Origin of the sequence: Pedobacter sp. MR2016-24, assembly GCF_026239655.1 — a bacterium.
In the GTDB taxonomy this organism is placed as follows: domain Bacteria; phylum Bacteroidota; class Bacteroidia; order Sphingobacteriales; family Sphingobacteriaceae; genus Pedobacter.
This window is the reverse complement of record NZ_JAPIVO010000006.1, coordinates 461,371-514,703: the sequence shown is the minus strand read 5'-3', so window position 1 is coordinate 514,703 and position 53,333 is coordinate 461,371. Positions and strand designations below refer to the sequence as shown.

General features: G+C 40.0%; 40 protein-coding genes (1 of these 40 running past the window's edge). 32 read left to right on the top strand and 8 right to left on the bottom strand.

Features of this window, described 5'->3' with window-relative positions; translation table 11 throughout:
- Positions 1-975: 975 nt before the first annotated feature.
- Positions 976-1,248, bottom strand: a complete 273-nt coding sequence (locus OQX62_RS18475; protein WP_265833094.1) for a hypothetical protein — start codon at positions 1,246-1,248, stop codon at positions 976-978.
- A gap of 273 nt (positions 1,249-1,521) precedes the next feature.
- Here OQX62_RS18475 and queD point away from each other — a divergent pair, with 273 nt between their 5' ends.
- The 16 genes from queD (at position 1,522) to OQX62_RS18395 (ending at position 29,762) form a co-directional block, all read left to right on the top strand.
- On the top strand, positions 1,522-1,875 hold the full coding sequence (queD, locus tag OQX62_RS18470; protein WP_265833093.1) for a 6-carboxytetrahydropterin synthase QueD: 354 nt from the start codon (positions 1,522-1,524) through the stop codon (positions 1,873-1,875).
- The gene (locus tag OQX62_RS18465) at positions 1,865-2,884 is read left to right on the top strand and encodes a COX15/CtaA family protein (RefSeq protein ID WP_265833092.1); all 1,020 of its coding nucleotides are present in this window, start codon (positions 1,865-1,867) and stop codon (positions 2,882-2,884) included. Before queD ends, OQX62_RS18465 begins: the two co-directional genes overlap by 11 nt.
- Before the next feature lie 69 nt (positions 2,885-2,953).
- A complete protein-coding gene (locus OQX62_RS18460; RefSeq protein ID WP_265833091.1) occupies positions 2,954-3,889 on the top strand; it encodes a rhodanese-related sulfurtransferase in 936 nt (311 codons plus the stop codon).
- A gap of 100 nt (positions 3,890-3,989) precedes the next feature.
- Positions 3,990-4,592 (top strand): RNA polymerase sigma factor, encoded by a 603-nt coding sequence (locus OQX62_RS18455; protein ID WP_265833090.1) that lies wholly within the window; start codon positions 3,990-3,992, stop codon positions 4,590-4,592.
- A 92-nt stretch (positions 4,593-4,684) separates the two neighbouring features.
- Positions 4,685-5,689 carry a FecR family protein gene (locus OQX62_RS18450; RefSeq protein ID WP_265833089.1) on the top strand — a complete coding sequence of 335 codons (1,005 nt, stop codon included), beginning with the start codon at positions 4,685-4,687 and terminating at the stop codon, positions 5,687-5,689.
- Between the two features lie 207 nt (positions 5,690-5,896).
- Positions 5,897-9,295 (top strand): SusC/RagA family TonB-linked outer membrane protein, encoded by a 3,399-nt coding sequence (locus tag OQX62_RS18445; RefSeq protein WP_265833088.1) that lies wholly within the window; start codon positions 5,897-5,899, stop codon positions 9,293-9,295.
- 14 nt (positions 9,296-9,309) lie between these two features.
- A complete protein-coding gene (locus OQX62_RS18440; protein ID WP_265833087.1) occupies positions 9,310-10,821 on the top strand; it encodes a SusD/RagB family nutrient-binding outer membrane lipoprotein in 1,512 nt (503 codons plus the stop codon).
- 89 nt (positions 10,822-10,910) lie between these two features.
- Positions 10,911-11,822, top strand: coding sequence for a DUF1735 domain-containing protein (locus tag OQX62_RS18435; RefSeq protein WP_265833086.1), 912 nt, complete (start codon positions 10,911-10,913; stop codon positions 11,820-11,822).
- A 125-nt stretch (positions 11,823-11,947) separates the two neighbouring features.
- The gene (locus OQX62_RS18430; RefSeq protein ID WP_265833085.1) at positions 11,948-14,851 is read left to right on the top strand and encodes a triple tyrosine motif-containing protein; all 2,904 of its coding nucleotides are present in this window, start codon (positions 11,948-11,950) and stop codon (positions 14,849-14,851) included.
- Positions 14,852-15,094: 243 nt separating this feature from the next.
- Entirely contained in the window at positions 15,095-18,121 is a 3,027-nt protein-coding gene (locus OQX62_RS18425) for a SusC/RagA family TonB-linked outer membrane protein (protein WP_265833084.1), read from the top strand.
- 11 nt (positions 18,122-18,132) lie between these two features.
- Positions 18,133-19,623, top strand: coding sequence for a RagB/SusD family nutrient uptake outer membrane protein (locus tag OQX62_RS18420; RefSeq protein WP_265833083.1), 1,491 nt, complete (start codon positions 18,133-18,135; stop codon positions 19,621-19,623).
- Between the two features lie 85 nt (positions 19,624-19,708).
- Positions 19,709-21,067: a glucoamylase family protein gene (locus OQX62_RS18415; protein ID WP_265833082.1), complete on the top strand. Its 1,359-nt coding sequence runs from the start codon at positions 19,709-19,711 to the stop codon at positions 21,065-21,067.
- Between the two features lie 21 nt (positions 21,068-21,088).
- Complete coding sequence (gene bglX, locus OQX62_RS18410) at positions 21,089-23,386, top strand: beta-glucosidase BglX (protein ID WP_265833081.1); 2,298 nt, start codon at positions 21,089-21,091, stop codon at positions 23,384-23,386.
- Positions 23,387-23,814: 428 nt separating this feature from the next.
- Complete coding sequence (locus OQX62_RS18405) at positions 23,815-27,072, top strand: SusC/RagA family TonB-linked outer membrane protein (RefSeq protein WP_265833080.1); 3,258 nt, start codon at positions 23,815-23,817, stop codon at positions 27,070-27,072.
- 103 nt (positions 27,073-27,175) lie between these two features.
- Positions 27,176-28,882: a RagB/SusD family nutrient uptake outer membrane protein gene (locus OQX62_RS18400; protein WP_265833079.1), complete on the top strand. Its 1,707-nt coding sequence runs from the start codon at positions 27,176-27,178 to the stop codon at positions 28,880-28,882.
- Positions 28,883-28,973: 91 nt separating this feature from the next.
- The gene (locus tag OQX62_RS18395; protein ID WP_265833078.1) at positions 28,974-29,762 is read left to right on the top strand and encodes a dienelactone hydrolase family protein; all 789 of its coding nucleotides are present in this window, start codon (positions 28,974-28,976) and stop codon (positions 29,760-29,762) included.
- Positions 29,763-29,819: 57 nt separating this feature from the next.
- Here the strand turns inward: OQX62_RS18395 and OQX62_RS18390 are convergent, their stop codons facing one another.
- Together OQX62_RS18390 and OQX62_RS18385 are read right to left on the bottom strand one after the other, a co-directional pair.
- Complete coding sequence (locus tag OQX62_RS18390) at positions 29,820-30,545, bottom strand: YebC/PmpR family DNA-binding transcriptional regulator (RefSeq protein WP_265833077.1); 726 nt, start codon at positions 30,543-30,545, stop codon at positions 29,820-29,822.
- A gap of 22 nt (positions 30,546-30,567) precedes the next feature.
- The gene (locus OQX62_RS18385; RefSeq protein WP_265833076.1) at positions 30,568-31,518 is read right to left on the bottom strand and encodes an NAD-dependent epimerase/dehydratase family protein; all 951 of its coding nucleotides are present in this window, start codon (positions 31,516-31,518) and stop codon (positions 30,568-30,570) included.
- Positions 31,519-31,685: 167 nt separating this feature from the next.
- Between OQX62_RS18385 and OQX62_RS18380 the strand changes: the two genes are divergently transcribed.
- The 11 genes from OQX62_RS18380 (at position 31,686) to OQX62_RS18330 (ending at position 43,194) form a co-directional block, all read left to right on the top strand.
- A complete protein-coding gene (locus OQX62_RS18380) occupies positions 31,686-32,606 on the top strand; it encodes a sugar phosphate isomerase/epimerase family protein (protein ID WP_265833075.1) in 921 nt (306 codons plus the stop codon).
- A gap of 224 nt (positions 32,607-32,830) precedes the next feature.
- A complete protein-coding gene (locus tag OQX62_RS18375; protein WP_265833074.1) occupies positions 32,831-33,472 on the top strand; it encodes a gluconate 2-dehydrogenase subunit 3 family protein in 642 nt (213 codons plus the stop codon).
- Between the two features lie 13 nt (positions 33,473-33,485).
- Positions 33,486-35,189, top strand: a complete 1,704-nt coding sequence (locus tag OQX62_RS18370) for a GMC oxidoreductase (RefSeq protein WP_265833073.1) — start codon at positions 33,486-33,488, stop codon at positions 35,187-35,189.
- The gene (locus OQX62_RS18365; protein WP_265833072.1) at positions 35,189-36,349 is read left to right on the top strand and encodes a Gfo/Idh/MocA family protein; all 1,161 of its coding nucleotides are present in this window, start codon (positions 35,189-35,191) and stop codon (positions 36,347-36,349) included. Before OQX62_RS18370 ends, OQX62_RS18365 begins: the two co-directional genes overlap by 1 nt.
- Before the next feature lie 5 nt (positions 36,350-36,354).
- The gene (locus OQX62_RS18360) at positions 36,355-37,410 is read left to right on the top strand and encodes a sugar phosphate isomerase/epimerase family protein (protein WP_265833071.1); all 1,056 of its coding nucleotides are present in this window, start codon (positions 36,355-36,357) and stop codon (positions 37,408-37,410) included.
- Positions 37,411-37,524: 114 nt separating this feature from the next.
- Positions 37,525-37,935, top strand: coding sequence for a c-type cytochrome (locus tag OQX62_RS18355; RefSeq protein ID WP_265833070.1), 411 nt, complete (start codon positions 37,525-37,527; stop codon positions 37,933-37,935).
- 42 nt (positions 37,936-37,977) lie between these two features.
- Positions 37,978-39,441, top strand: a complete 1,464-nt coding sequence (locus OQX62_RS18350; RefSeq protein WP_265833069.1) for a Gfo/Idh/MocA family protein — start codon at positions 37,978-37,980, stop codon at positions 39,439-39,441.
- An 18-nt stretch (positions 39,442-39,459) separates the two neighbouring features.
- Positions 39,460-40,158, top strand: coding sequence for a 3-keto-disaccharide hydrolase (locus OQX62_RS18345; RefSeq protein ID WP_265833068.1), 699 nt, complete (start codon positions 39,460-39,462; stop codon positions 40,156-40,158).
- A gap of 23 nt (positions 40,159-40,181) precedes the next feature.
- Positions 40,182-41,429, top strand: a complete 1,248-nt coding sequence (locus OQX62_RS18340) for a nucleoside permease (RefSeq protein WP_265833102.1) — start codon at positions 40,182-40,184, stop codon at positions 41,427-41,429.
- 2 nt (positions 41,430-41,431) lie between these two features.
- Positions 41,432-42,316, top strand: coding sequence for a hydroxypyruvate isomerase family protein (locus OQX62_RS18335; protein ID WP_265833067.1), 885 nt, complete (start codon positions 41,432-41,434; stop codon positions 42,314-42,316).
- An 8-nt stretch (positions 42,317-42,324) separates the two neighbouring features.
- A complete protein-coding gene (locus tag OQX62_RS18330; RefSeq protein WP_265833066.1) occupies positions 42,325-43,194 on the top strand; it encodes a sugar phosphate isomerase/epimerase family protein in 870 nt (289 codons plus the stop codon).
- A 36-nt stretch (positions 43,195-43,230) separates the two neighbouring features.
- Here OQX62_RS18330 and OQX62_RS18325 read toward each other — a convergent pair whose 3' ends face one another.
- Positions 43,231-44,118 (bottom strand): lamin tail domain-containing protein, encoded by an 888-nt coding sequence (locus tag OQX62_RS18325; protein ID WP_265833065.1) that lies wholly within the window; start codon positions 44,116-44,118, stop codon positions 43,231-43,233.
- A gap of 124 nt (positions 44,119-44,242) precedes the next feature.
- Here OQX62_RS18325 and OQX62_RS18320 point away from each other — a divergent pair, with 124 nt between their 5' ends.
- The 4 genes from OQX62_RS18320 (at position 44,243) to truA (ending at position 49,595) form a co-directional block, all read left to right on the top strand.
- Complete coding sequence (locus OQX62_RS18320) at positions 44,243-45,235, top strand: aspartate-semialdehyde dehydrogenase (protein WP_265833064.1); 993 nt, start codon at positions 44,243-44,245, stop codon at positions 45,233-45,235.
- Positions 45,236-45,322: 87 nt separating this feature from the next.
- A complete protein-coding gene (gene dacB, locus OQX62_RS18315) occupies positions 45,323-46,720 on the top strand; it encodes a D-alanyl-D-alanine carboxypeptidase/D-alanyl-D-alanine-endopeptidase (protein ID WP_265833063.1) in 1,398 nt (465 codons plus the stop codon).
- 153 nt (positions 46,721-46,873) lie between these two features.
- On the top strand, positions 46,874-48,784 hold the full coding sequence (locus OQX62_RS18310) for a beta-N-acetylhexosaminidase (RefSeq protein ID WP_265833062.1): 1,911 nt from the start codon (positions 46,874-46,876) through the stop codon (positions 48,782-48,784).
- On the top strand, positions 48,768-49,595 hold the full coding sequence (truA, locus tag OQX62_RS18305) for a tRNA pseudouridine(38-40) synthase TruA (RefSeq protein WP_265833061.1): 828 nt from the start codon (positions 48,768-48,770) through the stop codon (positions 49,593-49,595). Before OQX62_RS18310 ends, truA begins: the two co-directional genes overlap by 17 nt.
- Here truA and OQX62_RS18300 read toward each other — a convergent pair.
- Genes OQX62_RS18300 through OQX62_RS18285 form a run of 4 tightly spaced genes read right to left on the bottom strand, consistent with a single transcriptional unit; the run spans position 49,592 to position 52,899 of the window.
- Positions 49,592-50,107, bottom strand: coding sequence for a shikimate kinase (locus OQX62_RS18300; protein WP_265833060.1), 516 nt, complete (start codon positions 50,105-50,107; stop codon positions 49,592-49,594). The genes truA and OQX62_RS18300 overlap by 4 nt on opposite strands.
- 2 nt (positions 50,108-50,109) lie before the next feature.
- Positions 50,110-51,165 (bottom strand): ABC transporter permease, encoded by a 1,056-nt coding sequence (locus OQX62_RS18295; protein WP_265833059.1) that lies wholly within the window; start codon positions 51,163-51,165, stop codon positions 50,110-50,112.
- Positions 51,166-51,170: 5 nt separating this feature from the next.
- A complete protein-coding gene (locus OQX62_RS18290) occupies positions 51,171-52,322 on the bottom strand; it encodes a BT_3928 family protein (RefSeq protein ID WP_265833058.1) in 1,152 nt (383 codons plus the stop codon).
- Positions 52,323-52,362: 40 nt separating this feature from the next.
- Positions 52,363-52,899 (bottom strand): DUF1599 domain-containing protein, encoded by a 537-nt coding sequence (locus tag OQX62_RS18285; RefSeq protein ID WP_416276586.1) that lies wholly within the window; start codon positions 52,897-52,899, stop codon positions 52,363-52,365.
- Positions 52,900-52,963: 64 nt separating this feature from the next.
- On the opposite strand from OQX62_RS18285, the gene folP reads away from it, so the two are divergent.
- Positions 52,964-53,333 carry the 5' portion of a dihydropteroate synthase gene (gene folP, locus OQX62_RS18280; RefSeq protein ID WP_265833101.1) on the top strand. 488 nt of this gene lie beyond the right edge of the window, so the window shows 370 of its 858 coding nt (coding positions 1-370); its start codon is at positions 52,964-52,966; the stop codon falls past the right edge of the window.

The following is a 53,333-nucleotide window of genomic DNA, read 5'->3' as shown; positions in this document are numbered from 1 at the left end:
GGGCCTTAAAACCCTTTTTAAATTTAAACAAACCCTGACAGGCTCCTTCTCTTTACACGTCTTTCAAAATCTTCTTCACTTATCCTTTTCACTGTTTCCCTTCCTCCGAAGCGGGATGCAAAAGTAGGGAAAATTTTTACTCCCGCAAACAATTCCGGACAAATAGTTGTTTGCACACGCTAAGTCGCTATTTTTCAGGCAGAAAAACATTAAGGCATTTTTCCACCCAGCACAATCTGGCTGAAAAACCTGTGATCCAGTACAAAAAACGGCACCACCTTTAAACCGAACGGCCCTCAGGTTAGCTGTTCAACGGAAGTTGACCGCTGAAATTTGTGATGTTATATATATACATGGGCGTATAATGGGCATCCCTCAGGTTAGTGCGGCCTCCCTAAGGTCTGGCTACGCTGATACTCCGCTCAATTCAACTAGTTGGGATGTACCGCAGTAGCACCGCACTATCTTCGAACCGACTACCTCTTAATTTTTTACCGGGGGACAACGACAACAATCTACAATAAATAAGATAGACACAGAAAGGGAGGAGCAAGTGAGTAAGAACTGAATAATACCGCATATATACCACGTATACTGGGCATCTACTCCGCCTTTTTTAACTAGCTGAAAAAGGCGGAGTAGATGCGCAGTTTATGCGCTGTATACGCGCAGTCATGTAGGTCAGTCTCCCTTGTTGCCCCCTACTTGTCTTATCCTTATTTAGGCCATAAGATTATTTCATTGGTAAATGATTTATTTTTATCTGTACAAAGCATTTTAAATGTTTGTGTTGTTTGTGACCCACTTGAGCGTAACAGCAGGATTTGAAACAGGATAGGACAAAGTTAGCAAGGAAAGGATATCAAAATTAGCAAGGAATAGGTTTGAAAGGCCGTTTGCTAAGTGTTTGGTAAATGTTCTGTAAGTGTTTGATAACTTGTTCAACCATATCCTACCCCCTGGGTGATCGCCAACTTAGTTTCGATTAGCGATTTGGTCATAACGCTTTTGGCAGAAAGATCTAAATACTGCAATCCTTTCTTCCTGACTGGCAATATGGTGACAACGAGCCCTGAGCTCGTCCATTTCAATCAGGAAGATCATATCTTCCTCATTAAAATCCGGGATTTCATCATTCGCTAATCCAAAACCCAATGCAATTTTCATAAAGAAGGCCATCGTGAAATTATCATTCAGTACTTCAAGTCCTATTTTTGCCTCCATCTCTGCTACAGAGATTTGATCCATAAAATATTCCAGATATTCTGCCGGATAACAATTGTGCGGCTCACACAGTACAATGAAATTTTTGCTGAACTTCAGCATAATGTGTTCATCTACGCAAAAGGTATCTGAAAAAGTGTGAGCATACGAACAACTATATACAAAAAGCACCAGTCATTGCCTGAATATGCGTAATTAATAACACAATTATTATAGCATCACATTATTCCAATAACATGATTTTGGTCATTTATTCAGCCTGTTTAGAATCACACCTTTGCATATATTATTTATACAATGATTATTTACAAAACTTTTCAGTTCGACTCTGCCCATTATCTGCCTAACGTACCAGCAGGACATAAATGCGGAGGAATGCATGGGCATACTTATACACTAAAAATTTATATAACAGGCGAACCGGGGACAGATACCGGCTGGATAATAGATTATACAGCAATAAAAAATCTGACTAAACCACATATAGACCTGCTCGATCATCAGGTATTGAACTCCGTTGAAGGGCTGGAAAATCCTACAGCGGAGAATCTAAGCATATGGTTCTGGGAAAGATTAAAGAAAGACATTCCCAATCTTTGCAGGATAGAATTGAATGAAACGCCTACATCGGGAGTGATCTATGAAGGATAATACCAATAAACCGATCGCCATATGGCTTTATTGTGGTGCTCTCGCGGTAATTATTCAGATCATTTTGGGTGGGATTACCCGCCTAACTGGATCTGGCCTGTCAATAACAGAGTGGCAACCGCTATTGGGAAGTCTTCCGCCTATGAATAACACAGCCTGGCAAACGAGTTTCGATAAGTATAAAGAAATTGCACAGTTCAAAGTAGTCAATGCTCATTTTACATTAGATAACTATAAAGCTATCTTTTTCTGGGAATGGTTCCACAGAAACTGGGCAAGGTTTATAGGCTTGATTTTTATCATCCCCTTCCTCATTTTTTCCATCCAGCGAAAAATAAATGGGAAATTACTCCTACAGTTAACTATACTCTTTCTATTAGGATTATTACAGGCTGTTATAGGATGGATTATGGTAAAAAGCGGTTTGAATAATACCATGACAGCCGTTAACGAGGTGAAACTGGCCATTCATTTTATTACCGCAATTATACTGCTGTGTTATATGCTTTGGATAGCATTTCAATTGAGTATCCGTACAGCAACACATCACTTTTCAGGAAAACTGAAAACCAGTTGTCTCATCAGCCTGGGCCTGATTTTACTACAACTGGTTTTCGGAGCTTTAATGGCAGGATCAAAAGCAGCGCTTGCTGCACCAACATGGCCGGACATGAACGGCTTTATTATTCCTTCACCACTTAGCTACCTGCTTTGGATACAATTAATACACCGGACACTTGCCTATCTCATCATTATTGCCGTTTTTATAACATATAAAAGAACAACGGTCTGGAAAAAAGATCACAGACTGGTTCGTATCCGGATCCTTCCACTTATACTGGTTCTATTTCAGGTTATTTTGGGCATAATGACTCTCCTGAACATACTCAACACAAATTACCGTTACTATGCTTTATTCCATCAGGGTATGGGAATAGCGCTCCTGATCGTCATCTTATTATTTACTTATAGCAGCGGAAAGCGAGATGACCGCCTAATAATTACCTGATCATTTATATTATAAATATTAATTGTTAAATTTGCAGTGTTAAACGCCGTTTGCAGCGGTATTAATTTTATGAAAAAATTCCAGACCTTACTTTACTATTGCTATAGTCCTATAGCTGATGCAGAACAATTTGCTGCAGATCACCTTAAATTTTGTAAATCACTAAATCTTGTAGGCCGTATTATTGTGGCTGATGAAGGTTTGAATGGAACAGTGTCCGGTTCGGTAGAATCGTGCCAGACCTATATGGAAGCTGTTCATGCTGATGCACGTTTCGCAAAAACTGAATTTAAAATTGATGATGTAGAAGAACCTTCTTTCATCAAGATGCATTGCCGCTATAAATCAGAGATTGTACATTCAGGACTGAAAGATACAAGTATAATCAACCCGAATGAGCGCACGGGTAAACACCTCGAGCCGGTAGAATTTCAAAAAATGATTGATCAGGAAGATGTAATTATTCTTGATGTACGCTCAAATTATGAGCATAACCTGGGCAAATTCAAAAATGCAATTACGCTTGACATTGAGAACTTCAGGGATTTCCCGGAGAAAATCAATGAACTTGCACAGTATAAAGATAAAAAAGTACTTACTTACTGTACAGGTGGTATAAAATGTGAAAAGGCTTCTGCCCTGTTGCTTCATCATGGCTTTAATGACGTTTACCAGTTACATGGAGGTATTATCAAATATGGTAAAGAAGCAGGCGGAGAAGATTTTGAAGGTAAATGTTATGTATTTGATAACCGTATAGCGGTTGATGTGAATAGCATAAATCCAAGTGTGGTTTCCAAATGTTATAATTGCGGTACGGTTACAGCCAAAATGATCAATTGCGCAAATCCGGAATGTAATGAGCACATTACTCAGTGTGATGAATGTGGCACAAAATTACAGGGATGCTGCTCTGATGCATGTATCACAAACCCTCGCCGCCGACCGTATGACGGAACCGGCTATTATGTTAAAGTTCCGCAGCCAGTAGGCATTTCAGCATAATTAATCCTATCATGGTATTCAGGACTGTGATGAATAGATTTTAACCTTGCTTAATTTTTCCTTAGTTTTGATTACCTGAATCATCTAATCCTAAGAACCATTGCCAACCAGACCAGAAAATACTGAAAATGATCTCCTGCAACGAATGATTGAAGGAGATCAGGTTGCTTTTACTGGTTTATATGAGATTTATAATCGTCGTATTTTTACTTTTATAATTAAATATGTGAGTTCAGTACCACTGGCTGAGGATCTGACCCAGGAAGTATTCATCAAAATATGGGAAAACAGGCAGAACTTAATGGGAGTAAAGTCTTTTGACGCTTATTTGTTTATCACCGCACGTAATCACACCTTAAATAATCTTAAAATCGTTTTCAGATCTGATGAAGCGATAGCTGAGATTATAGCAGGTTTTATAGCTACACGTAACCATACTGAAGAAGAACTTCTGCATAAAGAATATGTGCTGTTCCTCCGAAAAATATTAAGTAAACTTCCTGAACGCACGCGTGAAATTTTTAAACTTTGCCGTGAGCAGGAGAAATCTTATGAAGAGGTAGCAAAATCACTTAATATCTCCAGAAATGCAGTCAAAAATCACATGGTACATTCAATGAAAGTATTGAGTTCTTCCATAAAAAAAGAATTTGGTATTTCTCTTACCCTCTTTATGGTAATTATAGGCGGGTATTTAAGATAAATCCATTTAGCTAAAGTAGCAAATTACTTTTTCTTTCTTTTCCACTACCCTTCCCACCATTTTTGTTGTCTTGTAAGTATAAGCCGCAGCATATGGAAGAGGATTACCTCAAAAAACTGGTTAACCGCTATCTTGATAAAAAATCTACAGATGAAGAACTGGAGGTTTTTACATATTTAATGAAACAGGGTAAGCTGGATAAATATTTTGAAGAGGCTATGGGCAACGATATTTCCGGTTACCTTCAGACTGGCATTCCCCATAATGGAAATGAGCTTAACAAAAAGCGTAATACGCACTGGATAACACGCTGGTCTATTGCTGCTTTGATTACCTTCGGGTTGTCACTATTTGCTTATAACGCTTTACATAAGCAAACTGTAAATACAATAGCAAAATCGCCTCTGATAAAAGTTCATAATATGACTCACTCTATTACCAGGCAATTATTACCAGATGGCAGTATTGTTTGGCTTAGTCCTGAAGCACGTCTAACTTTTCCATCCAGATTCGGGAAACTCCGGCAAGTTACAATGGAGGGAGAAGCATTTTTTGAGGTAACTAAAGATGCTGAACATCCATTTATCGTGACCAGTGGGAAAGTAAAAACGAAAGTTTGGGGCACCAGTTTTCGTATCCGCTCAATTCCAGGAGAAGATTATACGAAAGTATCGGTACTAACAGGTAAGGTATCAGTAAGTATACCTTTAAAACCAAATATACATGCAACAAAGCGAGTGGACGAAACAGAAGTGATATTACATCCGGAAGAAGAAGCTAATTATCAACATACAAATCACCAGCTACTAAAAGCTGTGGTACCGCCAGCATCAGACCTGAGGATTTGGCACAAAGCAAGTCTGACTTTTGAGAATACCAAAGTGGAAGATATAGTTGCAGAGCTAAGCAAATATTACCATTTAGACGTCCAGGCGGAAGGCATCGCATTGCGTCAATATCAGCTGACAGCTGATTTCACGAACAAAAACCTTGCAGATATCCTTGTGCTGATTTGCAAATCAGTTCATGCAGAATATAGTAAAGAAAACAATAAAATCATTTTAAGAACCCTCAATCAACAACCTAAAACCAACTAACCTAAAATATCATGGAAAAATAGACACACACAAATTTAAGAAAAAGGAACAGAAGTGTTCGAACCACTCCTGTTCTTGAAGAATTATCCCCTTTTGAATAGAGCGATTGCGCCGCTCTAAAGGGAATTTATTTGTCTCATTAATCAATAAGAAACAATCTAATTTATGAATTTATTTTTACAAGACCGTATTGGCTTATTTAAAATTATGAAAGTCACATTGAGTCAATTAGCCATTGCATTAGCAATTTGCGGCGTTTCCTATGCAGGAAACAGCAAAGCTCAGGATGCGGTATTAGACCAATCCATCAATCTTTCAGTTAAAAACCGAAGTTTATCATCTGTATTGAAAAAAGTATCAGTGATTACGTCATTGAAATTTGTCTATAGTAAAGACTTTATTGATGCAGATCAACTGGTATCAATCGATGCTAAAAATCAGTCTTTAGGAAGTTTGCTTAACGTCCTGCTGACAAAGCATAATATCAATTATGAGATTATAAATGGTGATGTAGTCCTGGCAGTGAAAGCTGCAGCGCACCCTGATGCAGTAGCACAACAGATGGTTGTAAGCGGAACTGTTACCAGTAATAATGGTGAGTCGCTGCCGGGTGTGAGTATTTTTATTAAAGGCAGTACCCAAGGTACAAATACAGATGCTTCAGGAAAATTCTCCATCAGAGTTCCTGATGCTAACAGCATTCTGGTATTTGCTTATATTGGCTTTACCCGAAAAGAAGTAGCTGTAGCAGGTAAACCTGTGGTTAACGTAATTATGACAGAAGATGCTCAGCAATTGGGAGAAGTTGTAGTGACGGCACTGGGGATCAAGCGCGCAGCAAAAGAACTTGGATATTCTACACAACAGGTAAATGCAAAAGATCTTACCCAGAGCAAACCAACGAACCTGGCTGCAGGCTTGTCGGGAAAAGTGTCAGGATTACAAATTGTACAAGCTAATAATCAGATTGATGCGGGCGACCAAATTAGGATTGTGTTAAGAGGAAACAGGTCTTTTCAGGGAAATAACCAGGCATTACTTGTTCTTGATGGTGTAGTTGTACCACTTAGTTATATGAACTCTATCAATCCCAATGATGTAGAGAATGTAAACGTGCTGAAAGGTGCGAATGCCGCAGCATTGTATGGATCAGAAGCAGCAAATGGTGTTTTAATCGTAACTACAAAACGCGGTGCAAAAGACAATACCCAGATAACGTATACCAACACGACTCAGCTGAATCAACTATCTTATTTTCCAAAAATGCAGACTCAGTTTGGCGGTGGATCAGGTCAGGATGAATATGGAAATCCACTATATACGCCCTTCGAAAACCAGAATTTCGGGGATCGTTTTGATGGTACTATACGTCCACTAGGCAGAACACTTCCTGATGGCACCATACAGATGTCACCCTACTCCAATCTTGCAGATGAGAAGAAAAAATTCTTCGACACCGGACTTGACGAGCAAAATGACCTGAGTTTTAGTACAGGAAATGACAAGGGTTCTACTTATATCAATATTCAGCGTGTAAATAGCAAAGGCTATGTACCGGGTGATAAATCCAACCGCACTGCGGCAAGAATCAATGGCTCGCGTATTTTTAATAAACTGAAAGTTGATTATACATTTAATTATACACAAAAGAATGTAGATAAATCAAACTCACAGATTTATGATAATATTATAAATACACCAGCTAATATTCCTCTTACGTCATACGAGGACATCAACTCCATCTACGGAGACCTTAACAATTATTATAATGATTACGGATTAAATCCATATTTTAATTTACAGCGAACACGCAACAATGAGCGCCGGGATGACTTGCTAGGTAATCTGGCAATATCTTATGATGCTACACCCTGGTTAAATCTAACTGCGAGAGGTGGTATCACTACTTTCACAAAAAACGGCAAGAATATTACGAAAGCGATAAGCTATTCTGATTTTGCAAAGGCAAGTGGTAAAGCTATAGCCAATCCGCAAACTTCACCAGGCAGATCATCGGATTATTCAGAGTTTAACAGCCGTATGGAAGGAAACTTCCTGGCTACTTTTAAAAAGAAACTGAATGAGGATTTCAGTGCGACATTTATTGCGGGCACACAAGTAATACAAAGGTCATTACGGAAGTTATCGGCAGGAACAGATTTTCTTGTTATACCAGATTTCTACAATGTAGGTAGTCGTTCTGGTGATGCTATCGTTAATGAAGAATCTACTAAAGACAGGCAATTTGGTATTTACGGAGACCTGACAGTTGGATATAAGGATTATCTATTTCTTCATGCTTCAGGTCGTAATGACTGGGATTCGAGATTATCGCAGGAAAACCGATCATTCTTTTATCCTTCGGCAGATCTCTCTTTTATTTTTACAGATGCTTTTAAATCGCTTAAAGGTAATATACTCTCTTTTGGAAAGATCAGAGGAGGTGTAGCCAAAGTTTACGCTGTTCAGTTTAGTCCATATTCCCTTGAATCTACTTTTGATGTTGGTGCCGGTTTCCCTTATGGAAGTACCGCAGGTTACAGTGTAGGTAAGACCGTATATGATCCGAATCTAAAACCAGAGCAGACACTATCTACCGAGATTGGTATTGAGCTGGGATTTCTGAATAACAGGATTATGCTGGAATCTTCTGCCTATTGGGAAACAACAAAAGATCAGGAAATTATTAAAGGAATTAATATTTCGAGTGCAACTGGTTTTACCAATGCAATTATCAATACAGGATCAGGTAAAAACCGGGGCGTAGAGCTTTCCTTAAAAGGGTCCCCTATCATTAGCGAGAACGGTCGCGGCATTACATGGAATTTGGGTGTTAATTATTCCTACAACCAGAATAAAGCAGTTGAACTTTACCAGGGATTACCAAATCTCAGTATTGGAAACAACAATTATATCGTGAAAGACCAGCCATACCCCGTGCTGATGGGTAATGGTTATGCCCTGGATCCGGAAGGAAGAACAATTGTTGACGCGGGTACAGGGTTCCCTAAGTTAAGTCAGGTAAATATTCTTTTTGGTCAGACTACACCTAAAAACATTCTGGGTGTAAGTACAAGCGTAAATTTCCGCAACTTCACATTATCTGGTACAGGAGAATACCGCAGCGGAAGCGTAGTTTACAGTGGGGCAGGCAGTACAATGGATTTCTCCGGTATCAGCTATGGTTCGGCTACTAACGGGCGTGAAAGATTTGTGTATCCTAACTCTGTTATTGAAACTTCACCAGGCGTATATACTCCAAATACCAACATCACTACAAGAACAGGCGGAATAGACTTCTGGGCTGGTTCAACTACTCGTTTTGGGGTAATGCAGAATTATGTGACCAGTGCTGCTTTCTGGAAAGTGCGTGAACTTTCATTAGGGTATGAAGTGCCAGCTAAATTCCTTGAAGCAAATGCTAAATTCATTAAACGCGCAAATTTTGCATTAGTAGGCAGAAACCTCTTCATGTTCAGACCTAAGACAAATGTTTATACCGATCCGGAATTTAATGCAACTACGGACAACGCTCAGGGCTCTAGTGATCTTAACCAGACACCGCCAACACGTATTTATGGTTTCACAGCAACTATTACTTTATAATTATGCAGTCAAAGATGAATAACAAGATAAAATTACTTTGTATAGCAGCCTTTTTCCTTTTAGGAGCCTGCACCAAAGATTACCTGGATATTAATGAAAACCCTAATAAGCCAACAGATGTAACCCCGGGATTAGTGCTGACAAATGCACTGAATTCTACCGGCAGGTTTACAACAGGCTCAACTGATTTTTACAGATTTGCCTCCGCATGGATAGGTTATTGGAACTATAGTGGTGCGGTATCAGCCTTTGCAGAAGAACGCAGCTATCAATTCACTACCAATTATGGTCCTACAGTTACGATCTGGGATAATCTTTACCATAACCTGGAAGATTATGAATATGTACAGACCAAATCGGCCGCCACTGGCAATCAGTTCTATGTAGCTATTGCCAAAACAATGAAAGCTTATGATTACCAAAATCTGGTAGATATTTATGGGAACATCCCTTATACACAAGCATTAAAATCTACATCAGCAATCAGGCCAGCCTACGATAAAGGTCAGGATATCTATGAAGATTTAGCTAGACAGCTGGATACAGCGGCCATGCTATTTAAGGAAAGTATAGGTAAGGTTCCTTCAGCAGATGCCGCTTTTGATATCATGTATAAAGGAAATGCAGAAAAATGGGGTAAACTGGCAAATACACTGAAGTTACGCATTTTGCTGCGTCAAACACAGATGCCAGGTAGAGATGCATATATTATTGCTGAAATAGCAAAGATCACTGCAAATGGTTTAGGCTTTACAGGCATAGGTGAGGGCAGCAGTGTTAACCCTGGTTACAGCAATTCTGCTGGTAAACAAAATCCTTTCTGGGCGAGCTTTGGTTATTCTCCGGTAGGAAAGTCTGCTCCGACTGATAACCATCGTTATTATATAGCTAGTGAATACGCAATTAATTTCTATCAAAATAATAATGATCCGAGATTAGGTAAATTATACACTACAATTGATGACGGCAACGGTACTACTTATTCTGGAAGCAGGTTTGGTCCTACAGCTTCATCAGCCGACAATCCAAATGTAAAATCCGCAATTGGCTCCGGACTATTAAAAAGTGCAGAGATGGCCCAGCCATTACTGACAGATTTCGAATCATTATTTCTCCAGGCTGAAGCAGCACAGCGTGGCTTGATTGCTGGCACACCCCGTGCACTGTATGAATCAGCGGTGACACAATCATTTGTTTATCTGGGTGCCGAAGATGTTGCAAAATATCTTCAGAATGATGTGAGTAACTGGGATGCAGCTTCAAATAAAATCATATTGATTATGACACAGAAATGGGCAGCAATGAATGGCGTGAATGATATGGAATCATGGGCAGATTTTCGCAGGTTGAATATACCGTCCGACATTCCTGTTTCAGACAATCCGGCCGCTACAACACGCATTATACCTGTACGCTTACTTTATCCGCAAAGCGAATACAATTACAATCCGGATAATGTGCTGGGCCAGGGAACAATCAGTCAGTTCACTTCAAAAATATTCTGGGATACAGATAATACGAATTAGACAGATAAATTAATTGAGTTCAGTCAAAACATAATTTAAAAAAAATGAAACGAAGATCAATATATTCAATAATCATAGCAACAGTATTTATGAGCAGTCTAAATTCTTGTCTGAAAGATACCAGTCAGCCAGATTTCACTCAGAATAAACCTATAATAGAATTACCCATAGGGTCTTCCGCTGGTAATGGGGGTGGAAATTCTATTGCAGCAGCATTCACTATTGATGAAGTACCTTCAGAATACTTTATTTATGTGAATTACGCAGCGCCAGAAGCTAACGACAGAGACGTAGTAGTGACATTAGCGGTTGATGGGGCTGCTTTAGATAAGTTTAATCAGGTTAATGAAAAATCATATACTTTAATACCGGAAAGTTCTTATACGTTCAGTTCAAATAAAGTGATTATTCCGGCAGGCCAGCGTAAGGTGAAGTTTCCGGTTAAGATCAATACGATCAGTTTGGATCCGACTAAAACTTATGCGCTTCCAATTTCAATTACTGACGGCGGTGGCTTCACTGTAAGCGGGAATTTTGGAACACTTGTGTCTGTGATTTCTTTGAAGAACAAATGGGATGGGGTGTATACAGTATCTGGAACTATGCTGGATCAGGTGAATCCTTTATTGACAGGAGATTACCCAAGAACATTCCATCTGGTAACCCAGGGACCTAATACAGTAGCCATTTACGATGCCGACAATAAATCTTTTGCGCATGGTATTTTAAACGACGGTGGTAAAACGGTGTACGGATCCTTCAGTCCTGTCTTTACAATAGATAACGAAACTAATAGTGTTACTAGTGCTGTTAATTATTACGGGCAGCCAGCTGAGAATACAAGAGCTGCAAGAATTGATGTTACAGGTGAAAACAAATTCACTATGTCCGCAGACGGAAAAGTGCCGGTAACATTTAAGGTGAAATACATTATGATCCAGAATGGCACCGACAGAACATTTTTCAATGAAACCTGGACTTATAAAGAAGCCAGAAAATAATTTGATTGAGAAAAATTTGTGCTGAATAATTCAATTTCAACACAAAAAAGCAACAGGTATTCGAATGTTATAATTATTGGCTAATTTGCGCCTTAATTATAACATTCGAGTACCTGTTGTTTTAAATGAGAACCTGTCACACTATTTTTTCTTTCCTTTTTATAAGCTTTATTTTCATCAGTACAGCGCTCAGGGCGGATGATATAAAAAGCATCGGCACCCCTTATATTCAGAATTACCCTAAATCAGTTTACCTCTCAGGAAACCAGAACTGGGCAATTACGAGAGATAATAAGGGCATCATGTATTTTGGAAACGCGCAGGGATTATTAACCTTTGACGGAAAATACTGGCAACAATACAGTATGCCAGACAGACAAATTGTCCGCGCTGTAGCTGCTGGCAATAATGGAAAAATTTATACAGGTGGTTTTGGTGAATTCGGTTACTGGTCTACCCGCAATAAACACCTTTCTTATACATCACTGATTAGTTTGATCCCTAAAGGACAACGGATGACAGATGAGATCTGGAAAATACATGTTGATGGTAAAAGAGTAATTTTTCAATCTTTCACTACCATCTATATTTTTCAGGATAGCAAAATTACAGTAGTAAAACCACAGGGTTCATTGCTCTTTCTGAATCATGCCGGCAATCGTTTTTTAGTAGAAGTACTAGGGAAAGGACTTTACGAATTGAAAGGCAGTCAGCTGGTCGCATTACTACACACAACCCCCTTAAATCCGGCAAACATTTTAACGGTTTTGCCTTATAAAAATGGCAGTCTGCTTATCGGAACAAGTAAAGACGGTTTATTTATTTATGATGGCCAGAATTACAAACCTTTTAATACCGCGGCCAATGCTTTTTTAAAGACCTTCCAGCTGAACAATGGAAGCCGGATTAGTGAAAAATACTATGCCTTTGGTACAATTCTGAATGGTGTAATTATTATTGATCAGAACGGAAACATCGTTCAGCAGATTAATAAATCCAGCGGAATGCAGAATAACACTGTATTGAGCTTATTTACGGATCAAGACCAAAATTTATGGGCAGGGCTGGATAATGGAATTGACAGGATAGAACTGAATTCTCCTTTATACTTCTACCTGGATAAAGAAGGTCAGTTTGGGACAGTATACTCAAGTAGAATTTATAAAAACACGATTTATCTGGGGACGAATCAGGGCTTGTTTTACAGTCCCTGGAATCAGGGAAACGGCAGTCACTTCAATACTTTTAATTTCAAACTGATTCCGGGTTCTCAGGGCCAGGTATGGGACTTAAATTTGATTGACGACCAGCTGCTTTGTGGCCATAATGAGGGTACGTTCAGGGTTACAGGCAATCAGATAGAAAAAGTATCTGATATTAGTGGGGGCTGGACGATCAAAAAGCTGAACAGCAATCCGGATTACCTGATCCAGGGAACGTATAATGGCCTGGTCCTGTATAAAAAAGATAAGTCTGGATACTGGAGATATTATAGTAAGATAGCTAATTTTAACCAGCCTGCGCGTTATGTAGAACAGGATGCAAAGGGAGATATCTGGGTAAGTCACCCCTATAAAGGTTTATACAGACTAACACTAAGTGCTGATTTCACCAAAGTAATTAAAACCAGTTATTTTGACGACAAGAATGGCCTTAAGGATAATTACAATATCAATATCTTTATGCTGGAGAATAAGCTGTTATTCTCTTCTAAAGCGGGATTTCAGATCTATGATGAGATCAGTAATCGTTTCACCTTATATAATGAGCTGAATAAAGGTCTTGGATACTATGCTGCTTCCAATAAAATTATCAATGCAGGAATAAAAAAATACTGGTTCATTAACCACGGTAAGATGGGATTGGTTAGCCTCCTGGAACCGGGAAAAATCAGCATAGACTCCAACCGCTTCAGTGTTTTAGATGGACGGATGGTACAGTACTATGAAAATATCAGTAAAATCAGTGACCAGATGTACCTCATTAGCGTAGATGACGGATTTGTAATCTACAATGGATCAAATACTGATGAGATTAAACAAAAGATAAAATTACCACAAGTCCTGATCCGCAAGATAGAGGATGTGACAGATACCTACCGGATCATTACAGAAAACGGTAACAGTGATACTGAAATTGAGATCCCTTTCAGCAGAAACAATATCAGGATATCTTTTGCCCTTCCCTATTACAGACAATCTAAAGTTAAATTTCAGTATTACCTGGAAGGATACTCTAAACAATGGTCTGACTGGAGCACTGCAACGCAAAAAGACTTCACCAACCTTTCCAGCGGAAATTATCGCTTCTTAGTCAGGGCTAAAATTGATGAGGAATCAGTTACACCATCCGCCGTATTTGAATTTACGGTTCTTCCTCCCTTCTATGCAAGTAAATGGGCTATTGCAATCTACCTGATCTTGTTTGTTTATGTTGCACTACAAGGCAAAAAAATATATGAGCGTAAATTGCAGAAAGACCAGCAAAAGATAAAATCAAAACTGGAAATTGAGCAGGAGGCCTATCTCAAAAAAGAAGCAGAAGCCAATGAAAAACAGATCATCAAATTGCAAACGGAGAAACTGCAGGCGGAATTGAAAAGCAAAAATCGTGAACTTGCCAGTTCGGCAATGAGTTTAGTTTATAAAAATGAATTGCTGCAGAAACTAAGTGAGGAGATGACAAAACTAAAAGATGGCACCGGTAAGAAACTGGAAGATGTTCAGCTCAGGAAAATACAAAAGGTAATTGACGAAGGGATGAATGATGAGCGCGACTGGAGTTTATTTGAGACCAGTTTCAACGAAGCGCATGGTAGTTTCTTCAAAAAACTAAAGACAAACCATCCGGATCTGGTTCCAAATGACCTTAAATTATGTGCCTATCTGCATATGAATATGAGCAGTAAAGAGATGGCCTCCCTGCTTAATATCTCCTTAAGAGGGGTTGAAATCAGGCGTTACAGATTGCGTAAAAAGCTGAACATACCACACGACAAGAACCTTGCAGAGTTCTTTATGGAGCTTTAGGACTACATCATTACTACACAAGCCTCTAAATACACCACACAATTACCAAAATATATTAATTCCTTAAGCCCCCTAATTTTATCACTCTAATTAGTCAGCAAGGCCGATTTTACATTTATAAAAACTTATTGTATTTAATACACAAAGCTCCAATGATGTATTAATGTTGAGGCGATTTCTTTGTTTATCCTCAAAAACTGCCGGAGCTTTAACCCACAATTAATACCAAAACTATAAATTAGTATGAGACGAATCTTTACAAAGTTTTCTGTTCTAACTTTTCTTTGTTTATTATTTATTAACGCAGTATCTGCTCAGGACATCACAGTTCGGGGTACGGTATCAGATGGTACGGATAAGAGCACCATTCCAGCTGTAAGCGTGGTAGTAAAAGGAACAACAAAAGCAACACAGACAGATGTTAATGGAAAGTATACCATTAGCGTACCGGCAAACGGAACATTAGTATTTACCTATATAGGTTATACTACACAGGAAGTACCTGTGAATAATCAAACCACTGTAAATGCAGTAATGGCTTCTTCTTCCCAACAGTTGGAACAAGTTGTAGTTGTAGGTTATGGTACTCAGCGCAAGATTGATGTTACTGGAGCAGTAGCTTCTGTAAAGGGTGAGGATATATCTAAGCAAGCTTCGCAAAATCCTGTAAGTGCCTTACAAGGTAAAGTGGCCGGAGTTTCAATCACCAATAATGGGGCTCCTGGAAAATCACCTCAAATTACAATCAGGGGAACAGGTACTATTTACGGAAAAACAAGTTTACTGTATGTAGTAGATGGTGTTTGGTATGATGACATTAATTTTTTAAATCCTGCGGATATCGCAAACATCAGTATTTTAAAGGATGCATCTAGTCAATCAATATACGGTATTCGTGCTGCGAATGGGGTAGTTTTAGTGACGACTGTTCATGGAAAATTGGGAGATCCTACTGTCAACTACAATGGATCAGTTGGTATTCAGCGCATAACTAATGCAGTTAAAATGACTGATGCAAGTGAGTATGCTACTGCCGTAAATGAGCTTTACAATATCAGTGGGCTCGCTCCTTTATTTGTCAATACTAATCTAGGTAAGGGCACAGATTGGTACGATCAGGTGTTAAGATCTGCAATGGTTACTAACCACCAGGTTTCAGTAAATGGTGCTTCAGAAAAATCGAGTTACAACTTCTCGCTTGGCTATTTGAATCAGGATGGTATTGTAGAAAACAATAACTATAAAAGATATACTGCGAGATTATCAAATGATTTTCAAATTTTCAAATCGTTAAAAATTGGTTATAATGTTACAGGTGTATCAAGCGTTTCACGTGATGCTCCTTCTAACATATTTAGAGCATTATATGCAGCTTCTCCGGTAGTACCTGTATTTAATGCAGATGGAAGTTATGGAGATCCTGCAATATATCAATTGGGTAATGGAAGTAATGTTAATCCACAGGCTACACTGGATTTTTATAATCAAACTAACAAACAATACAAAATAACAGGTAATGTATTTGCGGAATTAAAATTTGCAAATCACTTTACTTTCAAGACCAGTGCTGGTGGCGACTTTAGTCAGGAAGAGGTGAGATCTTATACACCAGTATATAAAGCAACAACTTCTCAATTAGCAACTAACAGTACATTAGGTGTAGACAGAATAGAAAACAGAAACTGGATAATTGAAAATACGCTTACCTATGATAATAAATGGGGTGCTCATAGCCTGACTGTTTTAGCTGGACAAACTGCACAAAGGTTTAAATCTTATACTATCAATGCAACAGCACAAGATGTACCTTACTCAAGTGAAGGAGATTTATACTTAAGCCTTGGAACAGCGGCGACACGATCAATAACAGATAAAGGAAGCTTAAATACTGTAGCATCCTATTTCAGTCGTGTGAATTATGGTTTTGATAACCGTTACTTATTGAATGCATCATTGAGAGCGGATGGAGCATCACAATTTTTTGGTAATAATCTTTGGGGATATTTTCCTTCAGTTGGTGCAGGATGGGTAATTTCTAACGAAGATTTCATGAAAGACCAAAAGGTTTTCAGCAATTTAAAACTTCGTGGTAGCTGGGGTGTAGTGGGCAATGCAGGTGTACCTATTAATCCTAGTACACAAACTGTAGATCAAAGTGCGGCTTTAATTGCTTACTTCAATGGACAGCCTTTCACTGGCGCTGGTATCAGAACAATTGTTCCGCCCTCAATTTTTTGGGAAAGAAGTGTAGGAACTGATATCGGTCTGGAAATGGGTTTCTTTTCTAATAAATTGAGTGTTGAAGCAGACTATTATAGTAAAACAACTCAGAAGGCTATTTTTGACATTCCTGTATTAGGTTCTATTGGGACAATTAACAGCTCAATAATCAGTAATCAGGCCGACTTCAGAAATAGAGGGCTTGAATTAATGGCGACCTGGTCAGATAAAACCTCCGGTGGCTTAACTTATAGTATTAGTGGAAACATTGGTATTAATAATAATAAAGTATTAAATGTATCCTCAGGTTCAAACCCGATTGACAAGGGAGGAGAAGGATTAACCAGTGGAGTATTATCGACAAGAACTGTTGTTGATCAACCTATCGGAATGTTTTATGGATATCAGGTAACCGGTATTTTCCAGACACCAGCCGAAGTTCTTGCTTCTGCACAAACAGACGCGAAGCCAGGTGATTTTATTTATGCCGATAACAATAGTGACGGCAGGATAGACGGTAAAGACAGAATCTTTTTAGGAAACCCTAATCCTAAATATTCATACGGCTTAAATACCAACTTTGCTTACAAGAATTTCGATTTAACTATCGATGTACAAGGAGTAGCAGGTGTAGATGTCTACAATGGAAATCTGTCGGCAAGATTCGGTAATGAGAACTTTACGAAGGAATTTTTTGATAGCCGTTGGACAGGACCAGGTTCAACGAATACCAACCCATCAGCAAATTTAGGTTCCGGTAGAAATTACCTTGCAAACTCTTATTGGGTGGAAAGCGGTGCTTACGTTAGATTAAGAAACATACAGGTGGGTTATACCTTGCCGGAAGAAATCGTTTCAAAATGGAAGATCAAAAAATTAAGAGTGTTCGCTAACGCCCAAAATGCAGTCAACTTATTTGGTTATAAAGGATTTACCCCAGAAGTTGGTTACAATACAGCAGCTGGTGCAACTCCTACTAGCAGAGGTGTTGACATCAATGTTTACCCTTTATTCGCAACATACAACGTAGGTGTTAATCTAACGTTTTAATTGAACAGGAAATGAAAACTTATAAAAATTTTAATATTCAAAGGTGTAGTACAGTATTCTTATTATCTATTGTACTGATTTCATCTTCATGCAAAAAAAGTTTCCTTGATGTAGATCCTCAAGGTCAGCAGCCGGCACAACAGTTCTGGCAAACTCCAGAGGATGCTGCAAAAGCTGTTAATGGTATTTACGCGAATCTACGCACCTGGGAAAATGTGGCTTTTCCTGCCCTGGCTATTGAAAGTATTCCCTCCGATGAAGCGGACAAAGGGAGTACGCCGACAGATGCAACATTTTTTAATCTCTATGATACTTTTACGGTAACAGCTACTGAGAATACTTTTTTAAGCTTCTGGACCGGCCAATATCAAAATATCAATTTATGTAACCAGTTATTGGATAATATTTCAAAGGTTTCCATGGATGAAGCTTTGAGAGCAAGATACATGGCGGAAGCCAAATTTGTACGTGCATATTCTTATTTTAGGTTAGTTAGGGCTTATGGTGGCGTGCCGCTAAGATTGCATGTACCTATAGATGCTACAGAGTATAATATTCCGCGTGCGAGTGCACCAGAAGTTTGGGCGCAGATAGAACTTGACTTAACTGAAGCAGCAACAGTGTTACCACAATCTTATGGTGCTGCAGATCTTGGACGTGCAACTAAAGGTGCGGCATTAGGTATGCATGCAAAAGCAGCTCTATACCAGAAGAAATGGGCAGACGTGTATGCTTTGACGAATCAGGTAATTGGTTTAGGATATACTCTTTTCCCTGATTTTGAAAAAGGATTCCGTACTAACAATGAAAACAATGTTGAGTCTATTTTCGAAATACAGTCAGAATTACTTCTCGGAAATAAAGATGCCTCAAACTCCCAATACAGTCAGGTACAGGGTGTAGCAGGAGTTCCAGGTGGCGGATGGGGATTCAACGTTCCTTCTCAGGTTCTTGAAAACGCATTTGAAACAGGGGATCCCCGAAAAAATGCAACAATTATATTTAAAGGTGAAACCACTCCTCAGGGTGATTTAATTCCAAATACAAATGCTGTTCCTAACGATAGGTACAATCAAAAATCATACGTTCCGTTTAGCATGTTTGTTAGTGGTTACAACGAAGGCAGTCAGCAAAATATCAGAGTATTACGTTTCGCTGATGTACTGCTTATGAATGCTGAAGCTGCGAATGAGTTAAGTAACCCAACTGCAGCCTTAATTTCTTTAAACAAGGTAAGAGCACGTGCGAGAGGTAGTTTAACAAATGTACTTCCTGATGTCACTACTATAGATCAAACAGCATTACGTTCAGCGATCTATAAGGAAAGGCAAGTGGAGCTGGCTATGGAGAATGATCGCTATTTTGACGTGATTCGCCAAGGTCGCGGTGCAGAAGTATTTGGTCCAAAAGGCTGGAAAGCAAACAAAAATGAGGTTTGGGCTATTCCTGAGGCAGAAATTGAGAGAAGTGGTAATCTTTTAACTCAAAACCCTGGTTACTAGAAACAATCAAACACCCATATGTAGAGGTTGCCTGGCGTTGCCGGGCAGCCTCTTTTAATATCATTACAAATTTAAACAGATACAAATGAGATTTAATTCTGCCTGCCTGTTCGTCTTCCTTTTATCATTTTATACGTTTAGTGCTTCCTGCCAGAAATCAAAAGCTAATGCTACTGATGGAATAAAGCCTGTAATGAAAATACAGAAAAACCTGACAGATGATCAGTTACTTGACCTTGTACAAAAACAGACCTTCCGTTATTTCTGGGATTTTGGTCACCCGGTGAGTGGAATGGCAAGAGAACGCAGCAACAGGTCATACGACTACGGCGATGAGGTGGTAACAACCGGAGGAACTGGTTTTGGGGTAATGGCAATGATTGTAGCTTCCGAGCGCAAATTCATTACGCGCGAACAAGCCGCAGCACGGACGAAAAAAATTGTAGATTTTTTATATAAAGCAGATATGTTTCATGGTGCATTTCCGCACTGGTTAAATGGTGAAACGGGTAAGGTGATCCGCTTTAGTCCTAAAGACGACGGCGCTGATATAGTGGAAACCTCATTCCTGTTTCAGGGCCTGCTTACTGCACGTCAGTATTACACCGCAGATAATGCAGTGGAGAACGATATCCGTAATAAAATATTATGGCTCTGGGAAGGCATTGAATGGAATTGGTTTACACAACAGCAAAATGCATTGTACTGGCACTGGAGTCCGAATAACGGCTGGAGCATGAACCATCAGATCAAAGGATGGAATGAATGTTTTATTACTTATGTGATGGCGGCTTCATCACCCAAATTTGCAATTGATAAAAGAGTTTATGAAGATGGTTGGGCAAACAGCAATACCTTTTATAACGGAAAAAAATACCAGGGCATAACATTGCCATTGGGTTTTGACTTCGGCGGACCATTATTTTTTACCCACTATTCTTTTCTGGGACTGGATCCGCGAGGATTAAAAGATCGCTATGCGGATTATTTTGAACAGAACAAAAGCCATACGCTGATCAACCATGCCTATTGTGTGGAAAATCCAAAACATTACAAAGGTTATGGTGAAAACAGTTGGGGACTGACGGCTGGAGATAGCTGGCAGGGATATGCGGCCCACTCTCCTACTGAGGATTTAGGTGTAATTACTCCGACCGCCGCTTTGTCTGCCTTCCCTTATACACCTGAATATTCTATGAAGGCATTGAGGCATTTCTATTTTGATTTAGGTGACAAAATATGGAGTGAGTATGGATTTGTAGATGGATTTAGTGAAGAACATAACTGGTATGCAAAATCGCACCTGGCAATTGATCAGGGACCTATTATCTGCATGATTGAAAATTACAGGTCTGGCTTATTATGGGAACTTTTCATGAGCAGCCCGGATGTAAAAAACGGCTTAAATAAATTAGGTTTCGAAAGTCCTGCATTAAAAAAATAACACATATAATAAACACACAATATGAAAAAATCGACTTCCTTATTTTTACTGGCAGCCGTTTTCAGCACAAACACTCTATTTGCGCAACAGAAAAAGGCAGCATCAGGCACCGACCAAAAGATGAATACGTTCATCACCAATCTAATGTCTAAAATGACACTGGATGAAAAAATCGGACAACTCAACTTACCTGCCGTAGGTTTTGACGTTACCGGCCCAATTTTGAGTGAAGGTGTAGATGAAAAAATTGAAAAAGGTTTAGTAGGTGGTGTATTTAACACTTTCACGCCACAGGCTGTACGTAAGCTACAGGAACTTGCTGTCACTAAATCACGACTCAAAATTCCATTGCTCTTCGGTTATGATGTAGTACATGGTCACAAAACCATTTTTCCGATTCCACTGGGCTTAAGTGCATCATGGGATTTAGGACTGATTGAGAAAAGTGCACGTATTGCAGCAAGAGAAGCAAGTGCAGATGGTTTAAACTGGACCTTCTCTCCTATGGTAGATATTGCGAGAGACCCGAGATGGGGAAGAATTGCCGAAGGTTCGGGTGAAGATCCTTACCTGGGTTCCTTAATTGCAGCTGCAATGGTAAAGGGATATCAAACCAACAGCTTGTCTAATAAAGATGCCATCATGGCTTCTGTAAAACACTTTGCCTTATATGGCGCAGCAGAAGGCGGTAGAGATTATAATACCACGGACATGAGTCTGATCAGAATGTATAATGAATACCTGCCTCCATATAAAGCTGCAGTTGATGCAGGAGCTGAGACTGTAATGGTATCATTTAATGATATTAATGGTGTTCCTGCGACGGCTAACAAATGGCTGCTGACAGACCTGTTGCGTAAACAATGGGGTTTTAAAGGTTTCGTGGTGAGCGATTATACTGGCGTGAGCGAATTGGTACCGCATGGTTTAGGTGATCTGCAGACAGTAAGTGCATTGTCACTGGCAGCGGGTACAGATATGGATATGGTGAGTGAGGGATTCCTGAATACGCTGAAAAAATCTTTACAGGAGAAAAAAATCAGCATGGCAGTTATTGATCTTGCCTGTCGCAGAATCCTGGAGTCGAAATACAAATTAGGATTATTTGCTGATCCTTATAAATATGTTGACGAAGAAAAAGCGAAGACTGAAATACTTTCTCAGAAAAACAGGGCTGATGCGAAAAGAATTGCTGAAGCATCTATGGTGTTGTTAAAAAACAACAATCAGTTATTGCCGCTTAAAAAGAACGCAAAAATTGCTTTGATTGGTCCGCTGGCAGATAATAAACGTGACATGATAGGAAACTGGAGTGCTGCGGGCGACTGGAAACTGGCAATCAGTGTGATGGAAGGTTTGAAAAATGTAGCTCCCAACATGGATATTACTTATGCTAAAGGTGCGAACCTGGTAGATGATCCTGCGATCCTCAAACAGATCAATGCCAATGGAGCTGATATTGTAGCGGATGAAAAAACACCTGAAAAACTGATTAGTGATGCTGTTTCTGCGGCTAAAAAAGCAGATATCGCTGTAGTGGTACTAGGAGAAAGTGCGATTATGGGTGGTGAGGCGACGAGCAGAACCAATCTGGATTTATTGCCAAATCAAAAAGAACTGTTAAAAGCATTAGCTGCAACAGGTAAGCCGATTGTACTGGTACTCATGAACAGTCGTCCTTTAACGCTAACTTGGGAAGACGAAAATATTCCGGCGATATTGGAAACATGGTTCTCAGGAACAGAGTCAGGGAATGCAATTGCTGATGTACTGGTAGGTAATTATAACCCTGCGGGTAAACTGACGGCTACTTTCCCAAGAAACGTTGGTCAGATTCCACTGTATTATAACCATAAAAACACTGGTCGTCCTTACGATGGACTATCGAATGAAAAGTTCAAATCCCGCTACATTGACAGTTCAAATGATCCTTTGTATCCGTTCGGATATGGATTGAGTTATACCGCATTTAGTTATTCACCAATCAAACTGAATAAAGCAACTCTGGCTGCAGGACAAACTATTCAGGCTACTATCGAAGTGAAAAATACAGGGAACTTTGATGGTGAAGAAGTAGTACAACTTTATCTTCAGGATATCTATGGTTCTGTAACACGACCTGTTAAAGAGTTAAAAGGATTCCAGAAAATATTTATTAAAAAAGGTGAGACTAAAACAGTGACGTTTACCCTTACAGAAGAAATGCTTAAATTCTACAATTCAGATTTAAAGTTTGCTGCTGAAAAAGGAGATTTCAATTTGTATATAGGTGCCAATTCAAGAGATAATCAGGCATCACGTTTTACCTTTACGAAGTAGATATTTATAAACGTATTATTAACATTTAATTACAAAACCCCGGGAGTTCTCCCGGGGTTTTGTTGGTTAAACACAGATTCGGCAATTCTAAAGTGTAATTATTACACCAAATAAAACACACTTTATAACACAATAACCGCACATTTTCGCATAATGTGAGAAATATTTATTTTAATCTCTTGCATTTAAATACTTTTTCATTAGATTAGATATAGCAAAAAAGAACAAACCAGATATTAACAATTTTTGAACAGGTAAAACATTTCAGCATGTTTATCAGGTAAATTCTATTGCATTTTTTAAGCTGCTCCTGTACGTATATTTCATACCCTTCCCGTCCCCAGTTTTCTGCGCTCAAATCCATAATTTCAAAAAGATTATATGTAAAAACCTTTATAACTATTTAACCCAAAACCAAATATTATCTTATGCAACGAAATCTACTACTTATCAAGAGGAGTGTTATGCTCCTGCTCATGAGTCTGTGCCTTGCTGTGAACGTACAGGCACAAACTAAAATCACCGGAAAGGTCATAGCCGGAGATGACAAAACGCCAATTATCGGGGCCTCCGTAAAGGTGAAGAACGGCCCGGGAGGAACAATCACAGATGCGAATGGTATTTTCGCCCTTAATGCAAGTCCGACAACCGTACTGGTGATTTCCTTCGTAGGTTATTCACCAAAAGAAGTATCAGTTGGTACGCAAACCACCTTAAATGTTACGCTTGATCCGGTTAAAAATGACCTTACAGAGGTTGTTGTGACTGGTTATACGTCCCAACGCAAAAAGGATTTAACAGGTGCAGTTACTGTAGTTAATATCGCACAGCTGAAATCACAACCCGCAGCGAGTGCTGTAGAGGCTTTACAGGGTAAGGCGCCAGGTGTACAGATTATCACTGATGGAGCACCGGGTTCCACACCACAAATTCGTGTAAGGGGTAACAGTACCATCAATAACAACGATCCTTTATATGTGATTGATGGAGTACCTTATGAAGGTAAACTTTCCTGGTTAAACCAAAATGACATTGAGACGATGCAGGTACTGAAAGATGCATCTTCCGCTTCAATTTATGGTGCCAGAGCAAATAATGGAGTTGTAATCATTACAACGAGAAAAGGGATTGCCGGACCTCCAAAAATTACATTAGATGCTTATTATGGCATTTCATCACCAAGAAAAAACACTTTCCCAAAAATGATGAATCCACAGCAATATGCAGAATACTTATTCCAGGGTTTCCGTAATGCCGGACTTACGCCCGCTACGGGTAATAACTATGGCAGCGGTGCAAATCCAACATTACCTGAATATCTGTTTGCAGGAACAATAGCAAACAATTTATCTGGTCAGAATGTTACAGCAGCGGCTGCTGATCCTTCAAAGTATGTATATTCAAGAGATCCGAATTTATTCTATCAGATTACAAAAGCGAATCAACAGGGTACCAACTGGTTTGATGAGATCACAGAGTCAGCACCAACTCAGAGCTACCAGTTAAGTTCCAGTGGCGGAGGCGAAAATGCAACCTATGCTTTTGGAGGAGGTTACCTGAAACAACAGGGAACAATCAAACATACTGGTTTTACCAGATATAATTTTAGGTCAAATACCACGTTTTCTGCGTTAAACAAACACTTGCGTTTTGGCGAGAATGCACAATACAGTTACTCGGAAGGCTTTGGTTTCGGTGTAAACCCTAATACAGCTGGAGATTATCAGGATGAGGGCAGTGCAATTGGTTTTGCTTACCGTATACCGACTATCATTCCAGTATATGATATTATGGGCAACTTTGCTGGTACACTAGGAAGCAAGTTAGGAAATGCGGAAAATCCTTTAGCGCTCTTATACAGAGCTAAAGATAACCTAAACAGAAGTAACTTCTTTTTCGGTAACGCATTTGCAGAAGCGGATATCATTGATGGCCTGGTAGCAAGAACAAATTTTGGTATACGTTATGAAAACTATAACGGAATTACCATGCGTTATCCCAATCTGGAATTCAACGAGGGAAACAATTCTAATAATGTAAATGAATATCAGGGCTACAATACAGAGTGGACCTGGACAAATACATTGACATACTCTAAAGTATTAGAAAAACACCGTTTCACTTTACTTGCAGGTACCGAGGCTATCCGTAATAGAAACAGACAACTAAATGCAGGCAGGAATGACTTCTTTTTACTAGGCAATCCAGATTACAGCTATGTAGGTGTTGGTACAGGTGGAATCAGCAATTCTTCTATAATTGGTAATAATATTGCAGGTACGGTAGGTTCCTTATTCTCTCTCTTCGGAAGAGCAGATTATTCCTTCAATGACAGATACCTGGCAAGTGTAACCATACGCCGGGATGGGTCTTCAAATTTTGGAGATGAGAATAAATATGGTTATTTCCCAGCTGCAAGTGTAGCATGGAGATTATCTGAAGAAAGTTTCCTTAAAGACAGTAAGATTTTTGATGATTTAAAATTGCGTGTTGGTTATGGTGCAACTGGTAACCAGAGAATCCCTGCCAATAACTATCTGAACCGATTCCAGAGTACACTTACTTCAGCAGCCTATGCAATAGGAGGTGGTAATGGCGTAACATCTGGTGTATGGCAGTCAAGTTACGATAACTCAGGTATTAAGTGGGAATCATTAAAATCATTAAACATTGGGGTTGACTTTACCCTGGAAAAAGGTGTTTTTGATGGATCATTTGATTGGTATAGCAAAAAGACGACTGATATGCTTTTCCCTGTGCCGCTGCCAAGTACCGCAGTTGGTCTGGGTGGATCACCTTATGTGAATATTGGAGATATGAGTAATAAAGGTATTGAGCTTACCTTAGGTTATCACAATGGAAGAAATAACGACAGTCCATTTAAGTTTGATGCCGTGGTTAACTTGTCACGAAATGTAAATGAGATTACAAATTTGGGCTCGGTATCACGTCAGATCTACGGCACTTTCAGAAGTATACAAACCAGTATTCTCCAAACGGGAAGTCCTTATGGCGCTTTCTTCGGTTATAAAACTGCGGGTATCAATCAAAGTGCTGCAGACATTGCAGCCAGCCCTTCTTATGCAGGCGCCAGAGTGGGTGGTTTGAAATATCAGGATATCAATGGAGATGGTGTAATTACACCTGATGACAGAACTGTTATTGGAAATGCGAATCCTGACTTTATTTATTCCCTGAGTCTGAATGCATCTTACAAAAACTTTGATATTGTAGCATTCTTTAATGGAGTGCAGGGTAATGATATTTATGAAGCAACACGCTATTTCACGGATTTCCCAACATTTGATGGTGCAAGAAGCACGCGTTTACTGGATGCCTGGAGTCCAACTAACACAGGAAGCATGATTCCTTCGGCTTATTATGGTTCTACTAGTGAGCTTGAATATGCTTCTTCCAGTTATTATGTTCAAAATGGTAGTTTCTTCCGTATGAAAAACCTGCAGATTGGTTACAACTTACCTGCTCAGAAACTATTTAGTTCTAAAATGGGCATCAGTAAAGTAAGAGTATATGTAAGTGCAACGAATCTATTTACCATTACAAAATATACTGGTATGGATCCAGAGATCAGCCAGGAAACAGAGACCTTCTCTGCACCTGGAATAGATAGAGGTATCTACCCTACTCCGCGTCAGTTTTTGCTAGGTTTAAGTGTTGGTTTCTAATTTAATAAGACAGACAGATGAAACCATCATAAGCTTACAGCTCAAAACAGCAACAAATATGCTTTTGATAGCTTCATAACCTTTAATAAATAAATATAGACTAATGAAAAATTTAAAATATATACTACTACTTTTAGTGCTTTGCAATATACTTTCTTGCAAAAAGAGCTTCCTGCAGCTAAATCCGCAGGGAGAGTTAACTCCTGAACAATTAAGCACACAGGATGGCGTGGAAGGATTGCTAATCGGCGCTTACGGACTACTCAATGGTAACGTAAATGGAACCTGGGGTAATTATGGCGCCGCGCCCAGTCAATGGTTATTCGGTGAAGTAGCTTCGGATAATGCACACAAAGGCAGTAGCAGCGGTGATCAGCCAAATATGAATGCAATTGAGCAACATGCGCCTGTAAGCACAAATGATAACTTATCAAATGTTTGGGACAGATGTTTTGAGGGTATTCAGCGTTGTAACAATACCTTAAGATTTTTAAAAATCGTACAGGCCGGCAGTGCCAAGTTCACTGATGCACGTGCTGCGCAGTTACAAGGTGAGGCTAGATTATTACGTGCACATTATTACTTCTTTTTAAAGCGGATCTTCAAAGATGTACCATTGATTACCGATGCAACAACAGAAGAGGCTGTAGCAAATGATAAAGATATTTATCCTGAAATTACAGCAGATTTGGAGTATGCAGTAGCAAACTTAACAACCACTAAATACTTGGGTCAGGTTGGAAGACTTGATAAATATATCGCGCAGGCCTATTTAGGTAAAGTGTTATTATATCAGAAAAAATATCCGGAAGCATATGCCCAGCTGAATGCAGTGATTACAGCAAAACCAGATCTTGTTACACTTGATTTCACTGATAACTTTAATATCACTAAGGAAAACGGACCTGAATCCTTATTTGCGGTACAACATGCAGTTGGCGGAGATGGCACCGGCGGGGATAATGGAAATGTTGGTGATATGCTGAACTTCCCTCCTCCTATTGCCTGCTGTGGATTCTTTCAACCTTCAATAGATCTGGCAAATGCTTACAAAGTAGATGCAAATGGTTTACCGTTGTTAGATGGAAGCTACCGTACTAATCCTTATGTATCAGATTTCCTGATACCTGATGATCAAAAAGACTCTTATGTATTAGACCGTACCATAAATTTTGATCCTCGTATCGATTATACCATGGGTAGAAGAAATGTTAATTACCGTGCTGATTATGGTCCTATGCCTGGTAACGCCTGGATCCGTGAAGCTGCAAGTGCAGGTCCTTTCACAACACTGAAAAGTGTGCTGGACAAAAGTCAGGTAGCAGCTGGTACAGCTCCTGGTGCACTAAACGTGACCGGACTAAATGTGAATCTTATCCGACTAGCGGACGTTTATTTAATGGCGGCTGAATGTGCGGTAGAAAATGGCGATCTGCCGAGGGCTTTGATTTTAGTGAATAAAGTGAGAGAACGGGCCGCTAAACTACCTCCCAAAACTGCTGGTGACGGTGGACCGGTGGCTGCGGTATATAAAGTGAGTCAGTATCCATCATTTCCAACTGCCGACTATGCAAGAAATGCGGTTAGAATGGAACGCAGGTTAGAGCTTGCCATGGAAGGTCACAGATTCTTTGACCTTGTACGCTGGGGTATCGCCAAACAGACACTGGAGAGCTATTTTGGATTTGAAGGGACATACCTGAATTACCTTAAGGGTATAACAATTGAGAGCCGTGATGACCACTTCCCGATACCACAGGATCAGATTGACAGAAGTAAAGGTATCTTAAAACAAAGTACCGGATATTAACAGCGGATAGCTCCTGATAACAAATCATCAGCAAACCGTTAAATTTGTTAAAACCCGCCCGGAATCCGGGCGGGTTTTTTAATTTAGCACTATGAAGCATTTCAGATTAATTCTCTTCGTCACCTTCCTGTTCAGCAACTTACAAATAAGTGCGCAAGATTTTAAAAAGTTCGATAAGGGCAGCTATATAAAAGATAAAGACACTATCTCTTACCGGATTCTTTTTCCTGAACATTTTGATGCTAAGCTCCAATATCCTGTGTTATTTGTACTGCATGGTCGGGGTGAAAGTGGTTATGACAATGAGAAGCAGTTAACGCATGGCGCTAAACTGTTTTTGAGAAATGATGTCCGTCAGCAATTCCCTGCCATTATCATCTTTCCTCAATGCACTGAAGACAGTTACTGGGCAAATGTTAATATCGCAAAAGACTCCGCTGGTAAAAGAAACTTTACTTTTGTAAAGGGTGGAAAACCTACAAAAGCGATGAAAGCATTATTAGGAATGGTAGATAATATATTGGAAAAACCATATATCAATAAAAACCAGGCATATGTCGGTGGATTATCGATGGGTGGAATGGGAACTTATGAACTGCTGAGACGCAAACGGAAAACCTTCGCTGCGGCCTTTGCGATTTGTGGCGGTGACAATCTTGGAAATGTAAATAAGTATAAAAACGTTCCATTATGGATTTTCCATGGTGGTAAGGATGATGTGGTCAACCCTGTTTTCTCTACAGACATTGCTAATCAACTTAAAATTGTGGGCAAAGAGGTGAAGTTTACCTTATATCCTGATGCAAATCACAATAGCTGGGATAGCGCATTTGGAGAACCGCAGTTATTACCCTGGCTTTTTAGTCACAGGCTAAAATAAAAAAAGGAGCAGCGATTAAAATCACTGCTCCTTTTCTCTTTGAAACGAAAGTTCTTCTTACTCCGTCATATTGTGATATACAGCTTGTACATCATCATCTTCTTCAAGTTTGTCAATCAGTTTAATTACATCTACAGCCTGTTCTTCGGTAATATCTGTCGTAGATAAAGAGATTCTCTCCAGTTTGGCACTTTTCATTTCAAAACCAAGATCTTCAAGCATCTTTTGCATTTTGCCAAAATCTTCAAAAGCAGTTTGAACAACAGCGATGTCGTTGCCTTCTTCGTCAGACTCCAGGTACAGCTCTTCCAAACCAGCATCGATCAATTCGAACTCCAGTTCTTCAAGGTCTTTTTCACCTGGCAGAAACCTGAAAATAGATTTCCTGTTAAAGATAAAATCGAGAGAACCTGTCTTGCCCAATGAACCACCGGTTTTACTAAAATAACTGCGTATGTTAGCTACGGTTCTGTTAGTATTATCAGTAGCAGTTTCAATCAGAATGGCCACACCATGTTGTGCATATCCTTCATAAACATGCTCTTCATAGCCATTTTCATCTTTGTTAGATGCACGTTTGATAGCTGCATCAACGGTATGCTTAGGCATATTTACAGCCTTGGAGTTTTGGATAGCTGTACGTAAGCGGGAATTGGTTTCCGGATTTGGACCCGCATCTTTTACAGCCATTACAATTTCCTTACCTATACGGGTAAACTGCACGGCCATTTTAGCCCAACGTTTAAATTTTCTTTCTTTTCTGAACTCAAATGCTCTTCCCATTGTCTTTTATTGAGGGTTAACCCTAATTACTTTTCTTTAAATTATTCAACATATCAGCAGTCAGCTTTGCCAGATCAAATTCCGGCTTCCATCCCCAGTCTTTAATGGCAAACTGATCATCAATAGAGCGTGGCCAGCTGGCAGCGATAGCCTGTCGCGGATCATTCGCTGTATAAGTTAATGTAAAATCAGGAATATGTTTCCTGATTTCTGTCGCTAAAACTTCAGGGGTAAAACTTACACCAGCAAAGTTATAACTGGAACGGATAGAAATATTTTGTGAAGGTGCATCCATCAATTCAATAGTACCACGGATCGCATCGTCCATATACATCATAGGCAATTCCGTCTCTGCATTCAGAAATGACGCATAACTTCCTTTTTTCAAGGCATCATGAAAAATATGAATCGCATAGTCCGTTGTACCCCCTCCTGGTGCAGCCTTCCAGCTAATCAATCCCGGGTAACGGATACTTCTTACATCAAGACCAAATTTCTGAAAATAATACTCGCACCATCTTTCCCCTGCCAGTTTACTGATTCCGTAAACAGTATTTGGGTCCATCACACAGAATTGTGAGGTTTGATCTTTTGGTGAATTCGGGCCGAATACAGCTATCGAACTAGGCCAGTAAACTTTTGCAGTTTTATAAACGATCGCAAGGTCAAGTATATTCAACAGACCATTCATATTCAGGTCCCATGCCAGCTTTGGATTTTGTTCTCCGGTAGCAGATAACAATGCAGCTAAAAGGTAAACTTGTGTAGGCTTATACTTGTTGAAAATCGTGTTTAATGTTTCTTTTTCCAGGACATTAACAAATTCGAAAGGACCCGAATTCTTAATATCATAATCAGGTCTCCGGATATCGCAGGCGATGACATTGTCTTCGCCATAGAACTTACGTAAAGTGGTCACTAGCTCAGTGCCGATCTGTCCGTTAGAACCTAATACTAGTATTTTATCAGTCATGAATTATTTGGATTTTAGCAAAGTTAAAAAAACGCAACAAACCTATATAAATTTGTTTGTTTATATTTATGTAGCACAGAAAAAATGGATTTTTATAACCTATTATATACGTGTCTAAACATTATTATCGTTTACTTGTTAAATAAGGATACCTCATATTTAATCAGATGACCAATAGAAGAAGTTTTTTACAGCAAACAGGTATCGCTGCGGCAGCAGCATTATTAAGCCAGTCGGCCTTAGCTTCAGCACTGGCAAACACAAATTACTCTGCAGGAATCAAAAAAGTTGGTCTGCAACTCTACACGCTAAGAGATTTATTAGCAAAAGATGTGAAAGGTGTAATCGCACAACTTTCAAAAATCGGCTACAACCAGGTAGAAACTTTTTACGGCTATGCAGGCCCTAACGCGGCAAAAGGTTTTTGGGGTTTGGATGCCAAAGATTTCAAATCACTAATGTCCGACTATAATATCACTAGTCCGGGTGGCCATTATAATGCCACGGATTTCCTTACAACAGGTGGCAATGAAGATGTATTGAAAAGTCACATTGAAACAGCAGCTACGGTTGGTCAGCAGTATTTTATCATTCCTGCACTGCCAACTACCATCAGGCAAACAGGCACTGCGGATGACTATAAAATGATTGCTGCTAAATTCAACAGAGCAGCCGAATTATGCAAAACGCATCAGCTGAAACTGGCTTATCACAACCACAATTTCGAATTCAAAGATCAGGGTAATGGATTAACCGGCTATGAGATACTGCTAAAAGAAACTGATCCGAAACTGGTTAGTTTTGAACTCGATCTGTTCTGGGCAGTAAATGCTGGTCTGGATCCGCTCACCATGTTCAAACAACATCCGGGTCGTTTTAAAATGTGGCATGTGAAAGATATGGATAAGGCAGATAAAAGTGTTTATGTTGAAGTTGGAACGGGAAGTATTGACTTCAAATCAATTTTCAAAGCAGCAAAATTATCAGGATTGGAGTATATTTTTGTGGAACAGGATGTGATTAAAATCGATCCTTACACCAGTGTTACAACAAGCTTCAATTACGTCAAAAATACCTTGTTAAAATAGTACTTCAACCCAGAGCAATCGCTTAGACATCAATAGGATTAACATTTATCTATAGGCACAAAAGGCCTGTTACAAGGACTTTATTTAGAATAAATCCAAAGTGTAACAAAAAACATGATATACAAATATATCACTTAACTTGTAGGGATATTGTAATAATAATATCTATTTTTAAGAGCTAATAGTGTAAAAAGAACACACAACAAAATAACCAAAATAAAAGTATGGATAGAAGAGAAGCAGTCAGGAATGTAGCCTTTTTATTAGGAGGCGCGTTATCTGCAACTACGATCGGAGTATTTCTTGACAGCTGTAACACGACGTCAGACAAGAAAGGTTCCAATTTATTTTCGGCTGACCAGGATCAGATGATCACAGAGGTGGCTGATACTATCATCCCAACGACAAAGACACCAGGCGCAAAAGCTGCAGGTGTAGGCCCGTTCATTGCTATGATGATTAAAGACTGTTATCCTAAGGAAGCACAGGAAGCATTCGTAAAAGGACTTGAAGATCTGGAAGAGCGTTCAAAAAAAGATTTTAAGAACTCATTTACTAAAATCTCTCCAAAAGAGCGTGAACAGTTAATTGGTAAATTAAGGGACGAAACTATTGCTGCACAGAAGATTGAAAACGAAAAAATTCAAGCTGCCGAAAAAGCAAAACCTGTTAGCAGAAGACCAATAGATGGGAAAGAAAAGAAAGATGGTACACCCTATTTCTTTGCGATTGCACGCGATTTAACCTTATTAGGCTATTTCACTTCAGAAATAGGCGCTACACAAGCGTATGAATATCTTGATATTCCTGGCCGTTATGATGGCAATACTGATCTTAAACCTGGCCAAAGAGTTTGGGCAACTTAAAATTTAAAAACAAATGAGCAATTTAAATACAAAAGCAACTGCACAAAATACTTATGACGCTATTGTTGTAGGATCCGGAATTAGCGGTGGTTGGGCAGCAAAAGAACTAACTGAAAAAGGATTAAAAGTGCTGCTTCTTGAGAGAGGCAGAAACGTTGAGCATATAAAAGACTATACAACGGCAATGAAAAAACCATGGGAATTTGAACACCGTGGAAAATTGACCGAAGAACAAAAGAGAACACACCCGGTACAGAAAAGAGATTATCCGTATCAGGAATTTAATGAAAGCTTTTGGGTAAATGACCTCGAATGTCCGTATACTGAGGTAAAACGTTTTGACTGGTACCGTGGTTTCCACGTAGGTGGAAAATCGTTAATGTGGGGTCGTCAGAGTTACCGTTTCAGCGACCTGAATTTTGAAGACAATAAAAAAGATGGTCATGGAGTAGACTGGCCAATCCGTTATAAAGACCTTGAAAAATGGTATGACTATGTAGAGCGTTTTGCTGGAATCAGCGGACAGGCAGAAAACTGGCCAGCACTACCTGACGGACAATTCCTGCCACCAATGGAGATGAACGTTGTAGAGAAATCTGTAAAAAAACGTATCGAAGACCACTGGAAAAAAGAGAGAATCATGACCATTGGCCGTACGGCAAACCTTACTGTTCCCCATGGTGGAAGAGGAAGCTGTCAGTACCGTAATTTATGTAGCAGAGGTTGTCCTTTTGGCGCTTACTTCAGCACACAATCTTCTACCCTTCCGGCAGCTGTAGCGACAGGAAATCTCACTTTACGTCCTTTCTCACTGGTTGATCATATCATTTATGATAAGGATACACAGAAAGCAACGGGAGTAATGGTAATTGATTCGGAAACGAAAGAAAACATCGAATTCTTTGCTAAAATTGTTTTCGTAAACGGATCTACATTAGGTAGTACTTTCCTTTTACTGAACTCTACCTCTGAAGCGCATCCAAATGGTTTAGGTAATGGCAGTGGTGAATTGGGACATAACCTGATGGATCATCATTTCCGTACTGGTGCAACCGGAGAAGCAGAAGGATTTGAGAATAAATATACTTATGGCAGACGGGCGAACGGGATTTATATTCCAAGATACCAGAACATGGGTAATGACAAACGTGATTATTTAAGAGGTTTTGGTTATCAGGGTGGTGCGAGCAGAACAAACTGGCATAAAGATGTTGCTGAACTTGCTTTTGGCGGCGACTTTAAAGACCAGATGACTCAGCCAGGTGTCTGGAACATGGGATTAGGTGGATTCGGTGAATCGCTTCCATACCATGAAAACAGGGTTTACATCGACAAAACCAAAAAAGATAAATGGGGCATGCATGTTTTAGCGATTGATTGCGAGTTCAAAGAAAACGAGCAAAAAATGCGTATCGCTATGATGAATGATGCAGCAGAAATGCTGGAAGCAGCGGGTATGAAAAATATCCAGACCTATGATGCTGGTTCAACACCGGGTATGGCAATTCACGAACAGGGTACTGCACGTATGGGTCTTGATCCGAAAACATCTGTATTGAATAAATGGAATCAGATGCACGAAGTGAAAAACGTATTCGTGACTGATGGTTCATGCATGCCATCGATTGCATGTCAGAATCCTTCACTTACTTTTATGGCATTAACCGCAAGAGCGGCTGATTACGCAGTAACTGAATTAAAAAAAGGAAATATTTAATGGGATATAGAAAATTAAGAATGGGTATGATCGGCGGTGGTAAGGATGCTTTTATAGGCGCCGTCCACCGCATTGCCGCCAACATAGATGGACAGATTGAACTTTGCTGTGGTGCACTTAGTGTTAACCCTGAAGTTGCAAAAGAATCCGGAAAGATCTTATTCCTTGATGAAGATCGTGCCTATACCAGCTACCAGGAGCTTTTCGAAAAGGAAAGCCTCCTGCCTGCTGATAAAAGAATTGACTTTGTTACGATCGTAACACCAAACTTTGCACATTTTGAACCGGCCATGATGGCCTTAGAAAACGGCTTCAATGTGGTGATAGAAAAACCTATTACATTATCGCTTGAAGAAGCAAAATTGCTGCAACAGAAGGTGGAAGAAACTGGTCTTACTTTATGTCTGACGCATACTTACTCTGGCTACCCTATGGTAAAACAAGCACGCCAGATGGTTAAGGATGGCATGCTTGGTGCAATTCGTAAAATAATGGTGGAATATCCTCAGGGATGGTTGAGTACATTGACAGAACGGGAAGGAAATGCGGGCGCTGCCTGGAGAACTGATCCTAAGAAAAGTGGAAAGAGCGGCAGCATGGGGGATATTGGTACGCATGCAGCACAGCTGGCGGAATATATTTCAGGGTTAAAGATCAGCAAAATGTGTGCTGATCTGAATATCGTTGTAGAAGGCAGAGGGCTGGATGATGACGGCAACGTATTGCTGAAATTTGACAATGGTGCAAATGGTGTACTCATTGCTTCCCAAATTGCAGCCGGAGAAGAAAATGCATTGAAGATTAAAGTATATGGTGAAAAGGGTGGCCTGGAATGGCACCAGATGGAGCCAAATACTTTATTGATGAAGTGGTTGGATCAGCCCGCTCAGGTATACAGAGCTGGTCAGGCTTACCTGTCGGATGTAGCTAAACACAACACCAGAGTACCAGGTGGACATCCTGAAGGATATCTTGAAGCCTTCGCCAATATCTACAGAAATTTTGCAGCTACAGTAAGTGCAAAATTGAACGGTGAACAGCCTACTGAATTTGAACTGGATTTCCCGAATGTAGCTGATGGCGTAAGAGGAATGGCATTTATTGAAAACGTTGTGGCTTCGAGCCAGTCGGATCAGAAATGGTCGGATTTTAAAATATAAAGGAAATGACAACACTTAAAGGACCAGCGGTTTTTTTAGCACAATTTATCGGAGATGAAGCTCCTTTCAACTCTCTTGAAGGAATTTGCCAATGGGCGGCCGACTTAGGGTTTAAGGGCATACAAATGCCGACTTTAGATAATCGGTTTATTGATTTAAAGCAGGCCGCTGAAAGTAAAACTTATGCTGATGAATTAAAAGGTAAGGTAAATTCATTTGGTTTAGAGATCACTGAACTTTCTACGCATATACAGGGACAACTGGTTGCAGTTAACCCTGCTTTTGACCAGGTATTTGACGGTTTTGCACCGGCAGAGCTAAGAAATAGTCCGAAAGCAAGAACAGAATGGGCAGTGCAGCAATTAAAATATGCAGCAAAAGCTTCGCAAAATCTGGGACTGAATGCACATGCAACCTTCAGCGGTTCACTATTATGGCATATGTTCCATCCATGGCCACAAAGACCGGAAGGATTGGTTGAAGCTGGTTTCACGGAACTTGCAAAACGCTGGTTGCCTATTTTGAATGAATTTGATGCATGCGGCGTAGATGTTTGTTATGAAATCCATCCGGGCGAAGATTTATTTGATGGGGTAACTTATGAGATGTTCCTTGAAAAGGTAAACAATCATCCAAGGGCATGTTTGTTATATGACCCATCACATTTCGTATTGCAGCAACTGGACTATATTCAGTATATAGATTTCTATCATGAGCGCATTAAAGCATTCCATGTGAAAGATGCTGAATTTAACGCTACAGGAAGACAGGGAACATTCGGAGGATATCAAAGCTGGGCCAACCGTGCCGGACGTTACCGTTCGCCAGGCGATGGTCAGGTTGATTTTAAAACTATTTTCAGTAAACTTGCCCAATATGATTTTCAGGGCTGGGCAGTAATGGAATGGGAATGCTGCATAAAAGATTCGGAAACAGGTGCAAGAGAAGGCGCTGAATTTATTAAAAAGCATATCATACCCGTAACAGCCAGAGCATTTGATGACTTTGCATCTACCGGAGCAGATGAGGCATTTAATAAGAAAATATTAGGCTTAAATTAGAGTAATAGGTGATGAAGCCTGCAATTGTGCAAGCTTCATCACCGTTAAATAAATATACACAATGAAACCTGCATCCATGCAAGCTTCATGACCGTTAAAAAACAATAAAGACAGATGAAAAAGACATTATTAATTTTAGGTTGCATTAGTTTAGCTATAGCATCTTGCGGAAATCCTGATTCTTCTTCAAAACAAGAAGAAACGACTACAACAAGCACTACTACACCTGATACTGCAGCAACAGTTAGTACTGAAACACCTGGTGAAATGTTACCTGGAGAAAAGCTGGTTGCCAAATCAGACTGTTTAGGATGCCATAACAAAACACAAAAAGTTGTTGGCCCGGCATATGTTGATGTCGCAGCAAAATATCCTTCAAATGAAGAAAACATCAATAAACTAGCTGACGTAATTATTGCTGGTGGTAAAGGAAACTGGGGTGAGATCCCAATGACTGCACATGCCGGCTTAAGTAAAGACGACGCTAAATCAATGGTAACCTGGATTTTGTCACTGAAAAAATAATTCCTGAAATACCCCACGTCCCTACCCTAACCAAATATTAAAATGAGCATAGAAAAAACCAATGATGAAATAAATGCGTCTGGCAGAAGAGCATTTATTAAGAATACGGCCATAGCTGCTGCTGCGTTTATGATAGTACCCCGCCATGTTTTAGGCGGCAAAGGATTTTTAGCACCAAGCGACCGGCTGATTGTTGCGGGTATTGGTGCCGGAGGAAAAGGAGCATCTGACATTGCAAATTTTGCTAAAAGCGGAAAAGCAAATATTGGATTCCTGTGTGATGTAGATACGAATAGAGCGGCAGGTACAGTCAAAAACTTCCCTAAAGCCAAATTCTATAAAGACTGGCGTGAACTGCTGGACAAGGAACATAAGAACTTTGATGCGGTAAGTGTGTCTACACCTGATCATTCGCATGCAATTATTACACTTGCTGCCATGCAGCTGGGAAAACATGTTTACGTACAGAAACCACTGACTCATGATATTTATGAGGCCAGAAAATTAACTGAAGCAGCAAAGAAATATAAAGTGGTGACCCAGATGGGTAACCAGGGCGCATCTAATGATGGTCCGAGACAAATGAAGGAATGGTATGATGCAGGCCTGATAGGTGATGTGCATACGGTATATGCATGGACAGACAGACCGGTGTGGCCGCAAGGTATTCCTTGGTCGGCCAATAAAGCTGAAGTGCCTAAAAATCTGGACTGGGATCTGTGGTTAAACACTGCTCCTTATAAAGATTACGTAGAAAAACTGGTTCCTTTCAACTGGAGAGGCTGGTGGGATTACGGTACTGGTGCATTGGGTGATATGGGCTGTCACTTGCTGGAAGCTCCTTTCAGCATGCTCGGATTAAAGTATGCTACGAATGTGCAGGCCAGTGTAGGTTCTGTATATGTGGATGAGTTTAAACGCGGATATTTCCCTGATAGCTGTCCCCCATCAAGTCATGTAACTTTAACATTCCCTAAAACGCCAAAAACACAGGGTGAAGTAACCGTCCATTGGATGGATGGTGGTATACAACCTACGCGTCCGGAAGAACTGGAAGCCAATGAAGTATTTGGTGATGGTGGAAATGGCACGTTGTTTATTGGAACGAAAGGGAAAATGATGAGCAGTACTTACAGTGCTGATCCACGCCTCCTACCATTAAGCCGTAATAAAGATATTAAAGTTCCTGCAAGATTTGCACGTGTACCAAATGGTGCAGAAGGTCATTATGCGCAATGGGTGGAAGCAGCTATTGCAGGTTATGGAAAAAAGGAGCTGAGCTCTCCTTTTGAAATTGCGGGTCCGCTGACAGAAGCCTTATTAATGGCTAACCTTGCCATCAGGGCAAACGATGTGCAAAGAAAAAATGCAGATGGAAAAATTGTTTATCCAGGCAGAAACATCCAGCTGTTGTGGGATAACGACAATATGAAAGTGACAAATTTTGACGATGTAAACCAATATGTTAAACGCGAATACCGCAAAGGCTGGTCACTCGGCGTTTAATTTACCTAAATCCAGAAAATGAGAACTTACACTATAGCTGCTGCGTTGCTGATATCTACGATATTTGGCTGCAGCAGTACTAAAAATCAGTCATCTAATAAAGGTTTTACTCCGCTGTTTGACGGAAAAACCACGCAGGGATGGCATACTTACGGAAAAACTTTTGCTGGTAAAGGCTGGGTAGTTGAAGATGGTGCACTGCACCTTGATCCGAAAGCTAAACAAAACGATGCCGGCGATTTAGTAACGGATAAAGAATATGGTAATTTCCATCTTAAAATTGATTGGAAAGTAGCACCGGGTTCAAATAGCGGTGTATTGTTCCATATCAACGAAAATGCTGAAAAGTACCATCAAACTTATAGCACTGGTCCTGAGATGCAGGTAATCGACAACGATGGTCACTCAGACGGAAAAATCACTAAACACAGAGCAGGTGATCTGTACGACATGGTAAAGAGCAGTTCAGAGCCGGTAAAAGCAGTGGGTGAATGGAATACTGCTGAGATTATCAGTAATAATGGTAAATTAGAATTTTTACTGAATGGCGTAAAGACGGTTTCCACTACTCAGTTTGATGACAACTGGAAGTCTTTGATCGCAGGAAGTAAATTTGCAACATGGGTTGATTTCGGTGTATTTACGACCGGAAAGATATCCCTGCAGGATCATGGTGATGAAGTATGGTTCCGTAATATTATGATTAAAGAACTTTAAAAAAACAAAGTATAAATAAAATGATGAATTTAAATACCCGTATCAAGTTATCGGCAATGATGTTTCTGGAGTTTTTCATCTGGGGTTCATGGTTTGTAACTTTAGGAACTTTCTTAGATAAAAATCTATCAGCGTCAGGTTCAGCGACTGCAGCTGTTTTTTCTACTCAATCATGGGGTGCCATTATCGCACCTTTCATCATCGGATTGATTGCTGACAGATTTTTTAATGCCGAAAGAATCCTGGGTGTACTCCACATTGTTGGTGCGATTCTGATGTACCAGATGTATAATGCAACTGATGTGGATGTTTTCTATCCATACGTATTGGGTTACATGATTTTATTTATGCCAACGCTTGCACTGGTTAATTCAGTGGCGTTTAACCAGATGAAAGATGCAGAAAAGGAGTTTGCAAATATCAGATTCTGGGGAACAATTGGCTGGATTATCGCCGGATTAATGATCAGTTACTTATTCTTCTGGGATTCACCGGAAGGCTTAAAATCTGGTTTGTTGAAAAACACTTTCCTGATGGCTGGCATAGGTTCACTAATCCTTGGATTATTTAGTTTTGCCTTGCCAAAAACACCTCCAAAGGTAGCTAAAGGCGAGAAAGTTAAATTATCAGATATATTAGGTCTGGATGCACTGAGATTATTAAAAGACAAAAACTTTGCAATATTCTTCATTTCAGCAATCCTGATCTGTATTCCATTAGCGTTTTATTATCAGAATGCTCACCCTTTCTTATCAAGCATAGGTGTAGAAGAGCCTACAGGAAAAATGGCCATTGGTCAGGTTTCGGAAGCGCTGTTCTTATTGTTAATTCCGGTATTCTTTAAAAGATTCGGTTTTAAAATCACCATCCTGGTAGGTATGCTGGCATGGGCTGTACGTTATGCCCTGTTTGCTTATGGCAATGCGGGTGAACTGAGCTTTATGCTGCTGATAGGCATCGCGTTACATGGTGTATGTTATGACTTTTTCTTTGTATCTGGTCAGATTTACACGAACTCAAGAGCGGGCGACAAATATAAAAGTGCTGCTCAGGGACTAATTACCTTAGCTACTTATGGTGTGGGGATGTTAATTGGGTTTGAAGTAGCTGGTTGGATTACGGATACGTACAAGGTAGCTGACGGAACGGTAGATTGGAAAATGGTATGGATTATTCCGGCGGGTATAGCATTAGTGGTATTCCTTCTTTTCTCCGTATTTTTTAATGATAAGCAAAAAGCGATCACAGAACCTTCATTAAACAACGCTTAAACATGGGATCAGATCAAAGTCGCAGGACAGCCTTAAAAACTATGATAACAGGTACAGCCATTCTGGGTGTTTCGGCAGCAATGCCAGCCCAAGCCTTAGCAGGCGAGCTTTTACCAGCACCTTTGAAAGGTAATGTGAACCATGCTGTTTGTCGCTGGTGCTTCGATGGAATTCCATTAGAAGACCTTTGCGTGGCAGCAAAAAAGATGGGTATTAAAGCTATCGATCTTGTTGGCCCGGCCGACTGGCACATACTTAAAGCACACGGACTTGATTCTTCGATGTGTAATGGTGCTGAACTCAACCTGGTTGATGGATGGAACGATCCGAAATTTCACCCGCAGCTGATTGAGAATTATTCGAAAATGATTCCTTTGGTAGCAGCAGCAGGTTATAAAAATCTGATCTGCTTTAGTGGAAGCAGAAGAGGTAAGGACGATGAGACGGGTTTGAAAAATTGTGTAGAAGGATTAAAACAAGTATTACCATTAGCGGAAAAACACAATGTGGTTTTGGTGATGGAATTACTGAACAGTAAGATCAATCATAAAGATTATCAGTGTGACCATACAGCATGGGGTGCTGAGCTGGCGAAGAGATTGGGTTCAGAAAACTTTAAACTGCTATATGACATCTATCATATGCAGATTGACGAGGGTGATGTAATCAATAATATCAAAACCTTCCATCCATATATTTCACATTACCACACTGCCGGCGTACCGGGCAGAAATGAAATAGACGAAACACAGGAATTGTACTACCCTGCAATTGTTAAAGCTATCCTGGCAACAGGATTTAAGGGATATATCGCACAGGAGTTTATTCCAAAAAATCCGGATAAACTACAATCCTTAAGAAACGCGATTAAAATTTGTGACCAATAAATAGAACTATGAATTCAAGAAGAACTTTCCTTAAACAGGCTGGTATTGCTGCAGCCGGGGCATTAATTATCCCTTCATACGCTTGTTCAGCACCAAATAAGATCATCGGCCTGCAGTTATATTCTCTACGCCTGCAGTTACCCAAAGATGTAAAAGGCACTATTGAAAAGGTTGCACAGGCAGGCTATAAAGAAGTAGAAACTTATGGATATTCTGTAAAAGATAAGTTTTGGGGATTAGACCCTAAATCGTTTAAAAGCCTGCTTAAGGATAATGGATTAACGGCGCCAAGCGGCCATTACGGAATGGATAAGTTCATTACAGACGGTAATCAGGATGAACTTAAAAGTTATATTGAAGCAGCTAAGATTATTGACAGTGAATTCATCACTGTACCTTACCTGGGTGATTCATTAAGGAAGACACCGGATGATTACAAAAAAGTAGCGGCAAGACTAAATGAAGCAGCTACCTTATGTAAAGCAAGCGGATTGAAACTGGCCTACCATAACCACAATTTCGAATTTGAAAAACATGGAGATGTGACAGGTTATGAGATCATGTTAAAAGAAACAGATCCTAACTTAGTACAGTTTGAACTCGACCTGTACTGGGTAGTAAGATCTGGCAATGATCCGGCTAAATTATTTGCAGCACACCCGGGACGTTTCCCGATGTGGCACGTAAAGGATATGGATAAAGCGAATAACACGATCAATACTGAAGTAGGTAGTGGTACAATCAACTTTAAAGATATCTATTCACACGCAAAAGAAGCTGGCTTAAAACACTTCATTGTTGAGCAGGAGAATTTCTCACTGGATCCGTATGTAAGTATTAAACAAAGTGCAGATTACATCAAGAAAAACATTCTTTAGATAGATATAATGGCCGGCCTCAACAACCGGCCATTATCATTTAAACCTTCCTGCGAGCGAAAACGCTTTTCTTGCATTGACCTGATTCCCATTCAGATCAAAACTTTTGAAAACAAGAATATAGATTCCGAAAGGACTGATCTGCCCCTGATCATCTATTCCGTCCCATCTGAGCGTTCCCGACGTACCCACACTTTCATTCCTGATTAATCGCCTCACTAAAATCCCCTTGTCAGAGAAAACAGTTACCGTAGCCATATTGCCATGGTATTTCAATTCATAACTCACCTCTAACAAGTCTTCAAATCCATCTCCGTCCGGAGAAAAAGATTTGGAATGGAGCGTCACACTGCTTTTTTTTAATGAAACATTTTCCTGAACAGAATTGCGGTAACCCGGCGTAGCAAAACCTGCTGAGGCAGCCGCAGAACTAAAGTTACCAGTTTCATTTGCTGCTCTTTCAAATGAGACCCTTTCAAGAGATACCCCTTTGAATAGCTTAAGGGTTGGGAGATGCATTTTCTCTGTATAATCGAGCTGGTCAATTACCTCCGCCCCCCTCAACAGGAGTACATGCCCATTTTCATTATTATACGCCGGGAGCGCACTAAGCTGAATGAAATAGGCATTGGAAGGGGTGTAATAATCTGCCTTCACTTTTGCAGGATTCACAGTAATCACACAATAGGCACCACTACTTAGCATCTCTGATCCTATACTTTTTAAATTAGCGGGCAGACCGTCCGGATCCAGGTTACCCAACTGAACATTGTTTAGCGGCAGCGCCCTGTCAGTCGGATTATAAATTTCAATAAAATCCACTCCGCCAGTTTTAGGGTTAAACAAGACCTCTGAAATCAGTAAATCAGCACTAAATGAAAGTTTATAAGACAGTAACAAAAAAAAGAGCAAAGTTTTTCCCATATTTGGAAGAGACAAAAATTAATAATTAACTAAAAATACAAATAATAAGACTGAAAGAAAGTGTATCAGGCAAAACAAATTCACCTGAACATTAAAATCGTAACCATTAAAAATAATATAGAGAATGAAAATTGCAGTTGTAGGTGCCACTGGTTTAGTAGGCACTGTAATGTTAAAAGTACTAGAAGAGCGTAACTTCCCGCTAACCGAATTGATTCCGGTTGCGTCTGAAAAAAGTGTTGGTAAAGAAATCACTTTTAAGGGTAAGCAGTTCAAGGTGGTTAACATGGATACAGCGATTTCAATGAAGCCTGATATAGCTTTATTTTCTGCAGGTGGCGAAACGTCTTTACAATATGCTCCGCTTTTTGCTGAAGCAGGTACTACAGTAATTGATAATTCATCTGCGTGGCGCATGGATCCATCTAAAAAGCTGATTGTTCCGGAAGTCAATGCATATGAACTATCTATTGATGATAAGATCATAGCAAATCCAAATTGCTCAACCATACAAATGGTAGTGGCTTTAAAACCACTGCATGATAAATATAGAATTAAAAGGGTAGTTGTTTCTACTTATCAGTCGGTTACCGGTACTGGAGTAAAAGCGGTTGACCAGATGATGAATGAGCGTAAAGGCATCTTTGATGGTCCGATGGCATATCCATACCAGATTGACCTGAATGTAATCCCTCAGATTGATGTTTTCCTCGAAAATGGTTATACCAAAGAAGAGATGAAAATGATCAGGGAAACCCGTAAGATTATGGGCGATGAGAATATTCGTATCACGGCTACAACTGTGCGTATTCCGGTAATGGGTGGTCACTCTGAAGCAGTAAACATCGAGTTCGAAAATGATTTTGATGTTGCAGAAGTAAGATCAATCCTGGAGAAAACTGAAGGAATAATTGTAGTAGATGATACTGCTAACCTGAAATACCCTATGCCGAAAGATGCGCATGAGAAAGATGAAGTATTTGTGGGAAGGATCAGAAGGGATGAATCGCTGCCAAACGCATTGAACATGTGGATTGTGGCTGATAACCTGCGTAAAGGTGCTGCAACAAATGCCGTACAAATTGCTGAGTTCCTATTAAGAAAAGAACTGATTTAATCTTCCATAAGATGATACCTGAAGAGGTGTTAGAAATTACAAGCTGTGATTTTTAACACCTCTTTTTATTTTAAATATATTTGCGGCATGTTAAGACGATCAATCGTATACCTGCTGGTACTGTTCAATGGAATATCCTATGCACAGAGTCCGGCTCAAAAAATAGCACAATCATTTAATACACTGCTGTCTGACAATCAGGCAAAATATGCAATTGCCTCCTTATGTGTGCTGGATGCGAAAACGGGAAAGTTGCTTTATGGCAAAAATGAAAATATAGGATTAGCTACGGCTTCTACATTAAAAACCATTACCTCCATCACTGCATTTCACATCCTTGGTAAGGATTTTCATTATCAGACTACAATGGGTTACAGTGGAACGATTAACCAAGATGGCACATTGAAAGGTGATATTATTATTACTGGTGGCGGAGATCCTACCCTGGGGTCATGGCGGTATGCGCAGGGCAAAGAAAATATTGTACTCAACCAATGGGTAGCAGCAATTAAATCTGCTGGTATAAAAAAAATTGATGGTCGCGTGATCGGTGATGACAGCGCATGGGGCACACAAAGTACACCCGAGGGCTGGACATGGCAGGATATGGGCAACTACTATGGATCGGGATCATCAGCCCTGAGCTGGCGGGAGAACCAGTTCGACATTAAACTGCGGGCAGCCAGCAAAGTTTCGGTACTTAAAACGGTACCGGCAATGCCATATCTGACTATCGTGAATGAGTTAAAACCAGGTTCGGAAGGTAGCGGCGACAATGCCTATGCTTTCCTGCCTCCGTTAGCCAACACGGCCTATTTGAGAGGAAGCTGGGCTGTTGGAATCAATAAAACGGGTATATCTGTAGCTTTACCCGATCCGGCTTATGATGCAGCATTCAGACTACAGGATACATTAAACAGGATTGGGATTACGAGTTCAGGAGCAAGTACCACCAGCAGGCAACTTGATGTTGAGGGCATGACTATGCCTTCAGTAAAAGTAAAATTAAGCACAATTACCTCTCCTTCCCTATCAGAAATTGTGTACTGGCTCAATAAAAAAAGTGTAAATCTCTATGCAGAGCATTTACTGCGGACAATAGCATGGAAATCCGGTAGAGCAGCTACAGCGAGTAACGGAGCTGCAGTAGAAAAGAATTACTGGGCAAATAAGGGCGTCGATAAAAATGCTTTGAATATTATTGACGGTAGCGGACTTTCTCCGGCAACCAGAGTGACTACCGCAGCAATGGCATCAATTTTATATCAGGCACAACAGGAAGACTGGTTTGCTGATTTTTATAAATCACTTCCGGAGAACAATGGTATGAAACTAAAGAGCGGTACAATTAATGATGTATCTTCCTTTGCAGGATATTATACGGCTGAGAATGGCAGTAAGTATGTGATTGTGATCAATATTAACAATTATTCTGGAAGCGGAATCAATGCAAAGCTCTTCCGTGTACTTGATGCACTTAAATAACGTTTTAAATGAAACTTGACTGCATTTCCAGGTGCATTTTAGTAAATTGCAATAATTTATAATTTTGACCAATACGACCCTCCCCGATTTATGAATAAATTCCTATCTTTTATTTGCTGCCTTTTTTTATATACCAGCGGCTATAGTCAACAAATGGGATCTAAAAATGATAATCTTTCTCCGGCAGACAGTACGATCGATCTGGTAAACAGGCCACCAGAATTTGCTATTATTCCTGAACCCGTTTCTCTCCTTAAAACAAACGGCTCGTTCACCTTACCAGAAAAAGTAATTATTCTTGCTGATGGCAGTGCAGCACTGAAACCTGTGGTAGATTATCTGCAGGAAAAAATAGCCCTGCCCACGGGAAAATTCGTTTCTGCTTATAGCACCTCAACTGCACCCGGCACAATACGTCTGATCATAAATACAAAAGAAAATCATGTTCTAGGTGCTGAAGGATATCAACTTTCGGTAACACCCACACTGATTGTGATCAAAGCAAATAAACCAGCCGGGCTTTTTTATGGTGTGCAGAGTTTACTGCAGTTATTTCCTAAAGAAATTGAATCCAAAGAATTAATCAGCGATCACAAATGGACTATTCCATGTGTAGAGGTTACTGATTATCCACGTGTAGGCTGGCGGGGATTAATGTTTGATGTAGCACGTCATTTTTTCACGAAGCATGAAGTAAAACAGTATATCGATGCCATGGTTCGTTATAAATTTAATTTGCTGCATTTACACCTGGCGGATGATGAGGGTTGGAGAATTGAGATCAAAGGTTTACCTAAACTTACAGAAGTAGGTGCCTGGAGTGTGAAAAAAGTCGGCGATTTTGGTACTTTCGCCCCTGCCGGCGCTGATGAACCCCGTACTTATGGTGGTTTTTATACACAAGATGATATCAGGGAAATCATTGCTTATGCAAAAGACAGGTTTGTAGATGTATTACCTGAAATTGATGTACCAGGCCATAGTCTGGCTGTGATTGCTTCTTACCCTGAATTGTCCTGTACGCCGGGAGCAGAAACTTACCGCGTGCGTTCCGGAGAAAAAATCATGGACTGGTCTAAAGGAGCCCCTCCTATCGCTTTGCTTGACAATACGCTGTGTCCTGCCAATGAAAAAGTATATAGTTTTCTGGATACTGTAATTACACAGATTGCCGGCTTATTTCCTTTTGGATACATTCATATGGGCGGAGATGAAGCACCCATCAATTACTGGCAAAAAAGTGATGCCATAAAAGCACTGATGCTAAAGGAAGGTTTGAAAGATATGCATCAGGTACAGGGATATTTTGAGAAAAGAGTGATAAAAATTGTAGAATCCAAAGGCAAAAAATTCATTGGATGGGATGAAATCATGAATAGTGAAATGCCCGCAAGTGCTGCAATTATGAGCTGGCGGAATGTAGCAAACGGTGTGAAAGCCAGTCAGCAAAAACATGAAGTAGTGATGAGTCCACAGAACTTCGTTTATTTGGACCTGATGCAGGGCGATGTAATTTCGGAAGCAAAAGTATATAACTCTATCCGGTTAGGTAAAGCTTATGAATTTGACCCTGTCCCGGCAGGTGCAGATCCTAAATATATAAAAGGCGGACAAGGTAATTTATGGACAGAACAGGTTTATAATATTCGTCAGGCAGAATACATGACGTGGCCAAGGGGATATGCCGTGGCAGAATCAGTTTGGTCACCCAAAGAAAAGAAAAACTGGAATAACTTTATTGGTAAAACTGAACTGCATTTCAAAAGGATGGACGTTGCTGAAACCAAATACTCTCCAAGTGTATACGATCCTATATTTAAAGTCAGCAGATCGGCCGACAAGCAGCTGTTGCTTGAACTAACCACGGAGATTGACGGGCTGGACATCTACTATAGCTTTGACAATTCCTCTCCTGATAGATTTTACCCTAAATACACAGAAAAAATTGTTGTACCGAAAGAGGCAACTTTACTTCGTGTAATCACTTACCGGGGAAAAGAGGTCCTGGGCAGACTATTGACGATAACAGTTGATGAATTGAATAAACGTGCGGGAAGAAGGTAAGTTGAGATATTTTGTACACATAGGCTATAACGGTTCGCAATATGGCGGCTGGCAGCGGCAACCAGGAGTGATGAACGTGCAGGGTGTTATTGAACATGCCCTGAGCCAGATATTCAAAACTAACATCGCCATTAATGGGTGTGGAAGAACTGATGCACAGGTGCATGCAAGCCAGTTTTTTTTCCATATGGATTTAGAAACGGAATGGGACTTTGATCTTGTTTTCAGGCTGAATAAGGTACTCCCCCGTAATATTGCAGTATTTGATATTATTCCTATGGAAGGACTTCCACATGCAAGGTTCGATGCTGTCCAGAGATCGTATGATTATTTTTTGCATACTTATAAAGATCCTTTCTTAAATGGTTTAAGTTCTTACTACCTGTTGAAAGACCTGAAGTTTGATCAGATGAAAGCAGCTGTGGACCTTTTACCAAATTACAGAGATTACAGATCATTCTGTACCAGTCCCGATAAGTATGAGCACACGCTGTGTTATGTTCGCTCTGCCAGTTTGATGATGGATGAAAATGGCGATAAACTAAGGTTTCAGATCTCGGCAAACCGCTTTTTAGGAAAGATGATCAGGATTATAATGGGACAACTGTTAAAAATCGGGAAAGGGACACTCTCCGTTGATGAATTTGAAAGTTATCTGATCAATAAGCAGACACCTGCATTGATCACTCCGGCACATCCTCATGGATTGTACCTTTCAAAGGTAACCTATCCATTTCTTGATCTGCCACCAAGAGTAGATTTTTCCGCTATCCTGCAAAAACAGCAGGACAGCAGCTGGAGGATTGTTTAAACCTGTCCTTCCTCCGACAATACGGCCGCACGAATAGCATCGGGAGTAATCCTGATCCCGTTCATAATCAGTTTAGACTGTTCATAAAAGCTAAGCCGGCTTTGTAATTTATCACTGATGAAAGCGGTAAGTTCATCTCCGGAGAGACCTTGTAACAAGGGACGTTTTGCTATTCCGGCTTCCAGACGTTTTGCAAGTGCCGCAGCAGGCATATCAATATAAACGGTAGTACCATTGTTGTTCATCCATTCCATATTATCAAAATAACAAGGCGTGCCGCCACCAGTTGCAATAATGCAGTTTTCTGGATATGCTGATGATTTTAGTGTCTCACTTTCGAGCTTTCTGAATGCATCTTCTCCATTTGCAGAAAAGTAAGCAGCCACAGTATCGCCCGTAACTTCCTCTATACGTTGATCAAGATCAATCAGGTGATAGCCCATTTTGGTAGCTAACTTTTTACCCAGCGTACTCTTCCCGCATCCCATGAAACCGATTAGAAATATCTTCATTTTTAAGCTAATTTTACCCTTGGATCAGCAAAGGAATACAAAACATCTACTAAAATATTAATTACTATGAATACAAAGGCAATAAAAATTATTGCCCCCATTACAACAGGAAAATCTGACATTTCCAGCGCTTTGACCGTCGCACGCCCCAATCCGTTATAGCCAAAAACATATTCTACAAAAAAAGAGCCTGCCAAAAGAGAAGCGAACCAGCTGGAAATCGCGGTAATTACCGGGTTCATGGCGTTTCTCAATGCATGTTTATAAATAATCGAATTGCGGCTTAATCCTTTAGCGCGCGCAGTACGGATATAATCCTGCGCAAGAACGTCAAGCATTGCAGAGCGGGTAAGCTGTACAATTATAGCAAGCGGCCTTAAACCTAAAGTGATCATAGGCAGGATCAGATTTTTAAGCGTAAGCACTTCTCCTTTGAAAGGATCATAACTATAAAGGCTGCCTGACATATTTAAACCCGTTAATGGTCCGAGCACAAACCCAAACAGCCAGGCGATAATAATTCCTGCAAAGAAGGATGGTGCTGAAACGCCTAATATGGCGAAAGCATTAGCGGCATGATCTATCCATGTATTTTTATGAACAGCGGAAAGCACTCCCAGTAAAACGCCAGTCAATGTAGCAAATAACATTGCCGTAAAGGCCAGCACAAATGTATTGGGTACAGTCTCCGAAAGAATGGTTGTGACCTCTCTTTTTGTTTGATAAGAGCGCCTTAAATAAGGATATTTTAAAACTAATACGTTTTTACTGAAAGTCAGCAATGTAACAAAATGGTATTTCTGCTGTACTGCTACAGTATGCTCATGAAAACTTAAAGGTGAAAGGTCATTGATGAACAATACAAACTGTACAGGTTTGGAGCGGTCAAGACCAAATTCCTTTCTCACCGCTTCAAGCGATTGCACATCTGCACGCTGCCCTAAAGTCATTCTCGCCGGATCTCCGGGCAATACATTGAACAAAATAAAAACTATGAGTATTACACCTGCCATGACAGCGAGTCCGTACATGAGTTTCTTCAATGCATAGGTCCACATTTTAATTATTTACTAAAGTAGCGCTCGGCTAACTGATCAAAGGAAGGCATTGCGTTGAAACTCCATTTGTTAATCACTACTCCATTTTTAAGTAATAAAACTCCGGGGTTAGCCCTAACCATGCTCTTCAGCGGCACGCCATCAGCGTAAAAGACCTCTGCAAACAATTTCATTCTCTTGCTGAATACGCCTGCATCCTGTGCAGAATTAGAGGTTAGCAATACCGTACGGATATTAAACTGCTCAGTAGCATTTAAAGTAAGTGCATTAAGTTTTGCAATTCCATCCTCATTGGTATCATTCAGATTATAAGCTACAATAATCAGATTATAATAGGGATTTTCGATCAGTTCTTTTGTGTAATTTGTACCGGCAGCATCGCTGATGATCAGATCTTTGATTTTAGCTTCGTACCCTTTTTTGATCAGTTTCTGATCTGGGTCGCCGATAATCTCCCAGTTGTTATCTTTCCAGATACCCGACTTCAGGTATTCTTTATCGCTCATTACTTTCTTTTCTCCCGTAGCCTTATTTTTAAGGTTGTACATGATCAGAAACTCATCCGGTGCAGCACCAGCCGGGATACTCATCAGTTGAGGCAGATTGGCACCCACTTTATAAGGCAGGAAATCAATCACGGGAAGGTAAGTATGCGTATAAATAGGGAAAATAACCGCAATTGCTGTCACAGCAATACAGATCACTTTCTGCTGAGCGACATTGGCAGTTACAGGCACAATTTTGTCCCGCTGTATAAAGATATACACAATCAGTACCAGCAATACCAGATCTTTTGAAAACGATTGCCATGGCGTAAGTGGAATCGCATCACCAAAACAGCCGCAGGAGGTGACCACTTTAAAATATGCAGAGACAAAAGTAAGAAAGGTAAAAAACACAATGATGGCAAGTAGTCCAGCCGACACCTTTTTACCCCAGAAACCGAGTAACAACAATGCGCCAAGAACAATTTCAAGTACGCAAAGAAAACCGGCTATTAATGTGGCATACGGACTAAAGAAGGACATATGAAATACATCAAAATATTCTTCCAGTTTGTAACCAAAGCCCAGGGTATCATTTGCCTTGATCAGGCCAGAGAAAATAAAAAGTATTCCTACAAAGAGTCTTGAAAAGTTAAGCGCGATTTTGTTCATTACCTGTGGTTTATTTGTGCGTTATCCGCTGTGGCTGTCTTTATTTTACGTCCATTTTAATCAGTGCAAAAACTGCATAGTTCAGCATATCCTGGTAATTGGCATTTACTCCCTCGGAAGCAAGCGTTGCACCCAGGTTATCCTCGATTTGTTTTACCCTGAATACTTTCATCAGGATCAGGTCTGTCAGTGAGCTGATCCGCATATCTCTCCATGCCTCTCCGTAATCGTGGTTTTTAGCAAACATCAGTTCTTTGGTTTCTTTCACCTTCTGATCAAACAATGTCTCTACAAGACTCAGCTCCAGTTCATTCGGATCGTCTTCGTTAAGGTTGAGCTGCATCATTGCAATCACACAGTAATTGATGATCCCTATATACTCCGGAATGATCCCCTCTCCCACTTTAGAGATTTTCTTTTCCTCCAAAGTACGGATGCGCTGTGCTTTGATAAACAACTGGTCTGTGATAGAAGACAGACGGAGAATGCGCCATGCAGTTCCGTAGTCCTTGGTTTTCTTTAAAAAAAGCGATTTGCAAACCGCTATAACTGAATCGTATTCGTTGGAGGTGTCTATTGCCAAAACAATTGAAATATTTAGTTTAAAGCTATTTTAATACTGTATTTTTGCCTGCAGTATGATGGCTAAAGATACGTTTTTAAACCGAAAAATAACACTAAACCTTAAAGGCGAGCTGTTCGATCTGAGCAAACCATGTGTAATGGGTATCCTGAATCTCACACCAGATTCCTTTTACAGTGAGAGTCGTAACCGCTCAGTAGACGAAGCATTAAGAAGAGCAGAAACCTGCTTAACAGAAGGAGCGGCATTCATAGATATTGGTGCTTATTCTTCCCGGCCCGGTGCAGCAGATGTGAGTACTGATGAAGAGCTGGCAAGAATTATTCCTGTGATCAGTGCGATTAGTGAACGTTTTCCCGCTGCAAAACTATCTATTGATACTTTCCGTGCTAAGGTAGCGGAGGAAAGTATAGCAGCAGGTGCACATA

Bases quoted from the DNA above. Each gene is read 5' to 3' on its own strand.
- OQX62_RS18475 (WP_265833094.1), bottom strand. From the start codon at position 1,248: ATGGATCAAATCTCTGTAGCAGAGATGGAGGCAAAAATAGGACTTGAA.
- queD (WP_265833093.1), top strand. From the start codon at position 1,522: ATGATTATTTACAAAACTTTTCAGTTCGACTCTGCCCATTATCTGCCT.
- OQX62_RS18465 (WP_265833092.1), top strand. From the start codon at position 1,865: ATGAAGGATAATACCAATAAACCGATCGCCATATGGCTTTATTGTGGT.
- OQX62_RS18460 (WP_265833091.1), top strand. From the start codon at position 2,954: ATGAAAAAATTCCAGACCTTACTTTACTATTGCTATAGTCCTATAGCT.
- OQX62_RS18450 (WP_265833089.1), top strand. From the start codon at position 4,685: ATGGAAGAGGATTACCTCAAAAAACTGGTTAACCGCTATCTTGATAAA.
- OQX62_RS18445 (WP_265833088.1), top strand. From the start codon at position 5,897: ATGAAAGTCACATTGAGTCAATTAGCCATTGCATTAGCAATTTGCGGC.
- OQX62_RS18440 (WP_265833087.1), top strand. From the start codon at position 9,310: ATGAATAACAAGATAAAATTACTTTGTATAGCAGCCTTTTTCCTTTTA.
- OQX62_RS18435 (WP_265833086.1), top strand. From the start codon at position 10,911: ATGAGCAGTCTAAATTCTTGTCTGAAAGATACCAGTCAGCCAGATTTC.
- OQX62_RS18430 (WP_265833085.1), top strand. From the start codon at position 11,948: ATGAGAACCTGTCACACTATTTTTTCTTTCCTTTTTATAAGCTTTATT.
- OQX62_RS18425 (WP_265833084.1), top strand. From the start codon at position 15,095: ATGAGACGAATCTTTACAAAGTTTTCTGTTCTAACTTTTCTTTGTTTA.
- OQX62_RS18420 (WP_265833083.1), top strand. From the start codon at position 18,133: ATGAAAACTTATAAAAATTTTAATATTCAAAGGTGTAGTACAGTATTC.
- OQX62_RS18415 (WP_265833082.1), top strand. From the start codon at position 19,709: ATGAGATTTAATTCTGCCTGCCTGTTCGTCTTCCTTTTATCATTTTAT.
- bglX (WP_265833081.1), top strand. From the start codon at position 21,089: ATGAAAAAATCGACTTCCTTATTTTTACTGGCAGCCGTTTTCAGCACA.
- OQX62_RS18405 (WP_265833080.1), top strand. From the start codon at position 23,815: ATGCAACGAAATCTACTACTTATCAAGAGGAGTGTTATGCTCCTGCTC.
- OQX62_RS18400 (WP_265833079.1), top strand. From the start codon at position 27,176: ATGAAAAATTTAAAATATATACTACTACTTTTAGTGCTTTGCAATATA.
- OQX62_RS18395 (WP_265833078.1), top strand. From the start codon at position 28,974: ATGAAGCATTTCAGATTAATTCTCTTCGTCACCTTCCTGTTCAGCAAC.
- OQX62_RS18390 (WP_265833077.1), bottom strand. From the start codon at position 30,545: ATGGGAAGAGCATTTGAGTTCAGAAAAGAAAGAAAATTTAAACGTTGG.
- OQX62_RS18385 (WP_265833076.1), bottom strand. From the start codon at position 31,518: ATGACTGATAAAATACTAGTATTAGGTTCTAACGGACAGATCGGCACT.
- OQX62_RS18380 (WP_265833075.1), top strand. From the start codon at position 31,686: ATGACCAATAGAAGAAGTTTTTTACAGCAAACAGGTATCGCTGCGGCA.
- OQX62_RS18375 (WP_265833074.1), top strand. From the start codon at position 32,831: ATGGATAGAAGAGAAGCAGTCAGGAATGTAGCCTTTTTATTAGGAGGC.
- OQX62_RS18370 (WP_265833073.1), top strand. From the start codon at position 33,486: ATGAGCAATTTAAATACAAAAGCAACTGCACAAAATACTTATGACGCT.
- OQX62_RS18365 (WP_265833072.1), top strand. From the start codon at position 35,189: ATGGGATATAGAAAATTAAGAATGGGTATGATCGGCGGTGGTAAGGAT.
- OQX62_RS18360 (WP_265833071.1), top strand. From the start codon at position 36,355: ATGACAACACTTAAAGGACCAGCGGTTTTTTTAGCACAATTTATCGGA.
- OQX62_RS18355 (WP_265833070.1), top strand. From the start codon at position 37,525: ATGAAAAAGACATTATTAATTTTAGGTTGCATTAGTTTAGCTATAGCA.
- OQX62_RS18350 (WP_265833069.1), top strand. From the start codon at position 37,978: ATGAGCATAGAAAAAACCAATGATGAAATAAATGCGTCTGGCAGAAGA.
- OQX62_RS18345 (WP_265833068.1), top strand. From the start codon at position 39,460: ATGAGAACTTACACTATAGCTGCTGCGTTGCTGATATCTACGATATTT.
- OQX62_RS18340 (WP_265833102.1), top strand. From the start codon at position 40,182: ATGAATTTAAATACCCGTATCAAGTTATCGGCAATGATGTTTCTGGAG.
- OQX62_RS18335 (WP_265833067.1), top strand. From the start codon at position 41,432: ATGGGATCAGATCAAAGTCGCAGGACAGCCTTAAAAACTATGATAACA.
- OQX62_RS18330 (WP_265833066.1), top strand. From the start codon at position 42,325: ATGAATTCAAGAAGAACTTTCCTTAAACAGGCTGGTATTGCTGCAGCC.
- OQX62_RS18325 (WP_265833065.1), bottom strand. From the start codon at position 44,118: ATGGGAAAAACTTTGCTCTTTTTTTTGTTACTGTCTTATAAACTTTCA.
- OQX62_RS18320 (WP_265833064.1), top strand. From the start codon at position 44,243: ATGAAAATTGCAGTTGTAGGTGCCACTGGTTTAGTAGGCACTGTAATG.
- dacB (WP_265833063.1), top strand. From the start codon at position 45,323: ATGTTAAGACGATCAATCGTATACCTGCTGGTACTGTTCAATGGAATA.
- OQX62_RS18310 (WP_265833062.1), top strand. From the start codon at position 46,874: ATGGGATCTAAAAATGATAATCTTTCTCCGGCAGACAGTACGATCGAT.
- OQX62_RS18300 (WP_265833060.1), bottom strand. From the start codon at position 50,107: ATGAAGATATTTCTAATCGGTTTCATGGGATGCGGGAAGAGTACGCTG.
- OQX62_RS18295 (WP_265833059.1), bottom strand. From the start codon at position 51,165: ATGTGGACCTATGCATTGAAGAAACTCATGTACGGACTCGCTGTCATG.
- OQX62_RS18290 (WP_265833058.1), bottom strand. From the start codon at position 52,322: ATGAACAAAATCGCGCTTAACTTTTCAAGACTCTTTGTAGGAATACTT.